The organism is Streptomyces sp. NPDC021096 (genome assembly GCF_040641275.1).
In the GTDB taxonomy this organism is placed as follows: Bacteria; Actinomycetota; Actinomycetes; order Streptomycetales; family Streptomycetaceae; genus Streptomyces.
Map to the genome: position 1 here is coordinate 451,470 of NZ_JBFADG010000002.1, position 56,739 is coordinate 508,208.

General features: G+C 70.8%; 53 protein-coding genes and 1 pseudogene (2 of these 54 running past the window's edge). 14 read left to right on the forward strand and 40 right to left on the reverse strand.

The genetic code is table 11. The features are described 5' to 3' along the window. The 9 genes from AB0G59_RS05695 to AB0G59_RS05735 form a co-directional block, all read right to left on the reverse strand. Positions 1-38, reverse strand: the start of a protein-coding gene (locus AB0G59_RS05695; protein ID WP_360908358.1) for a hypothetical protein. Its footprint begins 2,113 nt before the window's first position; 38 of the gene's 2,151 nt are visible here — the first part of the coding sequence; its start codon is at positions 36-38; its stop codon lies beyond the left edge, outside the window. A 37-nt stretch (positions 39-75) separates the two neighbouring features. Beyond that, positions 76-477 carry a GPW/gp25 family protein gene (locus tag AB0G59_RS05700; protein ID WP_086570433.1) on the reverse strand — a complete coding sequence of 134 codons (402 nt, stop codon included), beginning with the start codon at positions 475-477 and terminating at the stop codon, positions 76-78. A gap of 23 nt (positions 478-500) precedes the next feature. After that, complete coding sequence (locus tag AB0G59_RS05705) at positions 501-2,297, reverse strand: VgrG-related protein (RefSeq protein ID WP_360908360.1); 1,797 nt, start codon at positions 2,295-2,297, stop codon at positions 501-503. After that, entirely contained in the window at positions 2,294-3,016 is a 723-nt protein-coding gene (locus tag AB0G59_RS05710) for a LysM peptidoglycan-binding domain-containing protein (RefSeq protein WP_360908362.1), read from the reverse strand. Before AB0G59_RS05710 ends, AB0G59_RS05705 begins: the two co-directional genes overlap by 4 nt. A gap of 52 nt (positions 3,017-3,068) precedes the next feature. Then, complete coding sequence (locus AB0G59_RS05715) at positions 3,069-3,500, reverse strand: phage tail protein (RefSeq protein WP_360908364.1); 432 nt, start codon at positions 3,498-3,500, stop codon at positions 3,069-3,071. Between the two features lie 2,347 nt (positions 3,501-5,847). Beyond that, positions 5,848-6,006, reverse strand: coding sequence for a DUF6760 family protein (locus tag AB0G59_RS05720; protein WP_177338616.1), 159 nt, complete (start codon positions 6,004-6,006; stop codon positions 5,848-5,850). After that, positions 6,003-6,398, reverse strand: a complete 396-nt coding sequence (locus AB0G59_RS05725) for a hypothetical protein (RefSeq protein WP_104531817.1) — start codon at positions 6,396-6,398, stop codon at positions 6,003-6,005. Before AB0G59_RS05725 ends, AB0G59_RS05720 begins: the two co-directional genes overlap by 4 nt. A gap of 108 nt (positions 6,399-6,506) precedes the next feature. Then, positions 6,507-8,051, reverse strand: a complete 1,545-nt coding sequence (locus tag AB0G59_RS05730) for a hypothetical protein (protein ID WP_360908367.1) — start codon at positions 8,049-8,051, stop codon at positions 6,507-6,509. A gap of 51 nt (positions 8,052-8,102) precedes the next feature. Continuing rightward, positions 8,103-9,377, reverse strand: a complete 1,275-nt coding sequence (locus AB0G59_RS05735; RefSeq protein ID WP_360908369.1) for a hypothetical protein — start codon at positions 9,375-9,377, stop codon at positions 8,103-8,105. A 557-nt stretch (positions 9,378-9,934) separates the two neighbouring features. Here AB0G59_RS05735 and AB0G59_RS05740 point away from each other — a divergent pair. Continuing rightward, positions 9,935-11,833, forward strand: coding sequence for a DUF4157 domain-containing protein (locus tag AB0G59_RS05740; RefSeq protein ID WP_360908371.1), 1,899 nt, complete (start codon positions 9,935-9,937; stop codon positions 11,831-11,833). A 10-nt stretch (positions 11,834-11,843) separates the two neighbouring features. On the opposite strand, the gene AB0G59_RS05745 is transcribed toward AB0G59_RS05740, so the two are convergent. Then, positions 11,844-13,235, reverse strand: a complete 1,392-nt coding sequence (locus tag AB0G59_RS05745) for a PE-PGRS family protein (RefSeq protein ID WP_360908373.1) — start codon at positions 13,233-13,235, stop codon at positions 11,844-11,846. A 195-nt stretch (positions 13,236-13,430) separates the two neighbouring features. After that, positions 13,431-13,562: a hypothetical protein gene (locus AB0G59_RS05750; RefSeq protein ID WP_360908375.1), complete on the reverse strand. Its 132-nt coding sequence runs from the start codon at positions 13,560-13,562 to the stop codon at positions 13,431-13,433. A gap of 124 nt (positions 13,563-13,686) precedes the next feature. Here AB0G59_RS05750 and AB0G59_RS05755 point away from each other — a divergent pair, with 124 nt between their 5' ends. Beyond that, the gene (locus AB0G59_RS05755; protein WP_360908377.1) at positions 13,687-15,492 is read left to right on the forward strand and encodes a DUF4157 domain-containing protein; all 1,806 of its coding nucleotides are present in this window, start codon (positions 13,687-13,689) and stop codon (positions 15,490-15,492) included. Between the two features lie 51 nt (positions 15,493-15,543). Here the strand turns inward: AB0G59_RS05755 and AB0G59_RS05760 are convergent, their stop codons facing one another. The 5 genes from AB0G59_RS05760 to AB0G59_RS05780 all read right to left on the reverse strand — a co-directional run bounded on the left by AB0G59_RS05760 (position 15,544) and on the right by AB0G59_RS05780 (position 21,202). Then, complete coding sequence (locus AB0G59_RS05760; protein ID WP_360908379.1) at positions 15,544-16,860, reverse strand: VWA-like domain-containing protein; 1,317 nt, start codon at positions 16,858-16,860, stop codon at positions 15,544-15,546. Continuing rightward, positions 16,857-18,116, reverse strand: a complete 1,260-nt coding sequence (locus AB0G59_RS05765; protein ID WP_360908381.1) for a MoxR family ATPase — start codon at positions 18,114-18,116, stop codon at positions 16,857-16,859. Before AB0G59_RS05765 ends, AB0G59_RS05760 begins: the two co-directional genes overlap by 4 nt. Before the next feature lie 81 nt (positions 18,117-18,197). Continuing rightward, complete coding sequence (locus AB0G59_RS05770; protein ID WP_360908383.1) at positions 18,198-19,598, reverse strand: hypothetical protein; 1,401 nt, start codon at positions 19,596-19,598, stop codon at positions 18,198-18,200. Positions 19,599-19,811: 213 nt separating this feature from the next. Next, positions 19,812-20,489, reverse strand: coding sequence for a DUF6585 family protein (locus AB0G59_RS05775; protein ID WP_360908385.1), 678 nt, complete (start codon positions 20,487-20,489; stop codon positions 19,812-19,814). Positions 20,490-20,665: 176 nt separating this feature from the next. Then, positions 20,666-21,202, reverse strand: coding sequence for a hypothetical protein (locus AB0G59_RS05780; protein ID WP_360908387.1), 537 nt, complete (start codon positions 21,200-21,202; stop codon positions 20,666-20,668). Positions 21,203-21,371: 169 nt separating this feature from the next. Here AB0G59_RS05780 and AB0G59_RS05785 point away from each other — a divergent pair, with 169 nt between their 5' ends. After that, complete coding sequence (locus tag AB0G59_RS05785; RefSeq protein WP_360908389.1) at positions 21,372-22,370, forward strand: phospholipase; 999 nt, start codon at positions 21,372-21,374, stop codon at positions 22,368-22,370. Positions 22,371-22,451: 81 nt separating this feature from the next. On the opposite strand, the gene AB0G59_RS05790 is transcribed toward AB0G59_RS05785, so the two are convergent. From AB0G59_RS05790 to AB0G59_RS05805, 4 genes are all read right to left on the reverse strand, one after another. After that, on the reverse strand, positions 22,452-23,216 hold the full coding sequence (locus tag AB0G59_RS05790; protein ID WP_360908391.1) for a hypothetical protein: 765 nt from the start codon (positions 23,214-23,216) through the stop codon (positions 22,452-22,454). Positions 23,217-23,376: 160 nt separating this feature from the next. After that, positions 23,377-24,195 carry a class I SAM-dependent methyltransferase gene (locus AB0G59_RS05795; RefSeq protein ID WP_360908393.1) on the reverse strand — a complete coding sequence of 273 codons (819 nt, stop codon included), beginning with the start codon at positions 24,193-24,195 and terminating at the stop codon, positions 23,377-23,379. 13 nt (positions 24,196-24,208) lie between these two features. Continuing rightward, positions 24,209-24,484: a 2Fe-2S iron-sulfur cluster-binding protein gene (locus tag AB0G59_RS05800; protein ID WP_360908394.1), complete on the reverse strand. Its 276-nt coding sequence runs from the start codon at positions 24,482-24,484 to the stop codon at positions 24,209-24,211. Further along, on the reverse strand, positions 24,481-25,794 hold the full coding sequence (locus AB0G59_RS05805; protein ID WP_360908397.1) for a hypothetical protein: 1,314 nt from the start codon (positions 25,792-25,794) through the stop codon (positions 24,481-24,483). Before AB0G59_RS05805 ends, AB0G59_RS05800 begins: the two co-directional genes overlap by 4 nt. A gap of 358 nt (positions 25,795-26,152) precedes the next feature. Here AB0G59_RS05805 and AB0G59_RS05810 point away from each other — a divergent pair, with 358 nt between their 5' ends. After that, positions 26,153-26,713 (forward strand): RNA polymerase sigma factor, encoded by a 561-nt coding sequence (locus AB0G59_RS05810; RefSeq protein ID WP_360908399.1) that lies wholly within the window; start codon positions 26,153-26,155, stop codon positions 26,711-26,713. Further along, positions 26,710-27,708: a hypothetical protein gene (locus tag AB0G59_RS05815; RefSeq protein WP_360908401.1), complete on the forward strand. Its 999-nt coding sequence runs from the start codon at positions 26,710-26,712 to the stop codon at positions 27,706-27,708. The genes AB0G59_RS05810 and AB0G59_RS05815 overlap by 4 nt, the downstream gene beginning before the upstream one ends. A 15-nt stretch (positions 27,709-27,723) precedes the next feature. Here AB0G59_RS05815 and AB0G59_RS05820 read toward each other — a convergent pair whose 3' ends face one another. Next, positions 27,724-28,329, reverse strand: a complete 606-nt coding sequence (locus tag AB0G59_RS05820) for a DUF2867 domain-containing protein (RefSeq protein ID WP_360908403.1) — start codon at positions 28,327-28,329, stop codon at positions 27,724-27,726. A gap of 77 nt (positions 28,330-28,406) precedes the next feature. Between AB0G59_RS05820 and AB0G59_RS05825 the strand changes: the two genes are divergently transcribed. Both AB0G59_RS05825 and AB0G59_RS05830 read left to right on the forward strand, forming a co-directional pair. Further along, positions 28,407-29,003 carry a TetR/AcrR family transcriptional regulator gene (locus AB0G59_RS05825; protein WP_360908405.1) on the forward strand — a complete coding sequence of 199 codons (597 nt, stop codon included), beginning with the start codon at positions 28,407-28,409 and terminating at the stop codon, positions 29,001-29,003. A 191-nt stretch (positions 29,004-29,194) separates the two neighbouring features. After that, entirely contained in the window at positions 29,195-29,551 is a 357-nt protein-coding gene (locus tag AB0G59_RS05830; RefSeq protein ID WP_360908644.1) for a DUF805 domain-containing protein, read from the forward strand. Here AB0G59_RS05830 and AB0G59_RS05835 read toward each other — a convergent pair. The 7 genes from AB0G59_RS05835 to AB0G59_RS05865 form a co-directional block, all read right to left on the reverse strand. Continuing rightward, positions 29,515-30,498, reverse strand: coding sequence for an MsnO8 family LLM class oxidoreductase (locus tag AB0G59_RS05835; RefSeq protein ID WP_360908407.1), 984 nt, complete (start codon positions 30,496-30,498; stop codon positions 29,515-29,517). The two genes, AB0G59_RS05830 and AB0G59_RS05835, sit on opposite strands and share 37 nt — an antisense overlap. Then, on the reverse strand, positions 30,495-32,333 hold the full coding sequence (locus AB0G59_RS05840; RefSeq protein ID WP_360908409.1) for an ABC transporter ATP-binding protein: 1,839 nt from the start codon (positions 32,331-32,333) through the stop codon (positions 30,495-30,497). The genes AB0G59_RS05835 and AB0G59_RS05840 overlap by 4 nt, the downstream gene beginning before the upstream one ends. Continuing rightward, complete coding sequence (locus AB0G59_RS05845) at positions 32,330-35,647, reverse strand: lantibiotic dehydratase (protein ID WP_360908411.1); 3,318 nt, start codon at positions 35,645-35,647, stop codon at positions 32,330-32,332. The genes AB0G59_RS05840 and AB0G59_RS05845 overlap by 4 nt, the downstream gene beginning before the upstream one ends. 109 nt (positions 35,648-35,756) lie before the next feature. Further along, positions 35,757-37,088 carry a lanthionine synthetase C family protein gene (locus AB0G59_RS05850; RefSeq protein ID WP_360908413.1) on the reverse strand — a complete coding sequence of 444 codons (1,332 nt, stop codon included), beginning with the start codon at positions 37,086-37,088 and terminating at the stop codon, positions 35,757-35,759. Between the two features lie 195 nt (positions 37,089-37,283). Continuing rightward, positions 37,284-37,436, reverse strand: a complete 153-nt coding sequence (locus AB0G59_RS05855) for an FDLD family class I lanthipeptide (RefSeq protein WP_177338619.1) — start codon at positions 37,434-37,436, stop codon at positions 37,284-37,286. A 237-nt stretch (positions 37,437-37,673) separates the two neighbouring features. After that, a complete protein-coding gene (locus tag AB0G59_RS05860; RefSeq protein WP_360908415.1) occupies positions 37,674-37,829 on the reverse strand; it encodes a hypothetical protein in 156 nt (51 codons plus the stop codon). A 444-nt stretch (positions 37,830-38,273) separates the two neighbouring features. Next, entirely contained in the window at positions 38,274-38,864 is a 591-nt protein-coding gene (locus AB0G59_RS05865; RefSeq protein WP_360908646.1) for a TetR/AcrR family transcriptional regulator, read from the reverse strand. 172 nt (positions 38,865-39,036) lie between these two features. Between AB0G59_RS05865 and AB0G59_RS05870 the strand changes: the two genes are divergently transcribed. Both AB0G59_RS05870 and AB0G59_RS05875 read left to right on the forward strand, forming a co-directional pair. After that, on the forward strand, positions 39,037-39,462 hold the full coding sequence (locus AB0G59_RS05870) for a DUF6463 family protein (protein WP_360908417.1): 426 nt from the start codon (positions 39,037-39,039) through the stop codon (positions 39,460-39,462). A gap of 880 nt (positions 39,463-40,342) precedes the next feature. Continuing rightward, entirely contained in the window at positions 40,343-41,218 is an 876-nt protein-coding gene (locus AB0G59_RS05875) for an endo alpha-1,4 polygalactosaminidase (protein ID WP_360908419.1), read from the forward strand. 577 nt (positions 41,219-41,795) lie between these two features. Here the strand turns inward: AB0G59_RS05875 and AB0G59_RS05880 are convergent. Beyond that, positions 41,796-42,773 (reverse strand): NAD(P)H-binding protein, encoded by a 978-nt coding sequence (locus tag AB0G59_RS05880; protein WP_360908421.1) that lies wholly within the window; start codon positions 42,771-42,773, stop codon positions 41,796-41,798. Positions 42,774-42,828: 55 nt separating this feature from the next. Here AB0G59_RS05880 and AB0G59_RS05885 point away from each other — a divergent pair, with 55 nt between their 5' ends. After that, positions 42,829-43,167 (forward strand): transposase, encoded by a 339-nt coding sequence (locus AB0G59_RS05885; protein ID WP_360908423.1) that lies wholly within the window; start codon positions 42,829-42,831, stop codon positions 43,165-43,167. 115 nt (positions 43,168-43,282) lie between these two features. On the opposite strand, the gene AB0G59_RS05890 is transcribed toward AB0G59_RS05885, so the two are convergent. The 3 genes from AB0G59_RS05890 to AB0G59_RS05900 form a co-directional block, all read right to left on the reverse strand. After that, a complete protein-coding gene (locus AB0G59_RS05890) occupies positions 43,283-43,561 on the reverse strand; it encodes a hypothetical protein (RefSeq protein WP_360908425.1) in 279 nt (92 codons plus the stop codon). A gap of 40 nt (positions 43,562-43,601) precedes the next feature. After that, a complete protein-coding gene (locus AB0G59_RS05895) occupies positions 43,602-46,385 on the reverse strand; it encodes an AAA family ATPase (protein WP_360908427.1) in 2,784 nt (927 codons plus the stop codon). 128 nt (positions 46,386-46,513) lie between these two features. Then, on the reverse strand, positions 46,514-47,227 hold the full coding sequence (locus AB0G59_RS05900) for a ribonuclease H (protein WP_360908429.1): 714 nt from the start codon (positions 47,225-47,227) through the stop codon (positions 46,514-46,516). Between the two features lie 166 nt (positions 47,228-47,393). On the opposite strand from AB0G59_RS05900, the gene AB0G59_RS05905 reads away from it, so the two are divergent. Beyond that, complete coding sequence (locus tag AB0G59_RS05905; protein ID WP_360908431.1) at positions 47,394-48,944, forward strand: FAD-binding oxidoreductase; 1,551 nt, start codon at positions 47,394-47,396, stop codon at positions 48,942-48,944. 132 nt (positions 48,945-49,076) lie between these two features. Here the strand turns inward: AB0G59_RS05905 and AB0G59_RS05910 are convergent, their stop codons facing one another. Continuing rightward, entirely contained in the window at positions 49,077-50,492 is a 1,416-nt protein-coding gene (locus AB0G59_RS05910; RefSeq protein WP_360908433.1) for a hypothetical protein, read from the reverse strand. A gap of 525 nt (positions 50,493-51,017) precedes the next feature. On the opposite strand from AB0G59_RS05910, the gene AB0G59_RS05915 reads away from it, so the two are divergent. After that, on the forward strand, positions 51,018-51,146 hold the full coding sequence (locus tag AB0G59_RS05915) for a hypothetical protein (RefSeq protein ID WP_360908435.1): 129 nt from the start codon (positions 51,018-51,020) through the stop codon (positions 51,144-51,146). A 254-nt stretch (positions 51,147-51,400) separates the two neighbouring features. On the opposite strand, the gene AB0G59_RS05920 is transcribed toward AB0G59_RS05915, so the two are convergent. Both AB0G59_RS05920 and AB0G59_RS05925 read right to left on the reverse strand, forming a co-directional pair. Further along, positions 51,401-51,835 (reverse strand): VOC family protein, encoded by a 435-nt coding sequence (locus tag AB0G59_RS05920; protein WP_360908437.1) that lies wholly within the window; start codon positions 51,833-51,835, stop codon positions 51,401-51,403. Positions 51,836-51,939: 104 nt separating this feature from the next. Next, the gene (locus tag AB0G59_RS05925; protein ID WP_360908439.1) at positions 51,940-52,536 is read right to left on the reverse strand and encodes a TetR/AcrR family transcriptional regulator; all 597 of its coding nucleotides are present in this window, start codon (positions 52,534-52,536) and stop codon (positions 51,940-51,942) included. A 182-nt stretch (positions 52,537-52,718) separates the two neighbouring features. On the opposite strand from AB0G59_RS05925, the gene AB0G59_RS05930 reads away from it, so the two are divergent. After that, entirely contained in the window at positions 52,719-53,690 is a 972-nt protein-coding gene (locus AB0G59_RS05930) for a chlorophyllase (RefSeq protein ID WP_360908441.1), read from the forward strand. 31 nt (positions 53,691-53,721) lie between these two features. Here AB0G59_RS05930 and AB0G59_RS05935 read toward each other — a convergent pair whose 3' ends face one another. Further along, entirely contained in the window at positions 53,722-54,339 is a 618-nt protein-coding gene (locus AB0G59_RS05935; protein ID WP_360908443.1) for a class I SAM-dependent methyltransferase, read from the reverse strand. Between the two features lie 58 nt (positions 54,340-54,397). Next, a pseudogene (locus tag AB0G59_RS05940) lies at positions 54,398-55,336 on the reverse strand (GNAT family N-acetyltransferase); the annotation flags it as partial. A gap of 108 nt (positions 55,337-55,444) precedes the next feature. Between AB0G59_RS05940 and AB0G59_RS05945 the strand changes: the two are divergent. Continuing rightward, positions 55,445-55,645, forward strand: a complete 201-nt coding sequence (locus tag AB0G59_RS05945; protein WP_360908445.1) for a hypothetical protein — start codon at positions 55,445-55,447, stop codon at positions 55,643-55,645. Positions 55,646-55,696: 51 nt separating this feature from the next. Here AB0G59_RS05945 and AB0G59_RS05950 read toward each other — a convergent pair whose 3' ends face one another. The 3 genes from AB0G59_RS05950 to AB0G59_RS05960 form a co-directional block, all read right to left on the reverse strand. Continuing rightward, entirely contained in the window at positions 55,697-55,981 is a 285-nt protein-coding gene (locus AB0G59_RS05950; protein ID WP_360908447.1) for a hypothetical protein, read from the reverse strand. A 112-nt stretch (positions 55,982-56,093) separates the two neighbouring features. Then, positions 56,094-56,504, reverse strand: coding sequence for a hypothetical protein (locus AB0G59_RS05955; protein WP_360908449.1), 411 nt, complete (start codon positions 56,502-56,504; stop codon positions 56,094-56,096). Positions 56,505-56,542: 38 nt separating this feature from the next. Next, positions 56,543-56,739, reverse strand: the 3' portion of a protein-coding gene (locus tag AB0G59_RS05960; RefSeq protein WP_360908451.1) for a cupin domain-containing protein. The gene runs 826 nt beyond the window's last position; 197 of the gene's 1,023 nt are visible here — the last part of the coding sequence; the start codon falls outside the window, past its right edge; its stop codon occupies positions 56,543-56,545.

Consider the following 56,739-nt stretch of genomic DNA (forward strand, 5'->3'; position numbering starts at 1 on the left):
GGAACGGGAACGCCGGACGCGTCGGACGCATCGGACAAAGCGGATCGTTCGGTCGGCGGATCGGCCATGGGGAGGTCACTCACTCGGGGAGTCTCCGGGCAGGGTGTAGAAGGGGAAGACGAGGTTGCGGGGTTCGTTGGTGGCGCGCAGCCGGTAGCGGATGTCGATGTAGAGCACGCCGATGTCCACGGTGTCCGTGCTGAACAGCAGGTCGTCGACCTCGATCCGCGGCTCCCACCGGTCGAGTGCCCGGCGCACCTCCACATCGGCGCGGGCGACGGTCGTGGCGTCGAGCGAGTCGAAGACGAGGCCATGGATACCGCAACCGAACTCCGGCCGCATCGGCCGCTCGCCCGGCGCGGTGGACAGGATGATCCGCACGGCCTGCTCCACGTCGTCGCTGCCGGTTGCCAGGCCCACGCGGCCGGTGCCGGTGATGACGGCGGGGAACGCCCACCCCGCGCCGATGATGTCCACGGTCGTCTCCCGTCCGTGCCAGGTCAGTTGATGTCGACGGTGTTGCCGGTGATGGTGGTCCGCTGCCCTTCGAGCTTGAGCTCGCCGCCGCTCTTCACCGTGACGGTGGCGCCCTCCAGCGTCAGCTGCCCGCCGCCGCTTCCGGCCGCGGTGACGGTCACCGTGCCGGCCTTGAGGATCAGGGTGCCCGTCTCGCCCGCGTCGATGGTCAGGGTGCCGTCGCCGCGGCCGTCGAGCGAGACCCGTACGGTCTTCTCCCCTTCCCCCGCCGCGAAGGCGATGGTGGTGTCCTTCCGGTCCAGGTGGGTGACGAGCTTGCCGTCGCCGCTGAGAAGCCGGACGCCCTGAGGGCCGTCGATCGCGCTGAGCAGTTCGAGACGATCGCCCGAACGGGACGCCAGGGAACTCCTGTTGGCCCGGCCCGTACCGGCGTCGACCAGCGGCAGGCCGTGGTCGGTGGGGGCATCGATGCCGTTGTAGAGCCCGCCGAGGACGTACGGCCGGTCCAGCCGCCCGTGCTCGAAGCCGACCAGGACCTCGTCCCCCGCCTCCGGAGCGAAGACGCCACCGCCATCGACCCCGCCCCACTGGACGGTACGGACCCAGTCCGTCACATAGTCCTGGGAGAGCCACGGCAGACGCAGCCGTACGGCTCCTCGCTGGCCCTTCCCCGGTTCCTTGATGTCCGTGACGATGCCCACCGCCACGCCCGGCGCGCACAGTGGCGGCGGGTAGGGCACGACGGGCGGAGGAAGCGGGCCCACCCGGACCAGGGTCCGGTAGCCCTGGTCCCCGTCGAAGACGTGACCGCAGGAGGTGATGGTGTACTTGCCAGCGAACGGCTCACCCACTCCGGCCAGGGTCACCGGCACGCCCGCCCGCAGCTCGGGGGCGCCCGCGACCTCGGCGGCCAGCGTGGCCATCGCGGCCGCCGACTCCGCCGCGACCGCGCGGGCCGCCGCGTCCACCTGCGGGGCGGTGGTGTGGGCCCGGCCGCCCACGAGCAGTTCCGGCGCCGGCCCGGGGAAGGCCTTGCCGAGCCGCGCGGGCGTGACGCCCAGGCGCAGCCGTTCGCTGTCGCCCGCACCGGCCTTCGCGGACAGCGCGGCCTTGCCGTCGGGATCCCAGCCCCGGACTTCCACCTCGGCGACCTGGTTCTCGGAGGACACGGCGGCGCGCAGCGCCAGCAGGTTCACCCCGTGTTCCAGGACGAACGGGCTCCGGTCCGCCCCCGTGCCGGGCGCGGGCGCCGCGTCGGCGGCGGCCGGGCGGAGCATGTGGAGGGTGCTCCCGTCGACCGTCAGGCGCAGGCCGTGCTGGTCGGCGAGATGGTTCAGCAACTCCCAGTCGGTCAGGTTGGGCTGGGCCAGGTGCGGGATGCGGGTGCGCTCGGCGTCGATCCGGCCCGTCGTCAGCCCGTGCCGGGAGGCGGCCTGCCGGGCTACCTCGGCCACCGTGGTGTCGACGTAGGCGGCCACCCGCCGCCCCCGCGTCAGCCGGTGCCCCCGGTCCGTGGCCCGTACGGTCGTGAACGTCCCGTCGGCGTCCACCTCGGTCTCCAGCGCCGTGACCTCGCCGTCGAAGATCACCACCCGGGTGCGGCTGCGTGCGGCGGCCACCGCTACGGTCAGCGGCGCCCCGACGGTGATCCGCGCCGCCGCCAGGAGGCGGTGCTCGGGATCGCGGAACCGTAAGGTCGCGCGGGCCGGCAGACCCACCGACGTCTCCACGGAAGCCTCCACCAGGCGTTCCGCCCACAACTCCTGAAGCGGGGAGCCGAAGGCGACGACCGGCTCCGCCGCGTAGAGCCTCTCCGTCACCCGGCACCTCCCGCGGGACGCTCCTCCAGGACCGGCAGGACCAGCACCGTGCCCACGGGCACCCGGGCCGGATCGTCGACGCCGTTGGCCTCGGCGATCGCCCGCCACCTCGTGGGGTCGCCGTACGCCTGCCACGCCAGTCCGGCCAGGGTGTCGCCCGCCACCACGAGATGGGTGTCCACCGGCCCGTCGGCACCCGACGTCGGGTTCTGCCGGGGCGTCGCGCCGCCCACCTCCTCCAGGGAGACGGTGCAGGTGGCGCGCAGTGGTGTCCCGTCGTGCCCGAACCGGGTGTACGCCGCGTCGACCTGCGTCACCAGCGCGAGGAACGCGGTCGTGCGCGAACGCCCCCACTCCAGCCGCACCCAGGGCGCCGACGCGGGCTTCGCCGTGGCGCTCCGCGCGGTCGGGGCGCAGCAGCCGAGCAGCTTCTCCACCTGGTCCTGCACGCTGGAGCGGAAGTCGCCCGCGTCGAGGAACACCTCCAGCGTCATGGTGCGCGGCTGAGCCCCCACGAACTGTGCCCGTGGCGCCTCCTCGCTGGAGGGCGCCGGGCTGCGGTCCCAGCGGGCCCGCTTGCCGACCTGGACCCGGTCGGGGTTGAAGTGGAAGCGGACGCGGCCGCGTTCCGGCCCCGGGGCGTTGCCGGTTCCCGTCGGCGGGTCGTAGATCACGAGGGCGGCCCGTACCGGCGCGCCTCCCAGGAGCTCGGACAGCATGTGGTCCTCTCGACGGTTCGGACGGGTCGGACGGTTCGGATGTTTGGACGGGTCAGACGGTGATGCCCAGGAAGCCGTTGTGGGTGATCTCCAAGGTCTCCCGGGCCGGCTGCGACTGGTCCACGTCGAACGTCGGCCCGCTCCAGCGCACCGGCAGCACGCCGTCGAGGAGCCACCGCACCAGCGGCTGCCGGTCCGGGCCGAGGGCGACGAGCTGCCCCGGCAGCCGCACCGGTTCGATCACCTGCGCCCGCATCCAGGCCCAGACGAGCACGGTCTCCTGCGTCAGCGGCCTGCTGAGTACGACGTTCGTGTAGCGCAGCCGCGTCGGCAGCTGCCACACGTGCCCGTTCGTCCCGCCCTCGACGCGCTCCTCGACGTCCATGGCGCAGCCGAGCCCGTCACAGGATGTGAAGGAGCCGAGGGCGTGCATGCCTATGGAGAGCTGGAAGTGGGAACTGACGGCGAAGGGCTGGTCCGGCATGTGCGAGCACTCCGTGGGGTCGGGCGGTGCGGCTGCTTCGGGGGGGCGACGCTTGGGGCGTCTGCGGGGAGTCAGCGGGGTGGGTAGGTACCCCAGGGGCTGTCTTCCGCCGGCGACGGTCGAGCCGGCGGCGACTGCGACTGCCACCGCGTCGCCGCCCGGCGCGTCCGCCGAGAGAACCCGAGGGCCGGAACCACGGCCTCGGCCAGGAGCCCGGCGTGCCGCCGGACGACCTCCTGGGCGACCTCCCGGGCGATGGCCGCGGTGTCCGGTGGGGTCGGGATTCGCGCAGTCTGCGGGGCCGGGGTGGTGGCCGGGGTGACGGTGAACGAGGGAGCGGCGGTGGACGGTTCGCCGGCCGCTGCGCCGGGCGGCCGTCCGCTCCCGGCGAGGGGCGGGGTGACGAACGGCATGGCCGTGCCGGGTACGTGGGGGAGCGGCTCCCCGACGCCGAGTCGGTGCCGGGGGCCGGCCGGGGGGAGGGCGCCGGCGGTGGGGAGGGCGCCGGCGGTGGGGAGGGCGTCTCCATCCCGCCCCTTCCCCGAACCGGGGCTCCGCCCCGGGCCCCACGGAGGGTGGGGCCCGGGCGCTTCGCCGGGGGCCTGCCGGCCGCTGAGATGCTCCGGGGCTCCCGGCGGCGCCGTGATGGGGAACGCGTCGTGGTCCTGCCGGTCCGGGGGGCGCCCGGAACCGTGCGGAGGCGTCGCTCGGGCCTCGCTGTGGCCGCCCTGAGGCTCGGCATGGCCGGGACTTCTTGGGAAGCCGGGATCGGGGATGTCGCCTTGTCCCGGTCGGCCTTGGTGATGTCCCGGGCCTTTTGACGGGCCGGGGTCGTCTGATGCGGCTCGGTCCGGTTGGCGCCGGCGGTGCTCGGGGTTCCGAGGAAGGCCGAAGCTGGGGGCTTCGCCCTGGCTGGGCCGGCCCTGATGGCCCCACGGGCCCCTTGATGTGCCGACGCCGTCGGCCGCGTCCTGGTCGGATCGGTGCTGGCGGTGCCTGCGGCTCCAAGGAAGACGGAGACCGGGGGGCCCGCCTTGGCCCGGTCGGTCCAGGTGGTGTCCCAGGGCCTCTGGCGGGCGGGGATCGCCGGTGCCGCCCCGGTTCGGTTGGTCCTGGCGGTGGCGGGAGGGCCTTGGGATGTTGGGTTCTTCGCCTTGGCCCGGTCGGGGGCGGTGCTGTCCGGGGTCCTTTGAGGGGCCGGGGTTGGCTGTTGCGACTCGGCCGGGTTGGTCCTGGCGGTGGCGGGGGGTCCATTGGGTGTTGGGTTCTTCGCCCTGGCTCGGTCGGGCGCGGTGCTGTTCCGGGCCCTTTGCTGCCGGGCCGGGGCCGGGGCCGGGGCTGGGGCTGGGGCTGGGGCCGTCCGCTCCGCCTCCGTCCCGGGAGGACGGGCCGTGACGGTGCCCAAGGCTCCATGGCAGATCGGAGCCGGAAGTCCCGCCCGGTTCACCTCGGTCCCCGTCGCGTCCCGGCTCTCCGAGTGAGCCCACGCTGTGAGCTTGGTGGTGGCCGAGGTCGTCCCGGTCGCGACCCGGGTGCCTGAGCGGCCCGGGCCCGGAGACCTCGCCCGGGCCTCGCGGGCCCTCGGCGCGTACCGAACCGTCCCGGGGGCCGGTGACGAACGGCTCGCTCCGGACCCCACCGTCCGCGTCGCGCCCAGGGCTCACAGGACGGCCGGGCCGTCGGGCGGCCTTGCGTCGGCCGCGCTCCGGGCTCCCCGAGGCACCGGCTTCGTGGGGTTCGCCCCGGGCCCGTCGGCCCCGGCGACGCCCTGGGCCGCCGGCGGGCCCGGGCGCGCCGGGCTCGGGACGTCCCGCACCCTCCGAGGCGCCGGGCCGGTCGTCGGGCTCGCTCCGGGCTCGCCGGTCCGTACGGCTTCCCTGCGAGGGCAGGCGAGGGTCCCCAACGACCCCGCCCTCGTACTGGGTGCCCACCTCGTACTCGTCGGACCGTCGGGCGACGTGCCTCGCGGCCGCCGGGGGAACGGGGGCGAAGCCCCCGGTTTCGGGAAGGGTCGGGGTCAGTGGAGCGCCACGGTCGGCCGGCGCCAGCGCCAACGGCACCCCGCGCGGCAGCAGCCGGCCGTCGGCCGTGACGAGCGGCGCCGGGCGCCAGGCCGCGAGGTCCTGCCGGAAACCGACGAGCCCACAGGGGAGCGGCACCGGCGTCCGTAACAACCCGACGGGCGCGACCACGCGCCAGTCCGCACGCGGCGGAGACCCGGGCGGAGCCCCCGCCGCCGGCGAGGCCGGGGCCGGGGCGGGCGCCGGGTCCGTACGCCGTCCCCGCCGCCACCGTCCCGGCCTGAAAGGGCTCAAAGGGTTCAACCCCTTCACCACGCCCACCACGCTCACCGCCCCTCACTAATAGAGGAGTTGATCCGCGCGATCTCACGCACCCACGCGCGCCGCTCCGCGTGCGGCAGGGTGAGGATGTCCTCGTACGCCCAGTGGAAGTGATAGGCGATGTAGGCGCTCTCCTCACGGAGCCGGCGCTCCGGGTGCGTCATGCTTCCCCCAGGCGGCCGCCCGAGGCCGGTCCGGGCAGGGCGAAGCTGGTCCCGCAGGAGGGACAGGCGACGGCGCCGTGGCCAGAGTCCAGGCCGTTGATGCGCCGGTAGAGGTCCTGGAGATGGGCGAGATCCCTGGCGAAGAGCTGCTCCACCACGCCCGCGTGGATGTCGCTCACGGTCCCCAGCCGCGTGATGACGAGGCTGAGGAGGACGACCCCCAGATAGGCGGGGTTCTCCCGGACCCGCTGGTCGATCAGGGGAGACAACTCGTCGCGGGCCGTGGCGAGCCGCATGGCGCCCTGGCGGTGCACGGTGCCCGCGGCGTCCACATAGCCGTGGGGGAGTTCGAAGTCGTACTCGGTGCGCAGCGGTGAATCGTTATCGGGCATGGTGGGGGCGCGTTCCTCCGTCTGTACCGAGAGATACGGGCACATGGCCGCCGGAGCCCGGATCCCGCCCCGGGGCGGGATCCGGGCAGGCCGATCAGTACGCGGCCGTCACTGGATGTTCTGGTCGAGCAGCAGACTCACCGGGGTCTTCGCCACCCAGACCCGTACGGCGAACACATCGGCCTTGTCGCCGGCCGTCAGGACAGGAGACATGGCCGAACCGTCGGCCTCGCTGGTCACCTTCGCCGTGTCCACTCCGCCGGGGAAGGTCGCCGCTCCCTCGTCACGGATCTTGAAGGTGACCTCGGCGCCCGGCACGGGGATACCGTTCTCGTCCTCCACGACGACCTTCATCGGTTCGTCGAAGGACTTCCCCGGGGATACGGTCTGCCCGGCACCCGAGACATAGCGGACGTGGTGCGCGGCACCCACCGGCGGGGTGACGGTCAGCCGGGAGAAGGAGGCGACGGCCTCGGTCTCCGCCCAGCGTGCGGTGACGACGCAGGGGCCTTCCTTGAGCGCCTTGAGCAGCGAGCTGGGCGCCACCCCATCGGCCTCGGTGTGCCTGATCTCGACAGGCTCGCCGTTCTCGAAGACCGCCGACCCGGCCTCCACACGGAACTCGATCCTCTGCCCTCCGACCGGCGTGCCGTCGAGCTGCGTGGCCTTGACCACGAGGGGTTCGGCGAAGCGCTGGCCGGCCACGGCCGACTGCCCGTCCCCCGACTCCACGGCGAGCCGGTACCGGGACACCCGCTGCAGGGCCTTCTCCCCGGACAGGGCGACCCACAGCTGACTGTCCCCGGAGACGGTGACCCCCGAAGGCCGGTTGCCTTCGCCCATGGGAATCGTGGCCGCCCTGGTCTGCCCCGGAAGGACATACCCGATGGCGTTGCCCTCCGTGCCGGCGAACCACAGTGTCCCGTCCGCCGTCGCGGTCAGGCGGTGGGCCGGGAACTGGGTCTCGACGCGGTGCACCATGCCGCCCTGGGCGGTGTACTTGAAGAGCACGTTGTCGGGAGTGGCCGCCCACACGGCGTCGCCCGTCGGCGTGACGGCGATGTCCCGGGCCTCCGCGCCGATGCTGATCGGCTGGGAGAACTCACCGGTACGCACGTCATAGGTGGCCAGCGACCTGCCGCCCGGGGAGCTGATCCACAGGAGCGCCGGGTCCTGTTGTGCGGCCGCGACCGCGTACAGGCCCGCCGGGTACCCCCGTGAGTAGGAGATGGCGCCCCCGGGCGCGACGAAGGCGAGCATCTTCCAGTCGGTCAGCGCCGCGACGAGGCACGCGTGTCCACCGGGGCCCTGTGCGAGGGCCAGGGACCGGCATTCCATCCGGCCGCTCAGTGGGTACGTCCGGTAGAGGCCGTTGAGACCGCAGTTGACGAAGGCGCCGTCCTCCTGCCCGGTGATGAAGGTCCACACGCCGTGGCCCGGCCAGGCGACGATGGAGGACGCGTTGCCGGTGACACCCGAGCCCGGGGTGAAGAGACTGCTGCTCCACGGGCTGCGGGGTTCGAAGACGCCGATGATGCCTTCGGCGGTCACGAACCAGACGTTCTGGTCGTCGCCGTTCCACGTCAGGTCGACGGCGGTGGCGTTGATGGGGTACTTGCCGGGGTCGCCGGCTGGCGGCGCTGCGGACGGCATGCGGTGTTCCCTCCGTACGGGTGAAAGGGCCGGATGAGGTGCTGCGTCGCGCTAGGCCGGGGTGATCTCCAGCGTGGTGGCGGCGTGCGGCTCACTGGAGCCGAGCCCGACACTCAGGACCGCCGTTTCCTCGACGTCCCCGGCGACCACGTCGGGGAGAACGACCTGGCCACGCTGATCGGTGAGCAACACGCGTTCCTGGGCTCCGTCGTCGAACCTCGCTCCCTGCGCTTCGACGCGGCAAGTCAGCGGAATACCCGGAATCGGCCTGCCGTTGGCCACGTACTCCGCGACCAGCGGGCGCTCGACGACATCCTTCATCTGGACCTGCGTGGCCCCGTGCGACACCACCTGGGTCCGGCCGCTGAGCGTGGCCGCGCCGAACGGGGGCGGAAGAGGGATGTAGCAGCCCAGGGTCTTCCGCGTGGGATTCGTGTACCAGAGCTCTCCGTTCCTGCCGACACAGAGCCCCTTCGCCCCGCCGCCCTGCGGTAGGGGCTCCACTGGAGCCGGACCCGACAGGTGGGCGTCGAATTCGTGCAGGCCTGCACTGGAGGCCACCCACACCTGGCCCTCTTTGCCGAATGCCAACTGCTCCGGAGCCGCAGTACCCAGCTCCTGGCTCTTGACCTCCATCTCGCTGAGAGAGATGCGGATCACCATGTTCGGGTTCTTCGTGGTCAGCCACACCGCTTCGGTGTCCGCGATGATGTAGCAGGGCTTGTGCTCCGGCCCGCGGAGCACCTCGACCCGCTCCCAGGCCACCTGACCGGGGAGACGGCGGTACAGGCCGTTCTCCGAACTGGGGGGAGTGCCGAACCCCTTCTGGCCGGTGGCCCAGTAGGTGTGAGTCCTGCCGTCCGGGGCCGTCGTGACCGCCACGTCCCACAGCCAGGTGTCCTGGGCGACGGGCAGCCGGGTGATCTGCCCGTCCGCGGAGGGAATGGCGATGATCCCGATGTATTTGTTCTCGGGTTCGGCGAACAGGAGGCTGTACGTGTTGTTCGGCTTGTCTGTGGTGCCGGTGTTGGTTGTCCTGAGCTTGATGCTCTCCGCTTTGGCGTCCGCCTCCAGAGGGAAGATGCGGGTCGGGAAGGTCCCCACGGTCTCCATGGAGACGATGGGGTCCTGGCGTACCGGAGCCGCGAACCAGATCCTCTGCTGATCCGGTCCCGGGTCCTTCATCACGCCCGCGGTGAGCTCGGGGATGCCGGCATGACTGATCGCCGTCTGGCTCCCGGGGACCCCGTTCTGGCCCGGATGGACGCGGAACACCCTCTTGTTGCTGGTGGTCACCCACACGTATCCGAAGTTGCCGACTGCCACCGAATGCGGTGTCGAGGCCGTAGATCCACTTCCGATGGGAACTTCATGGATGCTGGCGACATCCGGCACAACGATCCCCTCCAGCTTTTTGTTTGACGCGTGAAACATCAAGAAGGCGCGCGACAGTAGGCACCCGAATGGGGCCGCAAACCGATGATTCACGCGGGGACGACGTCCGACCGGTCGAGAGTATGCCGCCAGCACTCGCCGCCGCACCCGGGCGAACCGGCCACCATGGGGGTGAGGCCCCGGGCTTCCGGACGGTGTGGATCCGGTACCGGGGTCTGCATGACATTTCAGCTGCAAACAGGGGTATCCGGTGTAGGTCATTCCGGGTGAGTCCCCTTACCGCTGACGCTGCCTGACTGAATGTCAAGAGGGCCGACACGCCACTGATATGACCGAGTGGCATGGCCGGAATTCCTTCAAGAACCGTTTCCGCGCACGGGAATATCAGCCCGGTGGCGAGAAACGACCTTACGGGCGTGAGACGGCCCGTCCTTGACGCTGCTCAACGTCACGGGCCACGGTGTGGTGGTCTCGTCTTGAGGAGGAGCATGCGCGCTCGGGATCCATTATCGGATCGGTCGCAGCGTCCGGCGCGGAAACCGCCCCGGTCCGTACAGGCCGGGCCCGCGTCGGCCGTGGTGCTCCCGGGGAGAGCCTCATTGCTCCTGGCCCTCCAGCGTGCGGCCGGAAACGGCGCGGTCCTCAGGATCCTGCAAGCGGGCGGGGTGCCCCGCGAGCAGTCCGCCGTGCCCGAGGTGCTGCGCAGCGGCGGCCGTCCGCTCGACGCCACCACCCGGAGCGACATGGAAGCCCGGCTCGGTGCCGATCTGTCCGACGTACGCGTCCATACCGACGCCACCGCCCAGCGCTCGGCCAGGGAAATCGGCGCGCGCGCCTACACCGCCGGCAATCATGTCGTCATCGGACGCGACGGAGCGGACAAGGCCACCTTGGCGCACGAACTCACGCACGTCATCCAGCAGCGCAGGGGATCGGTGGCGGGTACCGACACCGGTCATGGCTTCGCGGTGAGCGACCCGGACGACCGCTTCGAACGGGAGGCCGAGGCCAACGCGTCACGGGTCATGAGCGCGTCGGTGGGAGCGACGGATCAGCGGCCTCTCGGCACAGTGCCCGCACCGCCGGCGAGCACTCCGGTCGTGCAGCGCGCGATGCACCTGGCGAATTACGACGAGCGGATCTACCAGGACTCGCACAACCCGGGCGCCGAGTACGCCTTCGTGAAGAAGTCCGACGGCAAGCTGCTCTTCGCGGAGTACGGCGGCGTCGACAGGCTGACGGCCGCACTTGGCGCCATCGGCTTCGCCGGCGACGTCCGGTCGAGCGCCCTCGACGATTTCATCAAGGGCGCCTACCGGGAGAAGGGCCCCGAATGGCGCCGCCTCTGGCACGAGCTCGGCGGCCTCTTCCACTACGACAGCGTCGCCAAGACCACCAGTCCTGTCGACGAAGAAGCCCTGGGCCGCGCCACGCCCGGCCTCGTCGCCGCGATCATCAGGCACGGTCCGCAAATCTGGAACACCTCGGGCGGCTCGCGTGTGCCGCGGGCGGAAGGGTATCTGTACGGCCTGGACCTGTCCGGCGACCAGGCCCTGCACGTGCTCGGCATCGACGAGGACACGGCCGGTCATTTCGACGGCGTGCGATACGAGAGTCTCGGCGAGCGCCAGTACGAACAACGGCACGCGCTTTTCGGAAACAACGAAAACGGTGCCAACTTCTTCGAGTACGAAGGCCGCTTCCCGGGAGACCGCACGCGGCTCATGTACGTCTCCACGGCCGGCACGGTCCGCTCCGCCTCGCACCGCATTCGCATCGCCAACCGACGGTTCGGCGACGCCGAGTTCTTCGATCCCGGCATGGATGGGGAAACGCAGCGCGCACTGCACAGCGAGTACGCCCGGCTGACCGCCCCCCGCTCGGACAGCGGCTGGGTGCCGGGCACGGAGCTGACCGCCGTGGACCGCGGAGCCGGCCAGGACAGCGCGATGAACGCTTGGAACGCTCTGGGCGTGGTGGCCTACGCCAAGCGCTTCCTGAGCGCTCCGTACGATCTGGAGCAGAACTGGGAATGGCTGCACGTGCAGGGTGCGCGGATCGGCGGGTCGACCGACGCGACCAACCTGGTGGCCGGTACCTACGTCACCAACTCCGCGATGATCCCCTACGAGGACATGATCGCCAAGTGGGCCAGAACGGACGCCCGGCACTTCTGGGCCCGGTTCGAAGTCACCCCCGGCGGGACCCTGTTCCCGGACAGGATCAGGCTTTCCATCAAGGCCGACGGCCACCGGGACCTGGGCACGCTCCCTGAGCTGGTCCTGGCGGAGTTCGATCCGCTCCACGGCAGGATCGTCGACCGCCTCGCCGGCGAGATCACGAAGCGCAACGTCGACGCCACCCGCGGGCTGCACGAGCCCGGCTGAGGACAAGACCTCATTCGTCCCGGCGGCGGCCGGTCAGCTCCGAGTAGAGCGCACGCCGTGCGACGGGATCGGTCTCGGCCGCGGCCAGCCGTTGTGCCCAGCCCTGCTTCAGCTCCTCGAGGAACCGCATCCAGCCGCCGCCCGTAGGAGTCCGGAACTCGCCGAGGTTGACGTAGCGCTGGTTCACGGCCAGCTTCCCCTCGCCGATCTTGTCCTTCTTGTGCCCGTAGAAGCTGGACTCCGGGTTGGCGGTGGCCTCGGTGGAGCGCCACGTGTGCTGGTACCCGACCGGGCTGGGGCCACCCGGTGACGTGGTCTCGATTCCCACCTGCAGGGCACCGTCGCGGTTGCGGCGCGGCGGGGTGAAACCGAGGAACATGTGGCCGTGCCCGCCGTCCGGGAGGACCACGTCGCCGTTGAAGTCGCGGCTGCCCAGGCCACCGGCGGCCAGATCCAGGCCGTAGAGCCGTACCCGCTCGAACTTCTTGCCGGGCTGCACCACGTTCTTCAGCGATGCGAACGTGCCGCCCTGCTCCTCGAACTTCCCCGCGACACCGCACTTGTTCTCACCGATCTTCATGTGGTGGGTGCCGAAGGCGCGTCGCTCCGCGGGGTTCACATCATGCCCGCCGTCGCGGGTCAGCCCGAGCCAGTCGGTGAGCGCGAAGGCGGAATCCCTGACCTCCAGCTGCGGGATCCGGATGTTGACCCGTCCACCGTGGGCCAGCGCCCGGGCGACGTCTCCTTCCCGGAAGTCGATGTGATCCGCGCCCTCCTTGTACACCTTCAAGCCGTTCTGCAGGATCAGGAACACGCGGGTCAGGATGGTCCGGGCCCGTGTGTCCTTCCGCCACGCGTCCGGGTCGTTCGTGACGGGGGCGGCGCGGGGATCCAGCGTGTCGACGAAGGCCCCGTGGATCTGCCGGTCGCGTTCTTCTTCGGCGCTCCTGTGCTCGTCATCGGACAGGCTGCCGCCGCGCAGGGCCAGGTGGCGGCCGAGGGTGTACGCGGGGCTGGTGGGCGTGGGCCGGTCCTCTTCCGGCCGGCGCCTCGTCCACTCCAGGGTGGCGATGAGCAGGCGCTGACCGGGCTGCAGTTGCAGCCAGCCGCGGTAGTCCCCCTTCTCGGTGTACTTCTCGGCGTCCTCGTAGCGGCCGATGCCGACGTCGTCGAGCCACTCCGGGGACCGGGAGAGGAGCTGGATGTCCCGGAGCTCGTCGGCGCTGAACACCGGACCCTCGGTGAGCCGCCGGGTCAGGGCGTCCCTGACATGGCTGGTGCCGGTCTGCCGGGTGCCGCTGTCCCGTCCGGTGAGCAGTTCGCCGAGGCGAACCCTCGCGGCGCGTTGCTCGACGACCAGAGCCACGGCTTGGTTGCCGACGGCGGTCTGCAGACCGGTCAAGCCGGCGGCCGGCGGCGTCGATGGCCTTGTCACGGTCCGGTGAGCGGAGCCGGTGAGCGTCGCTGAACCCGTCCGATGGCTTTCGTCGAGGTGTTGCCCCCTGTACGAGCGCATCCGCCCGCCCCTCCGCGGTCGATGAAGCCCCCGCCAAAAGGTCCAATTTACCCGGAGACGGAGGGTGTTCCCAGGGTGCGGTCACGTCGCGAAGGGCCCATGCGCGATGGCAAGCCACCAGTGGTTGACCTTCTCGGTCGCCATCCAGTAGGACTGCATGAGGTAGTCGCCGACCAGATGCGGGAAGAGGCCCTCGTTGCGCGACCACGACAAGATTTCCCCGGCCCGCACCACGAGCGGGCGAACCCCCGCCCGCAAGCCTGAGGCCGAAGTACGCACCCGGGCCGCTGGCCTCCTCGCTCTTCAAAGTACGGCCGGAAACACCGCCGTTGTACAGATGCTCCGCCAGGCCGGGCACCCCTGGGCCCAAGAGCAGCACCAGCACGGTGCCGACTGCGGCCACCAGGTCCAGCGTTCTGCCGTCCACGACGTTCTGCGCGCCGGCGGGCGGCCTTTGGACGATGCCGTCCGTACCGACATGGAGGCCCGTCTCGGCGCGGACTTCTCCGACGTCCGGATCCACACCGACGCCGCCGCGAAGGCCTCCGCAGCCGAAATCGGCGCTCGCGCTTACACCAACGGCAACCACATCGTCATCGGCGACGGCGGCAGCGACAAACACACCCTCGCCCATGAACTCACCCACGTCATCCAGCAACGCCAAGGCCCCGTCGCCGGCAGCGACAATGGGGCGGGCCTCAAGGTCAGCGACCCGTCCGACCGGTTCGAACGCGCGGCCGAGGCCAACGCCACCCGCGCCATGAGCCTCGGCCCCATCCCGGCGGGCCCGGTCCAACGGCCGGTGGAGCGCTCAGCGCCGCGATCCGCGTCGAGGGCATTGACGGCGGGGCCGCTGGCCGTACAGCGGGCGGGGCAGATCACCCCCCTCAACGCATCCGCGCGGGCCGGCGCCTTCGGACAGGGCGAAGCCGAACCCGGAGGCGTGGGGACGGTCGCGCTCGTGCCGGCCGTGCTCAGCGACAACCTGGACCTTTTCGCGATCGCCGACAAGTACAACACGGGATTCACCGGGGGGACGGCGCCCGTGGACCGTTTCGCCCTGGTGATCGGGGTGAACTGTTGGCTCCAGCAGGGGCAGAACGCGGCTGCCAAGGAGACCTTGCTCACGAACAAGATCAACGACTTCATGAGCCGCTGGGACAACAACCGGTTCCGGGTCGAGGTCGTCGGATTCACCTGGGCCGACCACAGGGTTTCGTCCACCGCGAACATCAACCAGGCCACCATTCCCTACGGCGAGATCAGGGACCGGATCCTGCGCCACCCCGTGGTGAACGAACTGGTCCGGGGACTGACGGATCGCGGCAGCGACCACGTCTATCTGCACACCGGCGACTCCGACACCCAGTCCTTCGACACCAAGGAGGGACCGCTGTTCTCGGCAGCCGCCAAGGTCCTGGAAACCGGGGAGATGGACCTGTTCAGCGGCGGCTACACGGCCTCCGAGGGCACCAAGCACACCGACGAAGGCGTCCTGATCTGGCACGCCAATCAGGTGGACCTCGCCGTTCGGGACGCCATGGCCGAGGTGAATCCGGGCTCCGTCTACTACCCCGAGCCGAACACCTTCGTGAAGGTGAAGACAGACTGGGACATGGACCAGCTGGAGGACGGCATCTCCTTCGGGACCGGCAAGCTGGAGGGCGAGCAGCTGGTGAACTCGCTGCGCTCCAAGCGTGACAACGTGAAAGAGGGCTTCGACTCCCGGTACGCGATCTCCACCGACATGGACCGGGTCGGCACGAACGTCGGGGGACACAGCAAGGGCCAGGCCGTCACCGAGGACACACTCAAGAAGCTCTTCGACCTCGCACAGAGCCATGCCAGGAAGCAGGAGTGGCAGGACCGCGTCGCCACGGCGTACGGACTGGACCCTGACGTGAAGCTGGCCCTGGCCGAACTCGTCTACGCGAAAGTGACCGACCTGAGCGTGCTCCGGAGTCTGGCCGCCAAGGAAGTGACCGCCGACAGCCCCATCGACACGAAGGGCCTCAAGGACAGGATCAGCAAGAACCAGAAGCTGGCGGGCCTGGATGGCCAGGTGGTGGAGATGGCAGTCCGGAGCAGGAACAGGCTGCTGTACGCCTTCACCCGCGCCTATAAGGAACTGTCCGGCTACTGAACCGTTGCTCGCTGACCCCCGCCCCCTGAGGTCGAACGGACAGGGCGCCTTCTAGGAGCCGATGTCGACCACCCGCGCCCACGCGGGCGGCGCGTCCGGCTCGTATTCAGGGTCGTCCTCGTTCCAGGACGATCTCCCCCGGCGCCGGGGGAACAGGCCCACCACCGTCCGGCACGCCGGTCGAGTGCTCGGCCAGGGCGTCTGCCCGTCCGTCAGGACCACGACGACATCCGGACGGGGCCCGGCCTTGAGCGCCCTCGAGAAGCCCGCCCGCAGATCCGTTCCTCCGCCGCCCACCAGCGGTATCCCCTCGGCGCGGCACAGCGGGTGCGCGATCCGGGCCGCCGCGTCGCACGGCACCACGGTGACCAGGTCGCGACGGCCGCCCACGGCACGGGAGATCGCGGCGACCTCCAGGAGCGCGCTGCCCAGTTCGGCGTCGCTGACCGAGCCGGAGGTGTCGATGACCACGGACACCCGGGGCGGCCTGCGCCGCAGGCTCGGCAGGACGGCGCCGGGCACCCCGGCGGACCGCCGCGACGGCCGACCGTAGGTGTAGTCCTCGCCCGCGCCAGAGCCGGAGACCGCCGAGCGGACGGCCGCCCCCAGCAACTCCCGCCACGGCTGCGGCGGGTGGAACGCCTTCTCCGCCCACCGCCGCCACCCTTCCGGGGCGTTCCCCGGACGGCCGGTGATGCCTTGGGCCACCCGGAACCGCACCGCATCCCGTTCCTGCTCGCTGAGGCCGTGCGCGCCGTCCGGCCCCAGCTCCCACTCCCGTTCCACTCCGTCGGCGCCGCTGCCGCAGTCCAGCCAGGCCGCGTCCCCCATGCGCGGCCCGAGGCGGAACTGGCGCAGGTAGTCCTCCATGAGCTCCCCTTCGGGCAGCCCCAACGACGCCGGGTCGACGGCGCCTTCGGGCCGGACCAGCCCGTCGCCGAACACGTCGTCGTTGATCTCGCAGTCCGCGGCGATGTTCATCCGCAGCCGCTCGCCCGGGCCGGTCAGCCCGCGCTCGCGCGCGACGCGGTCACTGCGCCCGTGATGGTCGCGCAGCAGGTGCGACACCTCGTGCACCCACACCCCGGCCAGTTCCTCCACCGGCGTCCGGTCGACGAACACGGGGGAGACGTAGCACCGCCAGTACCGGTCCACGGCCATCGTCGGCACCCGCCGCGACTCGACGGTGTGCAGGGCGAACAGGGCCGTCGCCAGGTAGGGCCGGACCCGGGCGGCGTGCAGCCGGGCGGCGAAGAGCTTGTCGAGGTCGAGTGCCTGCGGTTCGTCCGGTACGGCCCGCGGCTGGGGTGCGGCCCGCGGCTTGGGTACGCCCGTCGTCCCCGTCGCCCTCTGCGCGTCCCGCGTCATCGCCGTACCTTCGCGGCGGCCGCTGCCCGGGCCGTCGCCTGCTCCGCCGCGCGGTCCGCCCGCCGGGACAGGGCCACCGCTCCCGCGAGCCCCTCGATCGTGGCCGGGACGTCCCAGTCCTCGCGCCGCAGCGTGGCGAGGGTGGTCGCGGGGACGACCACCAGGTCCGGTGCCCCGGTCTGCACCGCCCGGACCAGCAGCTCCCACGCCGCGTCCCAGCGGGCCTTGTCCGGACGGCTGCGGACCGCCTCCACCACACCGTCGAGCACGGCCTGACGCAGATCGCCCCGCTCGGGCAGAACGGCACCAGCCGGGTCGGCGAGCAGCACTTCGGGATCCGGCAGGTCCAACCGGTCCAGGCTCGCCAGCAGCTCCAGCCCGGGACCGTCTCCCACCGTGCCCCTGACCAGCAAGGACAGTACCTCCCGGGAGGAACCGGCCGCCGTAGCGAAGGCGATCAGACACAGGGCCATCTCCCAGCTGCGGGGTGACGGCCAGGCGCCGCCCCGGCGCGTCTCACTGCTGGGCAGTTGGTGCACGAGCTTGGGGCGGGCGGCGAGGAGCCCGCACACCGCGCGGCGGGCGAAGTCCACGGCCTCCGGCAACTTCTCCGGGGCGAGCCGCGGCAGCGTCGCCCGGGGCCAGGTCCCGCCGAGGCCGCGTACGACGACCTCGTGGTCGTGCGTCCACTGGAGGTGGACGAACCGGTTGGCCAGCGGCGGGCTCAGCTCCCAGCCGTCGGCGGCCGAGCCCCGCGGATTGGCGGCGGCCACGATCCGGACGCCGGGCGGCAGTCGCAGGGCACCGATCCGCCGCTCGAGTACGAGCCGGAGCAGGGCGGCCTGCACGGCCGGCGGCGCGGTGGACAGCTCGTCGAGGAACAACAGCCCCCGGCCCGCCCGTACCAGGCGCACCGCCCAGTCCGGCGGGGCCATCGGCACGCCCTGCTCGGCGGGATCGTCCCCGATGACGGGCAGGCCCGAGAAGTCGGACGGTTCGTGGACGCTGGCGATCACCGTGGTCAGCGGAAGGTCCAGGGACTCGGCGAGCTGCGTCAGGGCCGCGGTCTTGCCGATCCCCGGCTCACCCCACAGGAGGACGGGCAGGTCGGCGGCCACGGCCAGGGTCAGGGCCTCCAGTTGGTTGTCGGGGCGCGGCTCGGTGGTCGCGTCGCGGAGCAGGACCAGCAGCTCGCCGGCGACGTCGAGTTGGGAGGCGGGGGCGTCGGGGGCAGCGAATGGGGCGCAAGTGGACATGTTTGATCACCTATGGGTTCGTGGTGAGCCGAATGAGGGCAAGTAAGGGCAGGGGGGGGGAGGCCCCGCGCCGGTGACGAGTCAGTGAGAGGTGTGTGAGCGCCGGCCGCGGGAACGGCGACGACGGCCTTCGGGGCGGACGCGGCCGGGCCCGGGCCCGGGTCCGATCAGACCCGCCCGGTACAGCCCGTACGTGATCCGCCGCAGCGCGGCCGTCTCGAGTTCGTCCCGCAGCGCCCCGGCGCGCAGCAGCGCGTCGGGGCCCAGCAGGCCCTCGACGACGGCCAGCGCACCGGCCGTGTCTCCGTGGTCCAGACGTTCGCGGACGCCGGCGAGGCAGTCCGGACGGCGGTGCGCCTCGTCGATCGCCCGCAGGCAGGGAAGCGGGGTGCCGGTCAGGGCGACCAGCAACTCCTCCCGGCGGATCTCGGCCGGGTCATGGTCGAGTGGGACCAGTACCCCGTCGACCAGACCGATCCGGTGCCGGGCTCCCCGGCACTCCACGAGGCGCGGCTGTCCGGGCCCGTCAGGAGTGCGGGGCGGACCGGCCGGTGAGTGGTCCGGTGCCAGCGCCGAGGCGACCAACGGATGCAGCCGGTCGACGTCGATCGCGCCGGTGCGGAGCAGCTCCAGGTCGGGCAGCACCCAGGTCGCCGCGTCGGGCAGGACGGGCAGCGCGGACACGTCGCCGGCCGTGTCCGCCACCGCGATCCGCAGTACGGGCGGCGCGGCGCCGTGCCCGTCCCCGGCCGCGGTCAGGTCCAGGACCAGCCGGTGCCGGGATGCGAGCCGTACGGTCACGGCACCGGCGGACTGCCCCTCGGCGCGGAGCAGGATCCCCGCCTCGGCCGCCCACCGGTCGGCGGCACAGCGGTAACCATGGGGCACGGCCCCCGACTCGAGCACCGGCCTACCCTCCCCCGGTGGTTCGCCGGCCCCGGCCCGTACCCGCAGCTCACCCGTCCTGCGCGCGTCCCACAGGTGGCGGTGCAGGTCGAGGCGGAACCGCCGGTCGGGGTGGGGATGCGGGTGATGGCGTGCGGCCGGCTCGGCGTGCGAACCGTCCCACAGCGCGAGGCTGATCCGCTGGCCGGCGTCCGCCCAGGCAGGCGGCGTCCGGACCACGAGGTGCACAGGACTCGCGCCGTCACGCTCCGCGGCGTCGTACGTGGCCAGCGCGATGGTCAGTCCCGGGCGTAGCAGCCCGTCGGGAGCGACTCTCGGCATGTGCCAGCGCAGCAGGTCGGGCGCCAGATGGCGGAGGTCGGCCCGGACCCGGGCCGCGAGATCCCGGCCATGGGTACGTGCCACGGAACGGAGGTCGAGGTCGACATCGATGGCTGCGGCGGCACACGCCCCCGCCCAGTCGCCGGTGTGGCGGCGGGCGGTCGCAGTCTCGATCATGGACGGCGGCACGGCGAACTCGCGCACGCGCAGCCAGAAGGAAAGGCGGGGATCCCCTGTCGCGGTCTGAGTGAGCATCAGCACTCACCTTGCGCGGACGGGGCCCCCATTCTGTTACCAGAAGGAGTAATCATCGCGGTGATCGTAGCGCGCCGCCCCGCGATCCCACCAGGTGTTTTCGCCGGAGCGGCGGCCGCCCCCGAAGCGCACGGCATCGGGCCGCCGGTCCCCTGTCCCCATCCGAAGGTCTCTTCGGCGACGCAGGTGGCGCAGCCCTCACCGATTGCTGCGTCAGCCCTTCAGTCGATCCGCCAGCGCGATGAGCAGATACAGGTTCGCGACCTTGGGGACGGCGCAGGACAGCACACCGCGATTGCGGGCGTTGTTGAAGTACAGGCTCCCATGCAGGACCTGAGTGGCGGCGACCTCCGTCCAGCCCACGGACTTCCCCTTGATCGACACGCTGTTCCGGTCGAAGGAGACAGAGCCATACGTCAACGTCTCACCTCGCTGCAGCCGTTCGAGCGCGGCGTTCCCCTGGGTGCGCAGCACGCCCTTCTGGATCTCCGGGCCCCACTGGCCCTCGTACACGATGAAGGGGCCGCGCGTGTGCGAGGTCACTCCCAGGCCGGGGAGCTCGCGCTTGAAGCTGCCGTTGCCGCCGCGCCCGACCGACAGCGCGGCCCCGTCCGGGCCGACCAGCATGTACGTGGCGTCCTGGATCGCGCCGTTGAGGGTGGCCAGGTGCTGGTACACGCTGGTCGTCTCCCAGCGGTACACCCACTCCCCGCCGCCGGGGTCGGTGACGACCAGGCCCTCTTCGTAGAGGTGGAGCCGGGCTTCGCCCCACCGCTTGCCCATGAGCCCCTTCCTGTCCCCGGCCCCCATCCGCCAGCGTCCCAGCCGTGCCTGCTCCGCCAGAGCCGCCACCCGGCCGTCAGGTGCGGGTATCGGTTCGCGGTCAGCCATGTGTGCCCCCGTAATGAGATGTCCGCCAGATACGACGCAATCTAAGGCGTGCCTCTCTGATGGGCCGAGCAGTTGATCGGATGTGTCTGCCCGGTCGGTGACCAGGGCCCGACCAGGCTGCACTCCACCTCGCCGCCATCCTCATCTGTCCCCGCAGATGGCCAAAGTGGCAGGCCTCAGGCCCGGATGACGGTGTGCTCCTTCAGGAAGGCCCCCGCATGGGCCGCGGCCTCCTCCTTCGTCGCGTACGAGGTGCCGGCGTCGGCCTCCCCCTGCGTTCCGTCCGCGCCCTTGCCGGTCCACCGCCAGCCGCCGGACGAGGGCTCTTGCGTCAGTTCGGCCGTTCCGCCGCACAGTTCGAGTGGGCTGCTCGTCCGCGCTGCTGTGGTCGCTGGGCGGCTGACGGCATCGGGCCACTTCTTGCGGGCGCCCTGCCGGGTGATGCCCCACACGGCGCCCATCTGTTCGTAGCTCGCGCCGTAGGACCCGGCTGTGCCTGCCGCGATTGCCGTCAGCCGTTTGACCTCCGCATCCATCACCTTCCACGCGGCCAGAACGGACAGCGTCACCTCGACGGGGTCCGCCTCCCACATGCGGTCTTCGGGCAGCCCTGATGCTCGGGAGCGCAAAGCCGACGCGAGGGGATTGAGGGCGTCATGGAGAGCCTTGTCGAGCTCCGCCTGTTCTTCGGGAGTGATCTCAAAGGAGAGCATGCGACAACTCTAGTTAACGATTGACGTCATGTAAACCTTGGTTGTCGACTGTGGGTCTCAAGGAGACACTCCCCGGGGCCGCGTGCAGACTTCGTTTATCGCCCATTTTTCACATGTCAACGTGCAGTTGGTGAGATCGGAGTCCGCTTCAGTACACCGACATGAAGGAGTGCCTTCCTTGACCACTCACCTTCGACATGCCACCGGCCCGCGGAGGTTACTGGCGCTGATGGCGGCACTGTGCGGGATCATCGGTGCCACCGCGCTCAGTACGACCCCGGCGGCAGCAGCCGATCAGCGTCAGGCGATCTACGCCATAGCGCACCGGGTCGACACCCTGGACGGCGTGGACGCCGCGCTCAACCACGGCGCCAACGCCATCGAGGTCGACGTCTGTGCCTGGTGGAACCCGAACGAATGGCGCGCCTACCACGACTGTTCCTCGGCCGGTGACAACCGGCGGGGCCCCAGCTTCGACAGCATGATCGATCGCATTCTCTCCAACGCCAAAGCCGGACGCCGGCTGTCGCTGGTCTGGCTGGACATCAAGGACCCGAACTACTGCGGAGAAAAGCCCAACCGTGCGTGCAGCGTCGCCGGACTGCACGACAAGGCGCAGCGGCTGACGGCTGCCGGGATCCAGGTGCTCTACGGTTTCTACGAGTACCACGGCGGCAGCAACCCGGACGTCGGCGGCAGGGGCTGGAAGAGCCTGGAAGGCACGCTCGGCCCGCTGGAAGGCATCACCACGACCGGGACCCGCGACAAGGTCCGCGACGCCTTCAATCGGTTTGGCTCCGGATTCCCCACCGGTCACCGGGTGATGGACTACGGCGACGGCAACATCCCCAACGGATTCGGCAACTGCACGGAAGCCACCTACTACACGTGCGCGGAGCTGAAGAAGGGCGCCGGTGACCGCGCTGCCGGACAGCTCGCGGCCACGCTGTCCTGGACGACCACCTACAACGACCCGTGGTACGTCGACAAACTGCTGGGCGATGCACGTGTGGACGGCATCATCGCGGGCTACGGCAACTTCACTGGAGAGCACGAGTACGACAACGGCTGGCAGTGCGCCAACGCCATCAACCTCATCCGCGACTGGGTGAACCGCCACAGCGGCACCCACCGCATGGCCACCAGCGGTGACCGCCTGTTCAGGTAGCGGACAGCCTCGGGCCGGGGCCGTACCGCGCTGCGCCTCATGGGGCCCCCACAGACCGTCGGCCGGGATCCCGGCCGACGGTTACCGCTTACGAGGCACGGTGTAGTAGCCGCGCCAGGACGAGTACGCGTTCTGGCCAATGTTGAATGCCAGCACGGTTCCGTACTTGGCGCGTACGGCACGAACGGTCGCAGTCGCGTCCGGGGTGATGCCGCAGCGGAGGTAGAGGGGCCCCGGCGACGGGCATGCAGGTGCCTCTTCGACCGGCGCGTAGGGCGCCACATCCCACGTGACCGTCAGGCCATCGGCTTCGAGTTCCGGTTTGGGCATCGGCCGTCCGTCCGGATACTTGCCGTGGTTGCGGTAGTAATCCAGCGCGTAGCGCACCGATCCGCCCGCGTACGGCACGTCTTCGCCGTTCTGGTCCTGCTGCCCCCATTTGGCGATGGAGGCTGCGCGGATCCTGGGAAGGACGTCGACTATGTCGTCCCGGACGCCGAAGTAGGCCACCGCCTCCATGTCGCAGACGAGGGAGTGTTCGGGGTCGTCCGAGCCCCACAGAGCCTGCGAGCCGGGTCTGGCGCAGTCGTCGCTGAAGCGGGTGAATGCATGGTCGAGGCCGGTCACGGAACGGAGGCGATCGACCAGCGCCTGGAGCTTCCGTTCTTGCTTTGCTCTCCTGGCCTGCGCCTCGTCCGAGACTGCCAGAGAGCGCAGTTCCTGGTCATCGGGCCCCTGAGAGCAGGCCGCGGTCGACACCAGCAGGGCCAGCGAGAGCAGCACCCCGCATGCCCGCGCACCGCGCCACTGCCGCGTGCCTGTCCTGCGCCACTCGAGTCCTGCCACGGCCACCCCCTGAATCCGTTCATATTGCACCAGCTGGCAGCACACCGTCAGCAGCCCGACGAGTGGACCGTGCTCTACAACGAGGGGCAGTCCCGGCGCTGACACCGTCCGGCCGCTCTCGAGGACCTGGTCCGCGGCTGGCGCAGTAATCGAGCGCAGATCAGCCGGGCAAACGGGTCCACGCACCGACCAGTTCGGCCAGATAGACCGCGCACGGGGTGTCCCGCAGTTCCTCGCGGAGCCGATCGATCAGCGTGTCCGGGTCGAAGTCGCCCGGCGTGACCACGCCGGACTCCTCGGCGAACGGGAGTGCGGTGAGCAGCGTCTGTCCCAGCATGACCACGGCCGATTCCTTGTCCGCCGGCGTGGGCACCATCACGGCGAGCTCGGGACCTGCCAGCCCGGCCTCCCGGAACAGGGAGTACAACCGCTCGCCGGTGTCCAGGGTGCGGCCCGCGGCACGTAGGCAGTCGTTGACCACCGCGATGCACCTCGTCAGCAGCGGCAGTGCGGGCACGGACCGGATCCTGGTGGTGTTGAAGTCCTGGAAGGTGATCACGCCACCCGGGCGGACCAGCGTGGACAGGGCCCTGATCATGCCGACCGGGTCGGGCAGGTGCATCAGGATCAGCCGCCCGACGACGGCGTCGACCGGCCGGTCGAGGGTGATGTCCGGGAGGGTGGCCTGCCGGAAGGTGACGTTGCCGAGGTTCAGTTCCGCCGCACGCCGCCGGGCCGAGTCGAGCACGCTCGCGTCGGCGTCCACGCCCACCACCGAACCGGTCGGCCCGACGACGCGCGCCAGCTGGATCGACACGTCACCCGCGCCGCACCCGGCGTCGAGGACGTCCATCCCCGCGGTGATCCCGGCCATCTCCAGGAGCCGGTCGGTGTGCTCGGCGTAGAAGACGGCCTGGGTCGCCAAGCGGCGGCTCTCGTGGTCCGAGTGCCGCAGGACGTAGGTCGGCTGGCTGGTCATGGCCTTGTTCTCCCTAGTCCGCGACTTCGATGGTGACCGTGCCGAGCACGGTGGCCTGGCAGGCGAGGCGGCAGTCCGGCGACAACGCCAGTACGTCGAGCACCGCGCGCTCGTCCGGCCCGGCCGGGCTGAGGTTGTCCGCACCGGACATCACCTTGATCATGCAGGCGCCGCACCGAGCCGCCCGGCAGCCGAACGTGACGGGGGTGTCGTGCTCGTCGCAGATGTGCTGCATGGTCGTGCCCGTCGCGACCTCGATCTTCCGGCCCGCGATGTTGACGGTGATCACGAGTGGACCCCTCGGCTGGCCGCCGCGGCCGGACTGTCCGGTGCCGCCGGGTGGGACACGTCGCCCGTCGCCGCGGTGTCGTCGACCAGACCGGCCATCTCGGACATGAACTGCTCGTAGTTCGCCGCGGCGCTGTCGAACACCCGGCCGGTCGTGGTGCCACCCTTGAGTACCTGTCCGCCGAGGTGGCGGTGCATGTTCCGGAACAGGGTGAAGAGCTCCGTGCAGGAACGATACGCCTCGGCGAGCGGGCCGTCGCCGGACTCGTGGACCCACGTCCTGAGCGCGGGCCGCGCGTCGTAGACCATGCGGAAGAATGCCTTCCAGTCCTCCGGTACGAACCGCAGATTGTTCGCCCGCGCGGCGATGACGCCGGGGTGGCTGTAGTTCACGTGGAACAGCGAGTCGAGCATCAGCATGAACGGAAGCTGATACCCCGAGGCGACGCCGGTCACCTCGTCACCGACCCAGCCGCACGTGACCTGGATCCGCCGGAACTCGTCGGCATCGATCCGAGGGATCAGCCGCTTGGTGATCATGTAGATATTCCGGATCACCGCCTGCACCATGCGCAGCGCCCGTGCACCCCCGGCCCGGTCGTCGGCGGCAGCGCACTCCAGCGCGTGGCAACCCCAGCCGTACAGCGGGACACCGAACGCCTCCACCGCGTAGAAGGCCTGGTACAGCTCCAGTTCGCTCCGGTCGCCCTCGTTCAGCCAGAACGCCGGGCGCATGCGATCCACGGCGGCGACGTCCCGGTGGGACAGCTCCGCGCCACCGCGCACCCCGTCCAGCTCGAACGCCAGCATCGTCATCAGAATCTGGTTGAACCGAGGGACCATCCCGACCGCCCCCGCCGCGGGACCGAGGAAGCTGCCCAGCGGTTCCGGCATCCGGCTCGGCCCGGTCGCCACATCGGCGTTCGGATCGCCCTGCCGCCACATGTGGTTCAGGTAGATCAGCGGCACCATCAGCCGTTCCGCCCCGGACGCGGGCAGCAGCCCGGCGCGCCGCACAAGGTCCTGGTCCAGGCTCGCCGCCCGGTCACCGAGCCACTCGCGGAAACCGTCCGCATGCCCTTTGACGTACTGCGCGGCAGCCGCCCGGCAGAGGTCCGCGACCGGGCCCCGGAAGTCGGGTGCGCGCTCGAGCAGGAACCCGGTCTGCGTGGAGGCAAGCGTCCCGAGCGCACGCAACGGCCCCATCGCCCGGAAGCGGGACGCGTCGTCGTGACCGGGCAGGGGCCGTGCGAACAACGTCTGCCGCCGCTCACCACTCAGCACGACCAGCGGAACCTCGATCGGGCGCACCCCGCACACCGGCTCGCGGACTGGCCGTGGATCGGGGCCCAACTCGGCTATCGGCACCTCGACGGGCGCCGTAAGCGGATGCGCAAGGGCCGTGCTCGCACGCGGCATGATTCCCCCGGAGTCGCGACTGCACTACGACCGGGATACGGGGGACCCCACCCGCACGCCCGTCGTCACAGCGATGCTAGCCGCGCCGAACACTCCGAGAGAACGGTTCGCACCCCGGCAATCTGGAACAGCCTCACGGGCAAGCAGCACGAGCGGCCGCGCCCGGCTCCCGGGGCGCGAACGCTTTTGTGGGGCGGACACAAGTAGGGGAGGGGGCCGCGGAAGGCGTGGCCCGTGGAAGGGGAGGTCCGTGGCAACGGACGAGGAACTGCTGGCGCGCTCGGGAACCGACGCGTCGGCCTTCGAACCGCTCGTGGAGCGCCATTCGAGGGCGCTGCACGGCTACTTCGCGCGCCGGGCGCCCGGCGCGGCGGACGATCTGCTGGCCGAGGCGTGGCTGCGGGCCTATGCGGGGCGCGGTACCTACGACGCGGCCCGTGGGCCGGTCCGGGCGTGGCTCTTCGGCGTGGCCCGCAATGTGCTGGCCGCGTACTGGCGCGGGCAGGAACGGCCTTCGGCCGCCGCCGCGCTCGCCGGCGAGGCGAGCAGCGACCCGTGGCACGCCGTCGACCGGAGGCTGGACGCGGCGGCGGTCGCGCCGCTGATGCGCCGGATGCTGGCCGAGCTGCCGTCCGTGGAGCGGGAGCTGCTGCTCCTGATCGCGTGGGAGCAGCTCAGCCCCACCGAGGCCGCGGCCGTCGTCGGTGTCCCCGCGGGTACGGCCAGGTCCCGGCTGCACCGGGCGCGCACCCGGCTGCGCGCGGCGCTCGGCCCCTCCGCCCCGCTTCCCCTGACAGGAGACCTCGCATGACCGGGCAGGACAGGAACACGGACGACACGGACTTCCTCGACTTCCCCGGTGCCGGGCGGTTGGAGGCCGCGGGCAAGGTCGCGCCGCCCTCGGCGGACGCCGTCGCCGCGGCGCTGGCCGCGGTGCGGTCGGCGGCCGGCCGGCCGGAGGGGGACGGCCGGGCGGACGGGGACGGGCCGGCCGTCGAGCTGGAATGGGAGCCTGCGGTCGCGGTCGTCCCGGTGCGGACGTGGCGGCGGCGCCTTCCCGTGCTCGTGTCGGCGGCGGCGGTCGTGGCGGTCGCGCTGGGTGTCGCGATCCAGCCCTGGTCGGACTCCGGGGACGTGCAGCCCTCCCCGGCGGCGGAGCGGGAGCGGACGGGGGTGGCACCGTACTGGAAGGTGCGGATCTTCCAGTGGAACCGGAGCAGGGAGAAGGACCGGCGTGACGAATCGTACGAGACCGTCTGGCTGAGCCGGAGCGGCACACGCGGGCAGTTCGGTGACGGCCCGGTCCGGGACTACACCGAGATGGGGATGGCGGGGACGGCCTTCTGGATCGGCCGCAACCCGATCATGTGGGACGAGCTGAAGAAGCTGCCCACCGACCCGGTGGCGCTGCGGGCCCGGCTCCTCGGGAAGGCCACCGGGGAGTCGGCCGAGGAGGCGCTCTTCAGCGGCATCGAGGAGCTGCTCGCCCGGTCACCCGCCGAACCGCGGCTGCGGGCCGCGCTGTTCGAGGTCCTCGCCGGGATTCCCGGGGCACGGGTGACGGAGCGGGTCAAGGACAGCACCGGTCGCCCCGGCACGGCCGTCGACCTGGACGCCGACACCTGGCGCCTGCGACTGATCATCGACCCCGGGGAGCTCCACACGCTGGAGATGGTGACCACGGCACGGAACGACGGCCTGAAATGGGGGACGCAAAAGCTCCGGGCCGGTGACCTCCTCCAGCGCACCACCTACCTCTCCGCCGGGCCCGCCTGGGAGGCGCCGAAGCCGGCCCCGCGGATGTAGCGGGCCGCTTCAGCATCAGGCAGCAGAGTGCCGGTTCGGGCGGCCGTAGTCGAGCCAGGCGCGTTCCCATTGGCGGGTCAGTGCCGGGTAGACGATGAGGTACCGGAACGGAAGGATGCCGGCCATGTAGAGCCGCCCGAAGAGTCCGTTGGGTTTGACCAGCGCCGCCATGCGCAGTTCGTATCCGCCGTCGTCGGTCTGCACCCAGCCCAGGTGCATGATGGTGTGGACGGTTTTGTTGCCCAGTTCGCGGGCCGCTTCGTTGTCGAGGTGGTAGACCTCGGAGAACGGGTCGGTGGAGGAGCCGGCGTCGTCCGCGGTCCGGGCGAGGTCGTGTGGGAGGCGGTCGCGCAGCGAGGCGACCCGCCCACCCAGGCCCGCCCGGGGGGTGTCCCAGCCGAGCAGGGCGCCGAGCTTCCAGCGCGCCGCGAACAGGAGCCGGACCGCGGCTGGTTCCTTTCGGGTGTCGTAGGCCGTCCTCAGCGCCTTGGTCATCACAGGGAAGTCGTCGGGCCCGGCGTCGGGTGCGCGGAAGGACCACACGTCCTCGATCCGGAAGTCGTGGGTGAACTCGTGGATCCGCCATGGCTGTGCGGTGTGGGCGGCTTTCGGGATTCGCATCGGTCATTCCTTCCGAGCCGGAACCGCTCGTTCTGGAACTGTTGGTTTCGATACTCCTGGTTCCGTATAGTGCTCCCATGCCCGCTCGAAAGCAAGCGCGTCATCAGGGGGGCCGCCCCCGGGACAGCCGCGTCGACGACGCCATCGCCTCCGCCGTTCGAGAGCTGCTGACCGAGGTGGGATACGCGCGGCTCACGATGGCCGAGGTGGCCACGCGGGCCGGCGTGGGCAAGGCGGCGATCTACCGGCGCCACGCCACCAAACAAGAGATGATCTTTGACGTTCTTCTGACGGATCAGTTCCTGGCCGTGGCGCCCGACTGCGGATCGCTCCGCGCCGACCTGGCCGCCGTGCTCGCCGAGATCGCGGACGCCATGGCCTCTCCGCCGCAGGGGACGGTCCCCGGCCTGTTGGCCGATGTCCACGCCGACCCCGCACTGCGTGACCGGTTCGACGAGAAATACCTGGGAGCCCAGCGCCGGACCCTCACGGAGATCCTGGACCGCGCGACCGCACGCGGCGAACTCACCACCCGCCCCGACCCGGCCACCCTCAACGCCCTACTTGTCGGCCCCGTCTTCGCCTGGCTGTTCCTGCTGTCCGAATCCCCCGACCAACTCCCCGCCCTGACCTCCGCACTTCTCGACGCGACACTCGCCCTCGCCATGCGGTGACCGGCTGGGGAGTCTGCAGAGGCGGCGGCGAACATCCCGTATGCCCATGCGCGCACGCAGGCGCCCGGAAGCCCTCTGCGGGCGCTGTCGCCCGCATCTTTGCGACCGTTGACCGACCACTTTGAGCCACTTACGTTCGGGATGAGGCCCGGTCCATGTGGACGGGCCGGCCGCGGCTCTTGGGGGCGCAGGTGCACTGGTATGTGGATGTGCTCAAGAAGTACGCGACATTCAGCGGACGGGCGGGCCGCCCCGAGTTCTGGATGTTCACCCTGGTCAGCTTTGTCATCAGCATCGTGCTGGCCGTCATCGACGCTCTGCTCGGCACGGGCATCATCATCGAAACCGTCTACGACGTCGCCGTGTTCCTTCCCAGCCTCGCCGTCAGCGTCCGGCGCCTGCACGACACCGACCGGTCGGGCTGGTGGATGCTGATCGGCCTGATCCCGATCGTGGGTCTGATCGTCCTGATCGTGTTCTGGGCGACGGCCGGCAAGCCGCAGCACAACGCCTACGGACCGAATCCACAGGCGGTTCCGGCCCACTGATTCCCTGAGGGGACCATGGCGCGTACCAGCTCCAAGGTCCGGACCCGCAGGTCGAAGTCGGGGCAGACGGTGGTGACGGCGAGTTCGTCGGGGGAGTATGCGGCGATCAGTGCGGCGAGCTTGTCGGCCACCTCCGTGGGGACTCCGGAGAGCACGGACATGCCGTCTGCGTCCGAACCCGGCGGGGGTGCGGTGGACTTCAGGGCGTGGAGCTCGTCCCAGGACGGAAGGGTCCGGCGGCTCGTCGGGGCGGCGGCCAGGGCGAGGAGGGAGCGCAGGAGCCGGACGTCCCGCGCGTCGTCCGCGCAGGCCACCCGGGCGGCGATGCTGACGCGTGGGGCCGCCCCGAGCGGGCCCGGGCGGAAGTTCTCCCGGTACAGCTCGACGATGTCCGGCCGTGGGGTGCCGTGGGCGAACTGCGCGAGGCAGAACGGCAGCCCGTAGCGGGCGGCGAGCTGCGCGCCGCCCGGGCCGGCGCCGGTCAGCCACAGCTGGGGCGGGGTGGACTCGGGCAGGAGGTCCGTCCCGGCGGTGAGGTGGGCCAGGAGGCGTTCGATCTTCTCCGGGTAGGGGGCCTCGTCGGGGCGCGCGAGCTGCTGGACGACGGTCTGGCCCGCGCCGGGGCCGCGGCCGATGCCGAGGTCGATCCGCCCGGGGAAGAGCCGTTCCAGCAGGTTGAAGGTGGTCGCCACTTTCAAGGGCGCGTAGTGGGGGAGCAGGATGGAGGCGGTGCCCACCCGGATGGTGGCGGTCTCCGCCGCGGCGGCGGCCACCAGCACTTCGGGCGAGCCGCAGCCGCTGGTCGCGCCGTGGTGCTCGGCGACCCAGAACCGGTCGTACCCCAGGTGCTCGGCCGCCACGGCCAGCCGGACCGACTCCCGGGCGGCCCCGGCCGGGCCGGTGGCGCCGTAGACCAGGACCTGGTCGAACGCGGTGAGTTTCATCATCGGGCTCCCGTCCCGGCTCCCGCCGCGGGTTCGTGACCGGTGGCCTGTGCTTCGTACATGCGCGCGTACAGACCGCCGAGACGCATCAGTTCCTGGTGGTCGCCGTCCTCGACCAGCCGGCCGCGGTCGAAGACCAGCACCCGGTCCGCGCGCAGCACGGACGAGAAGCGGTGGGCGATCAGCAACGAGACGCGGCCCGCCGTGGCCGTGGTCAGGGTGTCGAGCAGCTCGGCCTCGGTGATGGTGTCGAGGGCCGCCGTCGGCTCGTCCATGATGCGCACGCTGGCCGGGCGTACCGTGCTCCGGGCGATCGCCAGGCGCTGCCACTGGCCGCCGGAGAACTCCACGCCGCCGGTGAACAGCTTTCCGGCCTGGGTGTCGTAGCCCTGGGGGAGGGAGGCGATGTGTTCGTGCATGCCCACTTCGCGGGCCGCGGCCTCGACCCTCGAGGCCCCCTGGTCGGCCTCGTGCACCAGGCCGAGCGAGATGTTCTCCCCGACCGAGAGCTGGTATTCGACGTAGTTCTGGAAGACGTAGGAGACCCGGTCGCGCAGGCTGTCCAGCCGGAAGCCGGCGAGCGGGACGCCGTCGACGACGATCGAGCCCCCGGTCGGCTCGTAGAGACGGCCGAGGAGCTTGCCGAGGGTGGACTTTCCCGCGCCGTTGAGGCCGACGACCGCCGTCACCTGGCCCGGTTCGAGCGTGAACGAGACGTTCTCCAGGGCGCGCCGCCCGCTGCCGGGGTAGCTGAATGACACATCGCGGAACTCGATCCCCTCACTGATCTTCTGCGGGAACGTCAGCTCGCCCTGCGGGAGGGACGTGTGCTCGATGGCGAGGAACTCGTTCACGTTGCGGAGGTAGAGCTGGTTGACGTACATCCCGGACACGGCGCCGTAGAGGATCTGCGCGCTGCTCTGCAGCATGCCGATCGCCTGGATCACCGCGAGCAGCCCCGCCACGTGCCGGGCGTCGGTGCCGCCCAGGATCGCCGTGGCCTGCGCGGAGATCGTCAGCGCGGCGGTCAGGATCACCATGGGGATGGAGAGGCGGAGGTTCCGGTTGGCCAGGCGGAGGTCCGCGCCGACGATCCCCGCCAGCAGCCGCCGGTGGTTGGTGAGGATCACCGGGGCCAGCCGGAAGGCCAGCACCTCCTTCATCGAGTTCGGCTGTGAAGCAAGGTGCTGCCAGTAGTTGAGCCGGCGTCGTTCCTCGGAGCGCCCGTGCTCCAGCGCGTGGGCGCGCTTGCCCTGCAGGATCTGCGCGACGACCGTCGGGACGGGGGCGAGCACGGCCAGCAGCGCCACCCGGAAGTCCAGGGTCCACAGGATCACCCCGACCGAGCCGAAGGCGACCATCTGGGTGGTCGTCTGCATCAGCTGGGAGAGCATCATGCCCGGACGGAAACTCACCTCCCGGACGGCCCGTTGCAGTGAGTCCTGGATCTTCGGGTCCTCCACCTGGGAGAGCGTGAACCGGCTCGCCCGGCCGATGATCTCCTCCGAAAGATGGGCCGACAGCCTGCTCTGGCAGCGCTGCATGGCCCGTCCCTGCAGCAGGATCAGCAGCTGCGAGGCGAGGCCCAGCAGGGCCAGCAGGACCAGGTAGAACAGCACACCCCGGAGCTGCGGGTGCGAGCTGCCCGCCGCGCGCAGCAGCGCCGTCGCGAAGGCCGCCGTGAGGGTGACCTGACCGGCCGGCAGGATGCCGACGAGCAGCGAGATGAGGACCACTTGCGCGGTTCCGGCGCGGTCGCTGTGCCAGGACTGGCGCAGCACGAGCAGGCCCGGTCGCGGCGCGGCCGTCAGCCGTCGGAGCCAGGAGTACGGGCTCATCGGGACCGTCCCGCCGTCGAGGCGTGCCCGGTCGCGGCGACCCGGTCGAGCAGCCGCCGCCACATGCCGTACGCGGCGTCCTCCTGCTCGCGCCGCAGGCCCATCCGGTTGTTGTGCATGTGGAACAGGCTGCGCAGGACGTCCTTCCGGTCCGACCAGAGTGCGCCGGCCCGCTCGAGCTCGGCGGCCCGGGCCGCGTACGCGGTGCCGCGGGGCCGCCAGAAGGCGTCCACCTGCCGGAGCACCGCTGTCTCGGCGCCGGGCGCCGTGTGCCCCTGCCACAGCCGGCGCGCGACGGCCCGGTACTCCGCGCCACCGGCCTGCGGGCCGGCCATCATCCGCACCAGGTCGTGCCGTTCGGCGACGTCGGGTACCAGCACCCGGCCGACGGCTTCGAGGCTGAGCACGGTGAGCGCGGCCTTCTCCAGCGGGGCCTCGCCCGTTGGTGCGGGAGCGGCGAGGTGCCGCAGCAGGGCCAGGGTCGCGGCGCTGTCCTGGCAGAACAGCTCCTCGGCCGCGTCGATCAGGTCGGGTCCGCCGTAGCGTTCGATCTCGCGACGGTAGGTCTCGAAGGAGACGTCGATGATCCGGCCCTCGACGACCAGGGCGTGGGCCCACGTCGCCACCTCGCCCAGCAGCTCGGCGGCACGGGCCGGATCAGTGGCCCGGAAGCGCAACCGCAGATGCGGGGCGGGATCGCCGTACCGGAGGTAGAACGGGTGCCCCGCCAGGCCGCGGTCGGCCAGCGAGCGCGCCAGCGCCGTCACCTCCCCGACCAGGAGGGCGTCCTGCGCGTCGTGCTCCACGTACAGCTTGGCGTAGACCCACGGCCCGCCGACCGGCCGCAGCCGCTCGGCGTCGGTGACCGGCCGCCGGGCGACGGCCGTCGCCCGGGGCGCCGGCGCCGGCCGCCCGCGCAGCACGGGCACCACGACCTCCGTGGCGAAGGGGGCACCGGCCTCGTCCCGCAGGAAGCCGTCCTCGGGACCCGGCAGCGCCTCCTCGATCCGCAGCGTGAAGTCCGCGTCCCGGGCTGCGGCCAGCCGCAGCTCCTCCAGTGAGGGGGCGCTCTCCAGGTCGAGCAGGAGGGTGTTGTCGCCCTGGGTGAGGACGGCGAGGCGCGGCACGTTCCACTGCTCGCGCCAGGCCGCGACGGCCGTGGTGAAGGCTGCCGACGAGCCCGTACAGCCGGCCGGCAGTCCGGAGGCGCTCAGCAGCCACCGCGCGCGCTTGAGCACCAGGTCGCCGCGGACGACCCGGGGCAGGAACGGCATGGTGGTCGACAGGGAACCCCAGTCGAACGGCGAGACGCCGCGGAAGGCCGCCGAGGAGACGTCGAGCAGGAAGCGGCCGACGTTCGGGGCCAGCAGCGGATTGAGCATCGTGTGCTGGGTGACGTGCAGGTCGCACCCGAGGACCGGGCTGTGCAGGTACAGCCGCCCTTCGCGTACGCCCACGACCACGTCCTCGAGCGCGATCACCTGGTCGGCGGGCAGCCCCGGCGCCACATTGAGCGGCAGCTCCAGCGCGCGGACCGCCGGACGGACGGCGACGTTCGTGGCACGGGCCTTCTCCGGCAGGTAGGTGAGCTCCACCACCGCCACCCCGGGCAGCAGCGCGGCCTCCGCCTCGGCCAGCTCCGCCAGCCCCCGGCGGCCCTCCGTGCCCAGCAGGTCGTGGAACCTGGCGAACGTCCGGCCGCCGTACGCCACCGCCGTGACCACCCCGCGCCACCCGGACCCCGGGGCCGTCGGCGGCGCCACCTGCAGCTGTACGTCGATCGCGGGCCTCAGCGGCCGGTCGTCGTGACGTCGCAGCTCGGCCGTCCACCGTTCGTCGAGGACGACCTCCAGACTGCCGCGGCTGATCGCGTCGGCGGCGAGCCGGTGCAGGACCGCGTCCCGGTCCTCCCTGCTCCGGTCGCTCGTGGTGGTCGGCTGCAACTCGAAGGAGCGAGGCGGATTCCGGAAACCGGCCGGCGCGCCCAGCCCGGTCTCCTCGGAGAGCACCTCCAGGACCGGGACCTCGGCCCGTGCGCCGTAGCGCTCGGTGAACGCCGTCGCGTAGTCGCGCAGCGGCACCGGGTACTGGTAGACGTCGCCCACGGTGGTCAGGATCTCGGCGGCGTCCTCCGCCAGCCTCTGGACCTCGGCCGGCAGGACGGGCCGGGCGGGGACGTTCAGCCGGGCGTCGACGCGCAACAGGGGCCCGTTGTAGTCCTCGCTCACCTGCCGCGCCGCCGGGGCTATCTCCTCCTGGAGCGCCTCCAGGCCGGCCACGTCGCCGGCGGCGTTGAACGCGGACACCGCGGCCTCGACGGACGCCAGCGCGGCGATCGCGTCGCCGTCGCAGACGGTCGCCAACCGGGCCGACAGCGGCGGTTGTTCCGACCCCTCCAGCAGGACCGGCCGGTGCGCGGTGATCAGGAAGGCCAGCTCGACCAACTGGTCCAGGAGCGCGGTGACCTTCTCCGGCGGGACCGCCGGGTACCGCTGCGTCAGCTCCTCGTGCAACGCGCCGAAGGTCTTCGGGGTACGGGCCGACTCCAGCACGAGCCGGACCGCCGGGGACCAGCGGACCGAGGCCGAGCGTCGCGACCCCTCGCCGTAGGCGTCGGCCGTGGACAGCCAGGCCCGGCCCCGGCTGCGGTGGATCAGGTCGTTGGTGCGGAGCTCCAGTTCGGGACGGACGCGCGGGGCGTCGGTGACCGACTTGAACAGGTGCAGCACCCAGCCCATGTCCGGTCCGGCCACGGCGTTGACGATCGCCGGCACGCCGAGCCGGGCGCCGGTGGGGGAGTCGGGGCGGGCGCCGGAGGGGGAGTCGGGCGGGGTGCCGGTGGGGGCGTCGGGTGTGGTGCCGGTGGTGGTGTCGGGCGAGTCGGGCGGGGTGGGTGAGTCGGCCGGGGTCGGGGCCGGTCCCGTGAACGCGCCCACCGCCACGCCCGCCACCGTGGCCAGCGGGGTCGGCCGCATGCTCATCCGGTTCAGGTACCGGCCGAGGCTCATCATCGCGCGCCGCCGGTCCCGGGCCGAGAGCGTGTCGATGCCCTCCACGGCACGTGCCAGGTCCGGGGCCGCCAGCGAGATCGCCGAGCGGACCCCGGGCTTCGCCCACAGGTCCAGCAGGCCGCGCAGATAGCGGGCCTCCCATCCGGCCGGGTCCGTGTCGGCCGGCTCCGCCCCGGCTGCCAGCAGGTTCGTCATTTCGCGGGTCGGCAGGGCCGGTGCGCGGAGCAGGAAGAAGTCCCGTGCGAGGTAGGTGCGGTCTCTCCCGGAGTCGCGGTCGCTGATCTCGGCGTTCCGACGGGTCACGCTCAGTCCTTAGCTGTGCTGGGGCAACGCTGTAATGCTGTTACGGGGTGCGGCGGTTTATGTCTCCGTCGCCGGGCGGTCGTGGTCCTGGTCCCGGTCCTGGTCCCGGTCAGGCGGGGGTGAGGAAGAAGACCTCGCCCCACCCCGTCGCCCGCGGTGCGAGAGCACCGCAGAGCGCGAGCAGCACACCGGCCGCGCCGTTGAGGAACCCCGGGTCGTCGGCGAACTCGCCGGGCCGGATCTCGTCCGCCACCACGTAGGGACGGGCCTCGTCCGCCAGCGACAGCACGGTCGACAGCGCGTCCTCGGCCATGGCCCGGAAAGAGGCCGAACCCGTCACCGCGTGGGCCCGCTGATAGACCGCCAGCAGTCCGGCGTGGCCGTGGCAGAGACTGGGAGAGAAGACGTTCCGCTCGGCCGGCGCCCAGTCCACCACCCGCTGGAGGGCCCCGACCGCGGTCGCTTCGAGACCGGTGTCGCCGAGCACCTTGGCGGCGCTCAGCAGGGCGATGCCGATGCCCGGAGCGCCGTAGCACCAGGCAGCGCGCGCCGCGTGCTGGCCGAGCGGGGCGACGGGCAGTCCGGTTCCCTCCTCGGCCCGGAGGAGGTTGGGCCAGGCGGCGCCGGGCACCTCGTCCGTGAGCCGGTTCTCCACCAGCCAGGACGTGGTCTGCTCCAGGCGTTCGACCGGGCCCGGACCGCCGATCCCGGCGGCGGCCGCGGCGCACAGGGCCGAGACGATGCCCGGCAGGCCGTGTGCGAAGCCCAGGTTGTACATCCCGTGCGGTGCCTGCTCCTCGTACCCCGGATAGGCCGGGTAGTAGTCCGGGGAGGTGAACCAGCCGAACCGCTGCCGGCCGTCCGGCCCGGTCACCCGCAGGAGATAGTCCGTCAGCCGCTCGGCGGCGGTACGGATCGGGTCGCCGGGCGAGGCGTCCAGGGCCGTGCAGAGCCGGACGGCCGCGGCCAGCTGACCAGCAGCGCCCGAGATGACGTCGAAGTCGGAGACCGGCAGGCCCGCCCCGGGCTCCAGCCGCCGCGCGGCCGTGATCTGTTCGCCGAGCCGGTCGGCGATCCGGCGCAGGGACGGCACGTAACGGCGGTCGTACGCCGAGAAGTCCAGAAGGACGGAGGCGAACCCCGCGGTGCCGGCGTAGAGACCGGCCCCGGTCAGCGGCTCTTCGGCGGTTGCCTGTGCGGAACGTCGGAGCAGGGCCTGCGCCGCGTCGATGAGCTTCGGCTCGTCCAGTGCCTTGCCGGCGTGCAGCAGCGCCAGCGCGATCCCCGGGTAGCCGTCGGCCAGGCTCGACCCGTGCGCCGCGGAAGCGTGGTCCACGGTCTTCTGCGACGTCTCCACGGCCACACCGGCGAACGCCGCCAGCCGGCCGGCCAGGGCGCGCGCCACCTCGGCGGTCCTCGCATCGAATTCCAGCACCGCCACCGCGGACTCCCCCCGATTCACAAGACTCTCGGTATCGCTCTCCGAACGGCGCGCCGAGGCCGGCTGCCGGCCGTTTTCCGGGAAGCCCCGACTTCCCGCGACTTCCCGGAAGGCTCCCGGCGCCGGACGGCACCGGGAGCTTCCTCTCTACGGGCGCACGCCCGTCAGGCCTATGGGCGCGAGCCCGTCAGGCGATCAGCAGACCCGCGGGTAGCCGACCGTGATCGGGCAACCGCAGGAAGCGTTGTCGCAGGACCAGCAGGTGCTGCCAATGCTTGCGAAGCCCTGCGCGGTGTCCTGGACCGGGGCGACGGCCACGCGGACATCAAGATCGAAATCCTGCTCCATGTTTACCTCCACTGTGAATTCATGAATTCCCGCTCCCCCGGCCGGGCTCCACTGAATTCCGTGCATGGGAGCGGCTGTAGGAGAGTTCTAGCACGCAGATTGATCATGCTGGCTGGTTTTGACGCCTCATTTCAGCCATGGATGATGTGGCGCAATTAACAAGATCACGGAAAGCGCTGATCAACTCGTAGTGGAATGGGTCAATCCGGCCACCAGGATGGCTGGTTCCTGCACCATTCAGTTGTCGATGAGTGCTGCGAGGTGTCCATCTTCCTCTGATAGTGGAGAGGTTGAGGGTTTTGGTGGATTTGCGGCGATCGCCGGTGAATGGGCTGGCTTGATCGATGTGCTGCGGGTTGCTCGTCGGTCGATGGCCAAGCCGAAATCAGCCATGTGATCGGCTGTATAAACGGGGGGAGGATTTCGCAGTGCAGACATTCCCTGGCCGCGAATCCGGGTTGTCACAGGGAAATGGAAGAAACGTCGGCGCGCGTGCCGAAGAGATGGGCACCCCGGTGGGAGTTGGGCGGATGCGGGCCGGGGTTCGCCGGAGCCCCGCGGTACGAGCCGGGTCGGCAGCTCCACGCGGCGGGCGCGGCGTCCTTCGCTCCCTCCAGAGGCCGGAAGAGCAGCCTTGCCGCGGTGCGGCCGAGGCGGGCGGGCCCTGGGTGACAACCGTGACGGCGCGGGAGAGCGGGTAGGTAGGCTCGAAGCGCGAAGTCGTCGAAGCCTACGAGGGCCCCCGGTTGGCCCAGTTTGGCGTGACCCGGACGGCCGTCATCGCGTCGGCGACGGTGTCGTCGCCGACGTCCTCGCCCCAGCGACCGGACAGAACACCTAGCTCGCCGGCGGGTCTGTGGGGTCGGCCTTGCCGGGCGGGCGGTTGAAGATGATCTCGCTGGCGCGGGCGCGAACCTGGACGGGGGTGCGGCCGGGGTGGTCGGCGGCGAGGAAGTGGCTGCCGATTGCCATGCAGAAGGCGAGCAGGCTGCGGGCCTCGACCTCGTCGGGGTCTGTGTACAGAGTGCTGAGTGCGTCGCGCAGCAGCTGCATGCGCCGGTTGTCCACGCGGCGCAGGCGGTCGGCGACAGCCTGGTCGCGGCGGGCCCAGTCGCGGATGGCCAGGTCCATGGGCAGCAGGCGGTCGCTGGAGAAGGTGAGTTGCCCGGCCAGCCGGATCTTGTCCAGAGCGTCGCCGCTCTCGTGCTCGATCCGGTCGAGGACGTCGTCGACGCTCTCTCGTTCCCAGACGTCGAGCATCTCCGTCAACAGTGCGTCACGGTTGGCGAAGTAGCCGTAGAACCCGCCCCTGGTGACGCCCAGCGCCTTGGCCAGGGCATCGACGCGCACCGCGTCCACGCCGCCCAGGGCCAGCGCCCGCAGTCCCTCCTCAACCCATGTCCCGCGCGGTGTGCGCAGCTTGCCCATCGTGTGATACACCTCGCGCTTCCGTTGGTTGTGCATAGCTGTATAACGGGTCTAGCCTCAACTTGTACATGACTGTATAACGAGAATCGGATGGCCGTACACGGGGCGGACTCTCCTGTTCCGGTATCTGATCGTCCACCGGCCGACTCCGCAGTGAGAACGGAGAAATCAGATGGTTAAGTGGGCAGGCTGGATCATCACGCTCGCTGGAATCGTGCACACGCTGGGCAGCCTCGTCGAAGCAGCCCCGGACCACGCTGGAACATGGTTCAACGGAGGCTGGAACTTGGGGGACTACCCCGAGATGAGCGACGCCACCGTCGCGTGGTGGTATTCGGTGTACAGCTTCGGACCGCCGCTTCTCCTGATCGGCCTGACCGTGCTGTGGCTGGACCGCCGCGGTATGACGCCGCCACTGTTCATCGCGTGGGCCATGGTGGCGTGGGTCGTCGTCGGCTTCGTGGTCGACGGGCCCTCACCCTTGCTGGTCCTCCTGGCCGCGGCCGGCCTGTTGGTGGCCGGTGCCCGGCGCACCAGGCGCCGCGAGAACGCGTCGCCCCAGGCCGACACAGCTTCTGGGGCGCGCGTCGAGCCGTGATCACTTTGCGGGAATCGCCCTGGCGGGCGATGTACCGCGCGAGCGCCCGCACACCCCGCTCGAACTCGCGGCGACGCACGAACGGGTGAGGTGCGGCATGTCGCCTTGGCTTCGAGGGAAGCCCTGCGACGACCGGGGGGTACTCATGCGCCGTATTGCCGCAGCAGCTCTCGGGGGCCTCGCATTCCTCGGTCTCCTTGCCACACCGGCCATTGCCGTGCCGGACCCAGTGGCGACCGTCGACTGTGCCGTTCAAGAAGTCACGGGTCTCGTCGACCTGGCCAACCCCGGAGTCCCCACCGAGATCCCAGGCACTGGCTGTCTGGCGCCTTGAGCTGTCCGAGCGGGTCCGTGGCCCCGTCGTCGTCCCATCTGACGGCATAGCTGTCTCCGCGGCCGATCATGACCTCGGGGCGGTGGACTCAGCAGCTGACCTTGGCGGTGACAGACACCGTTGCCGCCAAGGTTTCCGGAGGAGTGCGTCATCCACGGCCGTTCATGATCGCGAGCGTGGTGCCCCTCCGTGGCTCTGGCACGGAATGGATGCTGTTGGTTGATCTTTGCTGGTCAGCGCCTGGCTGGTTGGGGGCTGGCCAGTTGGTCTGGCTTGTGCTGTCGCGGGGAAGGGGGAGCGAGCGGGCGTCGGGGACGGGTCGCGCTCGATGACGCGGACTGCGAGAGGATCGACGCGGATGCCTCCAGGCCCTCACCCACGCGATCGCCGGCGGCGTCTGTGACGCCGTGCTGTCAGCCGTGCAGGGCGGCGTGGCGGCGCTGGTCACGGGCCTGGTACGGGCCGATGTGACGTGCCGAGCGCCAGCGGCTGACGTGTCCTTCACCGCAGCGCGGGCTTGCGCCAGTGTGAACATAGGGTGCCTTCGTGTTCCTTCTCCGTACCCGCGCCGCTTGCGCTGCCATGGTCCTGTCCACATTCCTTGTCACAGCCTGTTCTGTCACAGGAACGGACCAGGGCGACGACCCCCAGGAAACCACGCACCCCACTACCGAGGGCCCGGACGCCGATGCCCCGGCGAACGTGCGGCGACCGAACCCAGACGCCGTCTTCGACTACCAACTCGGCGGCGCGTACCCGCCTGCCGGCAAGGTGCGGGCCGTCTCCCGTGACCGTGAGACCAAACCTGCCGACGGCCTTTACAACATTTGCTACGTCAACGCCTTCCAGACACAACCCGGCGAAGCCGTCAGCTGGTGGAAGAATAAGCATCCGGACCTGCTCCTGAAGAACGACGATGGCCACCTGATCGTCGACAAGGACTGGGACGAACCCCTCCTGGACATCTCGACCCCGGCCAAGCGTGAGGCCCTGATGAACATCATCGGCCCATGGATCGACGGCTGCGCCACGGCGCATTACGACGCGGTGGAACCGGACAACCTCGACTCCTACCAGCGCTCCGACGGCAAGCTCACCTCCCAGCACGCGGTCGCCTTCGCTCGTCTCCTGGCCGCCCGCGCACACAAGCGGAACCTGGCCATCGCCCAGAAGAACACCACTGACCTGCTTCCCCAGCACACGCGCATCGGGTTCGACTTCGCCGTCGTCGAAGAATGCGGACGCTACAAGGAATGCCCCGAATTCAGCCGCGCCTACGGCGCCAGGGTCTTCGACATCGAGTACGGGAGGAAGGACTTCACCGCCGCTTGCCGGGCGTGGGGGAAAGAGTTGTCCATCACCCTGCGCGATCGGGAAGTCAACCCTGCCGGTAAGCACGGCTACGTGTACGAGTCCTGCTGAACGCCTTCCGATACGGTGCCGCCGCAGGGGATGCTGCCCCCGGTCACGTACTGAGCCACCCGGTCCCCGAATGACCAGTCGGCCGAGCTGTTCTCGCTGCTGCTCGGCCACCGCACGGCGCTGCGCCTCCCGCGTTCCGGTTCCGGCTGGCGGTCGGTTGTTGCCCGGGGCGCCCACACCGCCCGCCCCGTGCACGCGACCGTGGCCCGCACCTCGACCCCGACCGGCCCCGCCGTACTCTGCCCTGATAGAAAGCCAGGAGGAGCGGCTGCTTCAGGTCCGGCTCGCATGCCCGGACATCGCCCGCGCCTGCGACCTCGGAGAAGGCCGAGATCGTGGCACGGCTGCGCCAGGTGCTCACAGCTGCGAGACCGTGATCCCCTGCTGTTCCGCCGTGCCTTACAGGTATCCGAGGGGTCGTCAGGCACGTACGGCATATTCGTGACGTACGGCCCAACCCCCAACTTCATTGGTCGGGTCGCCTGGGGCGTCTCAGCCCCGGGCGACCCGACCAGTGTCGAAGGCGGGCCGTCAGCCCGGGAACCTGCGACGCCGGGAACGAGGAGAACGCGTCGGGTCAGCCCGTGACAGTACCGGCCGGGTCCTTCGCCTGCCGCACGGGACCATCCGAGAGGTCGGATGCGTGATCTGCGGCCCACTGTGCCAGCGTGCGGCCCGGCCTGCCGAGGACTCGTTCGACGTCGGGCCGAACCTCGGGCGGCTCTTGCGCGTACTCGGCCTGGTAGCCCAGCAGGTATTCGGCGATGTCCCACGGCATCCCGGCCGTGATGTATGCGGCGCGGGCCTGGCCGTACGTCAACGGCTCGAAGCTCAGCGGCCTGCCCAGGCCCTGGGCGATCGCCGCGGCCTGCTCCCGGTGCGTGAGCTGCTGTGGCCCGCTCAGCGAGTACGCGTGCCCGGCGTGGCCGTCTGAAAGGAGCGCGGCGGCGGCCACTTCGGCGATGTCCGCCTCGTGGACGGGGACACCGAGCGCGTCGGGGAAGGCGCTGCGCACCATGCTCTCCGCGCGGATCGATGCGCCCCACATGTCCAGCTTGTTGCTGGCGAACTCGCCCGGCCGAATGTGCGTCCATTCCAGACCTGAGGCTTCGATGACCTCCTCGACGTCGCGCAGCATTTCGTAGCTGCCCGGCCGCCGTACGGTGACGGCGAGGCCGGAGAGATCGACGATGCGCCTGACCCCCGCGCCCGCGGCGAGCTCCATGAAGGCGCGGGCCTGCTGTATCGCACGTTGCGGGTCGAGTGCTCCGGACAAGTAGTAGACGCCATCCACTCCGTCGAGTGCCGTCGCGGCTCCGGTGAGTTCGGTGAGGCTGCCTGCCACCACCTCGACGGCATCGGGAAGTTGAGCTTCTTCCGGGTTCCTGGTCAGGGCCCGCACTCGCTGTCCGGCCTCGAGCAGTCGGTCGACCAGGACGCGGCCGACCGTTCCCGTCGCTCCCGTTACGAGAATGGTCATGGATTCCCCTTCGTGGTGGGTGCCGAACTCGTCGGCGGGCGGCCGACGATAGGCCCGCCTGGCTCTTGTGCGCACATCTCATTTGGCGGATCAGCAGGGTGGCCCATCACGGGTGCGTACGATCATGGGAATGGAGGCACTCGCTCAGCGCCTGGTCCCCGACGAGATGTGGGCGGCGGCTCGTCCGCTCCTGCCCGCCCTGCCGCTGCGGCCCCAGGGCGGTGGCAGGGCCGCGGCTGACGCGCGCAGGGTCATGGTCGCCGTCGTCTACGTGGTCACCAGCGGCTGTGCGTGGCAGCAGCTGCCCTCCGCGTTCGGGGTCAGCGTACCTACGGCCCACCGCTGGTTCACCCGCTGGAGCGGTGCGAATCTGTGGCAGAACCTGAGCGAGGCGACGTCCCACGCCCCGGCGCTCGCCGCCTGGACCAGGACGATCCACGAGTGTGCAGCACGCCGCGTCTACCGCTGAGGAACTCACCAAACGAGACATGGCGCCGCTTCCGGCGCCCGTCACGGGCGGACCAGCTTGCAGTACCTACGCGCCAGCACCACATGGCCCGGCGTCGCACCAGCCGGGTGCCCGTTCAGCGGTTCGGCGCCGCCCAGGAACCGTTGAGGTCGGTCTGGGATGCCCGGGCGTCGTTGAGGCAGGCGTGATGATGGGCGCGTACGGCGTGCAGCCAGGACCGTAGGGCGGGGTGGCCCTTGGTGCCGGACAGGCGCAGGGCGCCGTCGGCGAGATCAAGGGTGCGGCGGTAGTGCCCTTGATAAGCAAGGATCCGGCTCATCTGCCCGATCAGGTCGCCTGCGTAGCGGGCGTGGCTGGCGGCGTCGCGGTAGTACGCGGCGGCGTTCTCCGCCATGCCGAGGTCGTAGGTGAGGAAGCCGACGAAGCCTCCGGGGTCAGGCGAGCGCGGCCACATCCCCTGCGACGGAGGCGGGCACGGTGCCCGCTCCGTCCAAGCGGGACGCGAGCTGGGTGCGGCGCGTCACGCCGAGCTTGCGGTAGGCGTTGGTGAGGTGGGTCTCCACGGTGCGGCGGGCCAGGTGGAGCGCCGCGCCGATCTCGGTGTTCGTCTGGCCCGTGGCCGCGAGCTCGACGATGCGCCGTTCCGCGCCGGTGAGTGCGGCACTGCCCGTCGTGACCCGGTTGGCCCGCCGGGCGCCCCCGGTTCGCAGGGCGTTCTCGGTGGCGCGTAGCAGGCGTCCGGCAGGGTCGGGGGCGAGGAGCCGCAGCGCCAGGGTGTGGGCCTCGTACAGGTCGTCGCGGCCCTTGCGGCCGTTCCCGGCCGCGATCCGGGCGCGTCCCAGGTCGAGCAGGGTTTCGATGAGTTCCACGGGTGCCGGTGCCTGCCTCAGTACGGCCACGGCCTCGTGCAACGAGTCCAGCCCCCGGCGGCAGCCCATGGCCACGCCATGCGCCCGCAGCGCCCGGCCGACCGCACGGGGAGTCCCCCAGGTCCGCGCGTGGCGCAGTTCCTCCTCGGCGAGGTCCAGAGCTCTCGCCGGCTGTCCGAGCCCGACCAGGGCGAGGGCGGCGCCGGACCGCCAGGGGGTGGCCACAGGGCTGACGAAGTCGCGGGCGCTCTGCCCACGGCCGCAGGACAGGTAGTCGTCGAGGGCGTCCTGCCAACTCCCGTCGGCCGCATGCATGACGGCCCTGGCGTAGCGCAGTTCGTTCCACTCCCAGGAGCTGTCGGCACTCACCTCGTCGAGGGCCGCCACCAGCCGCCGGGCATGGGTGCGATGGCCGAGCTCATGGTGGGCGAGCGCCACCATGGACACCACGTGGGGCATACGGATCCCCTGCCCGGCGCAGGCGTCCAGGAGCGGGGCGTTCTCGGCGATCACCCGCCGGAAGTCGCCGGCCCACAGGGCCGCCTCGGCCCGCACGCTGATCAGGCACTGGCGGCCGATGTCCGTCAGGTCCGGGAGCGCGGGCGGCGCGGGGAGGCACTCGTCGGTGAGCGCCCGTGCCTCGTCCAGCCGGTCGGCCCACTGCAGCAAGGTGGCCGCGCTGCCCAGCCAGGCGGTACGGATCCGGGAGTCCACCGGTGCTTTCAGGCGTGGCAGCACACGGGTGAGGACCTCGGCGGCGGACAGCCGGCCGGCCCCGGCCTCGTACTCGGTGACCAGGCCGCAGGCGAGGGGTTCGATGGTGAGCGGGGCCGTCGCTGCCAGCTCCCGCATGCGGGCGACGGCATTGCGCCAGGCGACCGCGTCATGGGACGCCATGACGGCGGCGGTGGTCTGCAGTACGTGGACGACTTCGTCGTCGCCGAGAGCGCTGCCCACGTGACGCATGACCTGCATGGCGGTGTCCGTACGGCCCCGGGCGACGAGCGCCGCGCCGAGGGCGGGCGCGACGGCCGCGCGTTCGTGGTCGTCGGCGTTCAGCTCCAGGGCCGCGCGCAGCCTGCGGATGCCGGCGTCGGCGCTCAGGGGCAGTTCCAGGGCGGCCAGGCGCAGGGCGAGCCCGGCGCGGCGGCCGGGGGAGAGCGGGGCGGTGAGGGCGTGGCGCAGGAGGGCGGTGGCCTCGTCGGTCCGGCCGTCGCGTACGGCGTCCTCGGCCGCGTCCTCGAGGGACTGTGTCATCCACTCCTCACCGGGCCGGTCGATGTGGAGCAGATGAGCGGCGACGTGGGCGGCGGGCGCGCCGTGCTCGTCGAGCAGGCGGGCGATACGGCGGCGCAGTGCGTCCAGTTCGGCCGGGTCGGCGGCCGCGAGGACGGCTTCGCGGGCCAGGGGGTGGGAGAGGAGAGGACAGGGGGCGGACGTGCCCGCGGGGCCGAGGCCGGCGGCCTCGTGGAGCAGTGCTCCACCGAGCGCCGCGGGGCCGTCCCCGGCGACGGCGAGCGCCAGGGCGACGCGGCGCGACCGCGGGGTGGCCCGGGCCCGTAACCAGTGGCCGATCGCGTTGCGGTAGCGGCGTCCGGCCAGGTCGGACAGCCGGCCGGGCGGCGGTCCTTCGCGGAGGTCGGCGAGGAGGGCGTGCACGAGTGCGGGATTGCCGGCGCTCGCCTGGACGCACAGCTCGGCCCGGTCGGTGTCGTGCCCCCGGGTGTCTGTCGGGCCGCCGGTGTGCGCGAGGCGGGCAACGGCGGCGGGGCCGAGCGGGCGGAGCGGCACGGACGTACCCGTCGCACCGGGTAGTGAGGTGACAGCCTTCTCATGGCACTCGGTGAGGACCAGCAGCACGGGCAGTCCCGCCAGTCGGCGGGCCAGGTAGCCGATCCAGCGGCGTGACACCGGGTCGGCGTCGTGCAGGTCGTCGACGGCCAGGAGCACGGGCCGCCGACCGGCGGTCCGGGCCAGGGCGGTCACGAGACGGTGGAAGGTCCGCTGTTCCTCTTCAGCCGGCGGGGCCGTGAAGGGGATGTCGTCGGCTTCGGCCCCGCCCTCGCCCTCGCCCTCGGCCCCGCCCCCGCCCTCGCCCTCGGCTTCGGAGAAGATCTGGCGGACGAGGGCGAAGGGGAACTCCGATTCCTCCGGCGAGCAGCGCGCGTGCAAGACCCGCATGCCCCCGTCCGTCGCCTCCCGCCGTACCACTTCGTCCAGCAGGGCGGTGCGGCCCATGCCCGTAGCCGCACCGAACAACACCCAGCGGCCGTTGCCGGACCGTGCGGATTCGCCGGCCTTCGCCGCCTCCGCCAATGCCTCGTCGCGTTCGAGAAGCTCGTTCCCCACGCCCAACCCTTCACCTCGGTGTGTGCGACGTCGTTCGACGCCCCCGAGATGAATGACGGCAGGAAGAATGATCGGGAACATTACGTTCCAGCCACACTTGCCTGATTTGAGGGACAAGCGCCGCCGAGTCAGTCGGCCGCGGTCGTGGCGCAGGCGAGGTGTCCCCAGCCGTCGGGGTTCTTCGTGATCGTCTCGCCCTTCGCGTACGTCTTCCCGCAGCGGCAACGCCCGGGAAACCTCGCCTTGAGCGAACCCTTCGCCCGGCCGCTCGACGGGCGCCGCGCCCCCGCCCCCGCCGTCGAGGAGGGCTTACGGGCGCGCCCGCCGGCCCTGGGCCCGGCCGTCGCCCCGGGTTCCGGATCCGGCAGGGCGGATCCGAAGGAGGTGCCCGCCGCCTGCTGGGTACGGGCGGTGTGGCTCGCGGCCGCGTCGGCGGCGGCGTTGAGGGGGTCGCCGTCGACCTGGTGGGCCGGTACGTACACGAACTCGACCGTACGACCGGTCAGCAGCTCGTCGATCCGGATCACGAGCGGCTGGTTGGCCACCGGGGTGCCGGCGGCCGTCTTCCACCCCTTCCTCTTCCAGCCCGGCAGCCATGTCGTCACGGCCTTCATCGCGTACTGGGAGTCCATCCGCACCTGCAGGGGTACGGCCGGGTCGGTGGACTCCAACAGCTCCTGGAGAGCGGTGAGTTCGGCGACGTTGTTCGTCGCGGTGCCCAGTGGTCCGGCCTGCCAGCGGTGCACCTCGCCGGTGTCGTCACCGATGACCCATGCCCAGGCGGCGGGCCCGGGATTGCCCTTGGACGCGCCGTCACACGCGGCGATGATCTGTTCGTGCATCCCACCATGGTGCCAGCCATCCGCCATTCCCCTTGCCCAGAGCCCGGAACCACCTGTCCCACCGAGCCATCTGTTTGATCAACGGGGACTCGGCACAGCGCACACGATCACGCACACGATCACGCGCACGACTACGCACACGACTACGCACATACAAAGGATCGGCATGGCCATCAGCAGGCGCACACTCCTGGCAGCGGGTACCGGACTGGCGGCGACCGCCGCCTGGGGCGCCACGACGACGACCGGCACGGCGGGGGCCGCGGCCAGGAAGGCCGGCGGGAGCGACTGGACCGCCCTCGGCCGAGGCCTGGCCGGCGGCCTCGTACGCCCCGGCGACGCCGACTACACCGCCGCCCGCCAGCTCTACAACACGCGCTTCGACGCGCTGCGCCCGGCCGCGATCGCCTACGTCGCCGGCACCCCGGACATCACCGAAGTCCTGGCCTTCGCCCGCCGGTTCTCCATACCCGTCTCCATCCGCAACGGCGGCCACAGCTACGCCGGCTGGTCCAGCGGAAACGACCGGCTCGTCATCGACGTCTCCCGGCTCAAGAGCATTCGCACACCGTCCGCGTCCAGCGCCGTCATCGGCGCCGGTGCCAAGCTCATCGACGTCTATACGGATCTGGCCGCGCACGGCGTGACCATCCCGGCCGGGTCCTGCCCCACTGTCGGCGTCTCCGGGCTCACCCTGGGCGGCGGGCACGGCGTCCTCTCCCGCGCCTACGGCCTCACCTGCGACAACCTCACCGGCGCCACCCTCGTCACCGCCGACGGCAGGACCGTCGACTGTGACGCCACCCGCGAAGCCGACCTGTTCTGGGCCCTGCGCGGCGCCGGTAACGGCAACTTCGGCGTCGTCACCGAGCTCCGCTTCCGTACCCGTACCGTCGGCGAGGGAGTGACCGGATATGTGTCCTTCCCCTGGTCCAAGGCCGCGGCCGTCGTGCGGGCCTGGCAGGAGTGGGGTCCGGGCCGGCCGGACGAGATCTGGTCCGCGTGCGACCTGTCGGTCGCGGCGGGCGGCACCCCCCGGATATCCGTGGCCGCGTTCTCGATCGGCTCGCAGCAGGACCTGGCGAACGCCTACGACGAGCTGATCGGCAAGGTCGCCAAGGCGAGCGGCGGCGGCACCGGCATCGGCACCGTCCGCCTGCGCCGCCACTCCTACCTCGACACGGTCCGCGCCTACGCCGGCTGCGGCGACAAGTCCACCGCACAATGTCACCTCCCGGGCACCACACCCGGCCGCGAGTCCTCCGGAAAGCTGGAGCGCGAGACGTACGCGGCGCGCTCCGACTTCTTCGACCGCTCCCTGGACGCCACGGGCACCCGGACACTGCTCGATCAGCTGGAACGCTTCGGACGCGAAGTCAAGGGCGGCGGCGCCTCGGTGCAGCTGACCGCCCTCGGTGGCGCGGTCAACCGCGTGAAACCGCTGGAAACGGCCTTCGTGCACCGGCGCTCACGCGTGCTGGCCCAGTACCTGACGTCGTGGGCGGCGGGCGGGCCGGGCACCGCGCAGACCGCCTGGCTGGACGGCGCGCACGCGGCGATGCGCCGCCACGCCTCGGGAGCCGCCTACCAGAACTACACGGACGCGGGCCTGAAGGACTGGCGCAGGGCCTACTACGGGGACGCGGCGGAGCGGCTGATGAAGCTGAAGCGGCGATACGACCCGAAGCGCGTCTTCGACTTCCCTCAGGCGCTGTGACTGAGCGTTTCGACTGGCTTCGAAGTGCATCCTGGGACAGGGGAAGCCTCTGTCGACAGCCCCTCCAGCCGCCGCTTGACGAACCGGCCCCGGCAGCGATGGCATCACTGGCCTCACCCCCCTCCGGAGAGGTCACGATTCGTTCGCTTCGGCACCCTTGCCCGGATCGGACCGCACGCAGAGGGAGATCGTGGTGGGAGGCTCCGAGTCCCCATGGCCGACCTTCAGCACCACCCGGTCCTCCTCCCGGCCGGCCCGCAGCGCGGGGAGCGCGGCCCGGCCCCGGGCGTCCGTGGTCAGGAGGGTCTCTGTCGTTCCGTCGCTGAACGTCGTGCCTCCGTCGGAGACCACACGGCAGGTGAGCGGCACGCCGGGGATGGGCAGGCCGTTGCTGATGTACTGAACCACGCCCGACATTCCGGTGCGCTGCCCCGGCGCTGCCTCCGTCACCAGTTGGGACACGAACTGGGTTTTCCCGCAGGGACTTTCGGGGTCATCGGGAATCGGGTACTGCCCGATCGACTTGTTGGTCGGGTTGGTGTACCAGACCCATTTGCCGTTCTTGTCCACGCACAGCCCCATGGCGTCGCCGCCGTTCGGTAGGGACGGGCCCGGGAGCTCGGTAATGCTCTTGTCCGTACGGAAGCGTGAGATCCCATTGCTGGTCGCTACCCAGAGATTTCCGTCCGTGCCCAGCATCATTTGTCGAGGCGCGCCGAATCCGGCGATGAACCGCTGCGTCCAGCTGCGGAGGGCTGTGTCGTACCGACAGATCTGGCTTGGTTTTTCGGTGCCTACCCATACCGCGTCCCCATTGGGGCTGGCGACGACATGAACCGGCTTCTGGCTGCTTCCCCCGGGGAGCGGAATGGGCTGAGGCTGCTCGTCCTCGGCGGGGGTAAACCTGTAAAGGCTGTTCGTCTTCCGCGGGTAATCTCCCGCGCTGGCCTGACCCGTCAGCCAATAGGTGAAATCGCCGGGTGATTTCGCGCTCGCCGGAGCGGTGACGGCCACGGACCAGAGCCAGGTGTCGTAGACGGGGTTCTGCTGGGCGTCCGGAAACGGATACGTGTTGGGAGTGCCGGACTCGTCTTCCGCGTCGCAATATCCGACCACAGTATGCAGGGGCTCGGCGAACATGATCCAATAGGAATACACGGGTGTGCCGGCGGCGCCCGTATCGATCAGGAGCCACGTGAGGGTCTGAACCCAGGAGTCATAGGCAAGCTTGACCCCGGTGAGTCGCCTCTGGTCCACGATGTCGTATTGGACGACGGAGTCTCCGGCCCAATCGGAGACGCAGGTGAACCATACGGCCTTCTTCCCGTCCGTTCGACTCGGGCGGGGGTCCGGAATGATTCCGATGCAGGGGGTGGGGACTTCGTCGGTGACCGCGAGTTGGTTGGCAAGGCTTGTCGGATTCACCTGGACGAGCCCGGTCCACTCGGTCGTCACCCAAAGGTATCCATCCGGTCCGACGGTGACGAACTGCGGATCAGCGGTGCCATTGAGGAGTGGGTATTCCACGGGTTCGCCAGTGCCCGGCATTCTGGACCACTCCTTCGATATGCCGCTCAAGAGTGAAGTGTCTACTGTCGGCCCGGCATGGCTGCCGCGCAAGTGGCCGTTGGGAGATTGGCTTGAACGCACGCCGTGAGGTGCGCGTTCCGGTATTTCTCAGGTGGCTGGTGTTCGGTGTTGGTGAAATGATTCCTCCGCGCCTTTGCGGCCCTCTGTGTGGCATATCTATTACACATGCTGCTGTGAATGTTGTGTCAGAGTACGGCTCCGGGTGTGTGTGACGTGCATGGGCGTAGCTGTCCAGCCAGAGCGAGCAGGGGACATGGGGAGGGGGCAAGCGCCTCGGTGCCGCGCTCCATGGCACGCTGACCGGACACAGACCCAGGCGGACTGCGGACAGCTAACGGCCGGACCGTACGCCCGGCGGGCAGGCTCAGGCGCCTGCCGCTGAGGATCACCACGCCGGTCCAGCGGGTCACATCCCCGGCGCGTTCCCTGGCGTCCTGCCGGCCCCACTGCGACGCGGCCAGGGTGACGGCCCAGAAGAGGCAGATGCCCACGGCCAGACCGGCCGGCGACGAAACCCTGGCGGCCGGGGCCGACGGCCGCATCCAGGTCAGGCCGGCCACGCAGTTGGCCGTCCACGCCGAGCCGGCCAACGCCGTACCCGCGCGCGCATGACCCGGAATCGTCATCCCCGTCGAACGTGACGGTCAGCGTCGCGCACGGCGCCGCGGCAACGGTGGCATTCCCTGAGACTGCCGGGCTCGTCCAGCCCAGGCGGGAGAGGCGCTACAGACCACCTGCGGCAACCTGATTCAGATCGCAACACAGCCGCAGTAGGCAGTCAGCCTTGCGCGAGGCCGGGCCCTGACAGGCCGGGCGGTTCTCCGTCCTGGCCCATGGGGACGGAACGAGGACACGTTCGCGGCCCCTCAGTCGAGACAGAACTCGTTGCCCTCGATGTCCTGCATCACGATGCACGACTCGTACACTCCATCGGCACGCAGTAGTCGCACGCGTACCGCGCCGAGCGCGACCAGTCGTGCGCACTCGGCCTCGAGTGTGGCGAGGCGCTCTTCACCGACGAGCCCGGTACCGACCCGTACGTCAAGATGCAGCCGATTCTTGACGACCTTGCCTTCGGGAACGCGCTGGAAGAACAGTCGCGGGCCCACACCTGAGGGATCGATGCAGGCGAACGCTGAGCCCTGACGCTCAGGCGGCAGCGAGCGATCGAAGTCGTCCCAAGTAGCAAACCCCTCCGGTGGTGGCGGTACGACGTACCCCAACACCTCACACCAGAAACGAGCGACGCGCTCAGGTTCTGCGCAGTCGAAGGTGACTTGGAAGTGCTTGACCGATGCCATCGGTCCACCATAGTGGCGTGTGCTGTTCACCGATGCGCGAGTCGCCGGTGACCTCGGCGGTCTTGTACTGGGGGAGGGGCAAGGGTGCGATGCCGTCGTCGGCATCAGGACGCGTGAGGTCGCTGGAGTCCCTGGAGGAGGAGGGCGATCAGGCGTCGGGGGTCGTAGCGGGGGTCGTTGTCGCGTCCGATGCAGAGGTTGCCGATGCCGCGCATCAGCTCGTACGGCTGCGTGCCGGGCCTGATGTCGTCGGCTTCGACCGCGGCGTCGAGGAGTTGGGCGCAGACGGGCAGCAGGCGATCGAGGAAGTGGGCGTGCAGCGCGGCGAAGCGGTCGTTGTCCGACTGCAGGGCGTCGGCGAGTCCGTGCTTGGTGACCAGGAAGTCGACGAAGAGGTCGATCCACTGGCGCAGTGCGTCGAGCGGGGAGTCGGCACTGGCCAGCAGACGGGGGCCGGCCTCGGCGCATGCCTCGATCTGGTGGTGGTAGACGGCGGTGACGAGATCCGCCCGGGTGGGGAAGTGGCGGTAGATCGTGGCCATCCCGACGCCTGCCTGGGCCGCGATCTGGCGGATCGGTGCGTCGACGCCGGAGGTGACGAAGACCTCGGCGGCGGCGGTGAGTACCGTCTGCCGGTTGCGCTGGGCGTCGGCCCGCTTGCTCCGGGACGGTGACTGCCCTGCGGGGCCCTCGGTGGCCATCACGTTCTCCTTCGATACCACTTGTTCGATACCACTTGACAAAACGGAGCGCCGCTCCGGATATTAAATGGAGCAGTGTTCCGTTTCAGCTTAGCCGAACGGGGCGCTCCCGACCGTCTTGTCCGCCCGCCCGCCGCAGGAGACCGGCGGGCGGCAGACGCCACCGAAGGGGAACCCACATCGTGAGCACATACACCGCCACCTCCACCAGCGCCGACGCCTTGGGCACGCCCTCCCCGGTCCTGTCCTTAAGCCCCGTAGTCCTCTCCGTGCCCGGACGCCCCGTGGACCTCCACGTGCGCGTCTCCGCACCCGCGACCGGAACCGGCCTCCCCGTCATCCTCCTCTCCCACGGCCACGGCCCCTCGAACAACCTCTCCTCGCTCAACGGCTACGCACCGCTCGCCAACTTCTGGGCGGCACACGGCTTCGTCGTCGTCCAGCCCACCCACCTCACCTCCAGGACACTGAGCCACCTGGTCGCCGACGCCACCGGGGCACCCTTCTTCTGGCGCTCCCGCGCCGAGGACATGACACACATCCTCGACCGGCTCGACGTGCTCGAGAACGCCGTGCCGCAGCTCGCCGGACGGATCGACCACACCAAGGTCGCGCTCGCCGGGCACTCGCTCGGCGGCTTCACCGCCGCCCTCCTGCTGGGCGCCGGGCTCACCGACCCCGACACAGGGAACGTGGTGCACCTCGTCGAGCCCCGGATCAAGGCGGGCGTACTCCTCGCCGCGCCCGGCAGGGGCGGCGACGTCCTCAACGGGCCCATGGCCGAGCAATGGCCCATCATCGGGGCCGTCGACTTCTCCACCATGACTGCCCCCGCGCTGGTCGTCGCCGGCGACAAGGACGACTCCCGGCACTTCACGGACATGGGGCCGGACTGGCACGCCGACCCCTACACCCTCGCCCCCGGCCCCAAGACCCTGCTCACCCTTTTCGACGCGGAGCACGGACTCGGTGGGATCGCCGGATACGACGCCGCCGAGACCACTGACGAGAACCCCGAGCGAGTTGCCGCCCTCGCCCGGCTCACCGCGGCCTACCTCCACACCCGGCTCCACCCCGGCGCCCCCACATGGCAGGCCGCGTGCGAGGCACTGACGACCGGCCCCGACCCGGTAGGGCGAGTCGAATCCAAGTAGCTGCGGAGTTCCTGAAGTGTCCAGGTTCGACTCACCTTGAGCCTTCGGCAGGCTTGTCCCAAACGAGCGAGTATCGCCACAGCAGGTGGCGGCGGAAGCGGCACCCGGGCAGGAGGCGTGTCGCCTCTTGGCGCACCTCGCCCCATGCCATGGTGGGCAATTGGATCGGCATATCGTCCGGGTCGGTCTTGCCTCCGTGACGGAGGGCGTTCAGCCGGGCTGCCGGGACGCCGACGCCACTGGTGATCCAGTCCAGCGGAGTCTTGTTGCGGGCAAGGCCGATGATCGCCAGGCGTCCGCCCGGCGCGAGCAGGCGGACCATGGCTTTGATCGCCTTCGAGAACTCGACGTGATGGACTACCGCTACGGCACTGACGAAGTCGTATCGACCCTCCATAAGCAGGCCATGCGAGTCGTCGAGGAAGTCGGCCTCCGTGAAGGTCGCATTGCGTAAATGCGAGCTGCGCTCCCGGGCAAGCCGGATCATCTCGCTGGAGCTGTCCACTCCGGTCACGGTGCGGACGTGGTGAGCCAGTTTGCGCGCCAGCAGTCCCTCACCGCATCCGATGTCCAGGGCCGTGCTGCACGCGTCGGGCACCGCCCCGAGGACGAGCGGGTGATAGTGCACGTTGTGGTTCCAGTAGTCCATCGCATCACCGTAGTCACCGGGATGGCGTGGCAGCGTGCCCTGGTTGGCGAGCGCGTGGTCAGAACCAGTGCAGGCAGTGCGGGGCACGGTCGGCGCGGAAGAGGGCGTCGGCGAGGGGGGCCGCGTCCTGGCGGTGGGCTCGGATGTGGCCGGCTCGTACGAGCGTGCTCGGGGCGGTGCCGCCGAGGTGGACCGAGCCCAGGTCGCGCACGTCCAGGGACAGGTCGGGCTCCCGGTCCGTGGGGACGCAGTCGGCCTTGCCGTCCCGGACGGTCAGCAGGTAGCGGCCGCGCTCGCCGAGGAACGGGTCCTCGACGTCGAGGACGAGCTCGCCGTCGGTGAACCAGCCGCGCGCGGTCAGCGCACGCGGGACGTCCAACAGCCGCACCCAGAGCCAGTCGGTGTCGCCGCTCACCTCGCCGGCGCGGAAGTCCGCGAGCTGCCAGCGCAGCGGGTGCTCGGGCGGGACGTGCTTGAACACGACCTGAGAGACCAGATCGTGTCCGAGTACGAACCGGGCCAGGGCCGTGAAGACGGCGTCGTCGGTGGCGATGGTCTCGTCGACCGTCAAGGTGCCGGACTCGGTCGAGTAGCTGGCGTACCCGTCCGGAACGCCGTCGGCGTCCCGGTGAACGGCGACGTAGCGCGGTGCCGGCGCGATCGGGGGCTGCCCCGCGCGCGACGCCCACCAGCGGTGCGGCCGGGACAGCGCGCCGGGCTGTGCGCGGCGATACCGGTCGTAGACCTCTTCCAGGATCTCGCCGCACCCGGCACGCCGCAGCACCTCGACCGAGCCGGCGTCCGAGGCGGCCACTGGTGCGCCGGTCACTTCGCGCGCCCGGGGAACGGCGAGGGCGGCCCCGTGGCGCGGCACCGTCAGCCGCGCCGTGTACGTCGCCGGTCCGTAGCCGAACCTGCCGTAGATCGGGGCCTCCGAGGCCAGCAGCACGGAGAGGAACTCCCCGCGGGCCCGCAGCTCGGTGAGCTGATGCCGCATCACGCCCTTTTCCCCGACGGCATCCGCCGCCATCTGCCCGATGTGCTCCAGGCCGCGTAGCGCGGCCGCGAGGTCATCGGTCACCAGCGGTTCGAGGTGCACAATACGGTGGCGGTCGGCGACCAGGTCGCTCTGGAAGTCACCTGGACCGGCACTCTCGCCGTCCCACTGGGCGACCTCCCCGCCGGCCACGTACTCCGTGCACACATCGCGGTCTTCCTCGAATTCCGTGAGGGAAAGATCCGTGCGCAGCGCAACTACGACTGCTACGAACGACTGGGCGGCGCCGAAGGCCCGTTGAGCCGGTGAGTGTGCGGCGACGGGTTCCGCCCCTGGGCAGGGGCGGAACCCGAGGATTGATCACAAGGCACTCGGCTTTTCGCAGCTCTTGGCGGCAGCCGGACGCTTGTCGAGGATGTACGGCTTGCCCGACACGGCCTTCAGGACGTCCTCCGGGCAGGTCTTGATCCACGCGGCGCCCGTCGCGTGGTTCTTCACCTTGGCATCGCTGCAGTACTGGTTGCGGTCCTGGGTCTTGAAGCACTGGAAGCCGGGGTAACCCCCCGCGGCCGAGGCGTTGCCGGCCCCGATGAAGAGGCCGGACACGGCCAGAAGTGCGACCGGCAGAACATTACGGATACGCATGACTCTCCTAAAGGAATTCAAATATCGCAGCGATGTGGAGTGATGTGTGACGAGCGATGACCAGAGGGGACACGCGGGGGCTCAAGCCCGGCTGGGCGCAGATTCCTGACGGTTACCGGCGCGTCCAGGAGGTCCAGGCGCCGGAGTCCAGGCGGTGCCGGGACCACTTGTTGCCGTCGGTGCCGGTGACCGTGATGGTCGGCTCCCAGGTCCTGTCACCCGTGACGCTGACGCCGCTACGGGCCGCCCCGTTCATCGACTCCCAGCTGGACCAGTCACCGTTCGCGTAGTTGTAGGTGGTCCACACCGCGTGGTCCGTGCCGATGACGAAGATCTGCTGCTGACCGTTGGGGAAGGTGACGGTCGTCGTGCCGTACTCGCAGATGTACGAGCCGCCGTGTCCCTGGACGCTGCAGGTGGAAGCCTGCGCCGGAGTCGTGGCGATGACGCCCACGAAGGCGGAAGCCGCCAGAGCGACAGCACCGGCGCTGAGGGCACGGCGGCGGAGGAAGGCAAGGGCCATGAAAATTCTCCTTTAGAGATATGACTCGTGACGCGACGTCAACCGTCCCTGTGCGGTACTGCTGTGTTGCCGTCGCGGTTCCTACCCTGCCCGGCGATCAAGCCGACGGGCATCGTGGAAGACCACGAACACAGCGGACGGCCGCGACCGCGAGTGGTTGCTGCCAGCTCCTGGAAGGTCGGTGCGGTGGCTGCCGGGGCGTGGGCGGCCACCATTGAGGTGCGGACGGCGTCCA

Coding starts and splice junctions, on each gene's coding strand:
- AB0G59_RS05780 (WP_360908387.1), bottom strand. CDS start 21,202: ATGCTCTCCTTTGAGATCACTCCCGAAGAACAGGCGGAGCTCGACAAG.
- AB0G59_RS05795 (WP_360908393.1), bottom strand. CDS start 24,195: ATGACCAGCCAGCCGACCTACGTCCTGCGGCACTCGGACCACGAGAGC.
- AB0G59_RS05860 (WP_360908415.1), bottom strand. CDS start 37,829: ATGGCTGATTTCGGCTTGGCCATCGACCGACGAGCAACCCGCAGCACA.
- AB0G59_RS05865 (WP_360908646.1), bottom strand. CDS start 38,864: ATGGGCAAGCTGCGCACACCGCGCGGGACATGGGTTGAGGAGGGACTG.
- AB0G59_RS05900 (WP_360908429.1), bottom strand. CDS start 47,227: ATGCACGAACAGATCATCGCCGCGTGTGACGGCGCGTCCAAGGGCAAT.
- AB0G59_RS05920 (WP_360908437.1), bottom strand. CDS start 51,835: ATGGCATCGGTCAAGCACTTCCAAGTCACCTTCGACTGCGCAGAACCT.
- AB0G59_RS05730 (WP_360908367.1), bottom strand. CDS start 8,051: ATGCCGTCCGCAGCGCCGCCAGCCGGCGACCCCGGCAAGTACCCCATC.
- AB0G59_RS05755 (WP_360908377.1), top strand. CDS start 13,687: ATGCTCCGCCAGGCCGGGCACCCCTGGGCCCAAGAGCAGCACCAGCAC.
- AB0G59_RS05720 (WP_177338616.1), bottom strand. CDS start 6,006: ATGACGCACCCGGAGCGCCGGCTCCGTGAGGAGAGCGCCTACATCGCC.
- AB0G59_RS05815 (WP_360908401.1), top strand. CDS start 26,710: ATGACCGGGCAGGACAGGAACACGGACGACACGGACTTCCTCGACTTC.
- AB0G59_RS05910 (WP_360908433.1), bottom strand. CDS start 50,492: ATGCCGGGCACTGGCGAACCCGTGGAATACCCACTCCTCAATGGCACC.
- AB0G59_RS05955 (WP_360908449.1), bottom strand. CDS start 56,504: ATGGCCCTTGCCTTCCTCCGCCGCCGTGCCCTCAGCGCCGGTGCTGTC.
- AB0G59_RS05825 (WP_360908405.1), top strand. CDS start 28,407: ATGCCCGCTCGAAAGCAAGCGCGTCATCAGGGGGGCCGCCCCCGGGAC.
- AB0G59_RS05775 (WP_360908385.1), bottom strand. CDS start 20,489: ATGGCTGACCGCGAACCGATACCCGCACCTGACGGCCGGGTGGCGGCT.
- AB0G59_RS05855 (WP_177338619.1), bottom strand. CDS start 37,436: ATGGAGCAGGATTTCGATCTTGATGTCCGCGTGGCCGTCGCCCCGGTC.
- AB0G59_RS05765 (WP_360908381.1), bottom strand. CDS start 18,116: ATGTCCACTTGCGCCCCATTCGCTGCCCCCGACGCCCCCGCCTCCCAA.
- AB0G59_RS05715 (WP_360908364.1), bottom strand. CDS start 3,500: ATGCCGGACCAGCCCTTCGCCGTCAGTTCCCACTTCCAGCTCTCCATA.
- AB0G59_RS05890 (WP_360908425.1), bottom strand. CDS start 43,561: ATGGCGGAGAACGCCGCCGCGTACTACCGCGACGCCGCCAGCCACGCC.
- AB0G59_RS05760 (WP_360908379.1), bottom strand. CDS start 16,860: ATGACGCGGGACGCGCAGAGGGCGACGGGGACGACGGGCGTACCCAAG.
- AB0G59_RS05905 (WP_360908431.1), top strand. CDS start 47,394: ATGGCCATCAGCAGGCGCACACTCCTGGCAGCGGGTACCGGACTGGCG.
- AB0G59_RS05835 (WP_360908407.1), bottom strand. CDS start 30,498: ATGATGAAACTCACCGCGTTCGACCAGGTCCTGGTCTACGGCGCCACC.
- AB0G59_RS05935 (WP_360908443.1), bottom strand. CDS start 54,339: ATGGACTACTGGAACCACAACGTGCACTATCACCCGCTCGTCCTCGGG.
- AB0G59_RS05725 (WP_104531817.1), bottom strand. CDS start 6,398: ATGCCCGATAACGATTCACCGCTGCGCACCGAGTACGACTTCGAACTC.
- AB0G59_RS05770 (WP_360908383.1), bottom strand. CDS start 19,598: ATGCTCACTCAGACCGCGACAGGGGATCCCCGCCTTTCCTTCTGGCTG.
- AB0G59_RS05710 (WP_360908362.1), bottom strand. CDS start 3,016: ATGCTGTCCGAGCTCCTGGGAGGCGCGCCGGTACGGGCCGCCCTCGTG.
- AB0G59_RS05740 (WP_360908371.1), top strand. CDS start 9,935: ATGCGCGCTCGGGATCCATTATCGGATCGGTCGCAGCGTCCGGCGCGG.
- AB0G59_RS05915 (WP_360908435.1), top strand. CDS start 51,018: ATGCCCACGGCCAGACCGGCCGGCGACGAAACCCTGGCGGCCGGGGCC.
- AB0G59_RS05840 (WP_360908409.1), bottom strand. CDS start 32,333: ATGAGCCCGTACTCCTGGCTCCGACGGCTGACGGCCGCGCCGCGACCG.
- AB0G59_RS05925 (WP_360908439.1), bottom strand. CDS start 52,536: ATGGCCACCGAGGGCCCCGCAGGGCAGTCACCGTCCCGGAGCAAGCGG.
- AB0G59_RS05870 (WP_360908417.1), top strand. CDS start 39,037: ATGGTTAAGTGGGCAGGCTGGATCATCACGCTCGCTGGAATCGTGCAC.
- AB0G59_RS05950 (WP_360908447.1), bottom strand. CDS start 55,981: ATGCGTATCCGTAATGTTCTGCCGGTCGCACTTCTGGCCGTGTCCGGC.
- AB0G59_RS05885 (WP_360908423.1), top strand. CDS start 42,829: ATGGAGGCACTCGCTCAGCGCCTGGTCCCCGACGAGATGTGGGCGGCG.
- AB0G59_RS05820 (WP_360908403.1), bottom strand. CDS start 28,329: ATGCGAATCCCGAAAGCCGCCCACACCGCACAGCCATGGCGGATCCAC.